54 protein-coding genes and 2 tRNA genes (1 of these 56 running past the window's edge) are annotated in these 54,479 nt (G+C 71.1%); 21 read left to right on the top strand and 35 right to left on the bottom strand.

The window, feature by feature from the left end; all coding sequences use genetic code 11:
* Together EV671_RS11550 and EV671_RS11545 are read right to left on the bottom strand one after the other, a co-directional pair.
* Positions 1-2,695, bottom strand: the 5' portion of a protein-coding gene (locus tag EV671_RS11550) for a bifunctional acetate--CoA ligase family protein/GNAT family N-acetyltransferase (RefSeq protein WP_132571467.1). It extends 5 nt beyond the left edge of the window; 2,695 of the gene's 2,700 nt are visible here — the first part of the coding sequence; its start codon is at positions 2,693-2,695; its stop codon lies beyond the left edge, outside the window.
* 38 nt (positions 2,696-2,733) lie between these two features.
* Complete coding sequence (locus EV671_RS11545; protein WP_132571466.1) at positions 2,734-3,672, bottom strand: histone deacetylase family protein; 939 nt, start codon at positions 3,670-3,672, stop codon at positions 2,734-2,736.
* Positions 3,673-3,843: 171 nt separating this feature from the next.
* Here EV671_RS11545 and EV671_RS11540 point away from each other — a divergent pair, with 171 nt between their 5' ends.
* The 3 genes from EV671_RS11540 (at position 3,844) to EV671_RS11530 (ending at position 6,541) form a co-directional block, all read left to right on the top strand.
* Positions 3,844-4,842 (top strand): sensor domain-containing diguanylate cyclase, encoded by a 999-nt coding sequence (locus EV671_RS11540; RefSeq protein WP_132571465.1) that lies wholly within the window; start codon positions 3,844-3,846, stop codon positions 4,840-4,842.
* A gap of 60 nt (positions 4,843-4,902) precedes the next feature.
* Positions 4,903-5,580, top strand: a complete 678-nt coding sequence (locus EV671_RS11535; RefSeq protein ID WP_132571464.1) for a DUF4197 domain-containing protein — start codon at positions 4,903-4,905, stop codon at positions 5,578-5,580.
* Positions 5,581-5,662: 82 nt separating this feature from the next.
* Positions 5,663-6,541 carry a ProQ/FINO family protein gene (locus tag EV671_RS11530; protein WP_132571463.1) on the top strand — a complete coding sequence of 293 codons (879 nt, stop codon included), beginning with the start codon at positions 5,663-5,665 and terminating at the stop codon, positions 6,539-6,541.
* Here EV671_RS11530 and EV671_RS11525 read toward each other — a convergent pair whose 3' ends face one another.
* Entirely contained in the window at positions 6,542-7,921 is a 1,380-nt protein-coding gene (locus EV671_RS11525) for a leucyl aminopeptidase family protein (protein WP_132571462.1), read from the bottom strand. It abuts the gene before it with no gap.
* A gap of 146 nt (positions 7,922-8,067) precedes the next feature.
* Between EV671_RS11525 and EV671_RS11520 the strand changes: the two genes are divergently transcribed.
* The 4 genes from EV671_RS11520 to EV671_RS11505 all read left to right on the top strand — a co-directional run bounded on the left by EV671_RS11520 (position 8,068) and on the right by EV671_RS11505 (position 11,671).
* Positions 8,068-8,253, top strand: coding sequence for a hypothetical protein (locus EV671_RS11520; protein ID WP_132571461.1), 186 nt, complete (start codon positions 8,068-8,070; stop codon positions 8,251-8,253).
* Between the two features lie 196 nt (positions 8,254-8,449).
* Entirely contained in the window at positions 8,450-9,028 is a 579-nt protein-coding gene (locus tag EV671_RS11515; protein WP_132571460.1) for a hypothetical protein, read from the top strand.
* The gene (locus EV671_RS11510; RefSeq protein ID WP_132571459.1) at positions 9,028-9,570 is read left to right on the top strand and encodes a tRNA-uridine aminocarboxypropyltransferase; all 543 of its coding nucleotides are present in this window, start codon (positions 9,028-9,030) and stop codon (positions 9,568-9,570) included. The genes EV671_RS11515 and EV671_RS11510 overlap by 1 nt, the downstream gene beginning before the upstream one ends.
* Positions 9,571-9,604: 34 nt before the next feature.
* Positions 9,605-11,671 (top strand): protein-disulfide reductase DsbD family protein, encoded by a 2,067-nt coding sequence (locus EV671_RS11505; protein ID WP_132571458.1) that lies wholly within the window; start codon positions 9,605-9,607, stop codon positions 11,669-11,671.
* Here the strand turns inward: EV671_RS11505 and EV671_RS11500 are convergent.
* Complete coding sequence (locus EV671_RS11500; protein ID WP_207911137.1) at positions 11,668-12,582, bottom strand: glutaminase; 915 nt, start codon at positions 12,580-12,582, stop codon at positions 11,668-11,670. The two genes, EV671_RS11505 and EV671_RS11500, sit on opposite strands and share 4 nt — an antisense overlap.
* Before the next feature lie 193 nt (positions 12,583-12,775).
* Here EV671_RS11500 and EV671_RS11495 point away from each other — a divergent pair, with 193 nt between their 5' ends.
* Positions 12,776-13,684 carry a class I SAM-dependent methyltransferase gene (locus tag EV671_RS11495; protein WP_132571457.1) on the top strand — a complete coding sequence of 303 codons (909 nt, stop codon included), beginning with the start codon at positions 12,776-12,778 and terminating at the stop codon, positions 13,682-13,684.
* Positions 13,685-13,713: 29 nt separating this feature from the next.
* Complete coding sequence (locus EV671_RS11490; RefSeq protein ID WP_132571456.1) at positions 13,714-13,920, top strand: hypothetical protein; 207 nt, start codon at positions 13,714-13,716, stop codon at positions 13,918-13,920.
* An 11-nt stretch (positions 13,921-13,931) separates the two neighbouring features.
* Here the strand turns inward: EV671_RS11490 and EV671_RS11485 are convergent, their stop codons facing one another.
* From EV671_RS11485 to EV671_RS26720, 8 genes are all read right to left on the bottom strand, one after another.
* On the bottom strand, positions 13,932-15,383 hold the full coding sequence (locus EV671_RS11485) for a serine/threonine-protein kinase (protein ID WP_132571455.1): 1,452 nt from the start codon (positions 15,381-15,383) through the stop codon (positions 13,932-13,934).
* A gap of 100 nt (positions 15,384-15,483) precedes the next feature.
* The gene (locus EV671_RS11480; RefSeq protein WP_132571454.1) at positions 15,484-16,353 is read right to left on the bottom strand and encodes a Tll0287-like domain-containing protein; all 870 of its coding nucleotides are present in this window, start codon (positions 16,351-16,353) and stop codon (positions 15,484-15,486) included.
* Between the two features lie 58 nt (positions 16,354-16,411).
* Complete coding sequence (locus EV671_RS11475) at positions 16,412-16,711, bottom strand: hypothetical protein (RefSeq protein WP_132571453.1); 300 nt, start codon at positions 16,709-16,711, stop codon at positions 16,412-16,414.
* Between the two features lie 101 nt (positions 16,712-16,812).
* Complete coding sequence (locus tag EV671_RS11470; protein ID WP_132571452.1) at positions 16,813-17,949, bottom strand: slipin family protein; 1,137 nt, start codon at positions 17,947-17,949, stop codon at positions 16,813-16,815.
* Positions 17,950-18,192: 243 nt separating this feature from the next.
* Positions 18,193-18,262 (bottom strand) — tRNA-Gln (locus tag EV671_RS11465).
* A 186-nt stretch (positions 18,263-18,448) separates the two neighbouring features.
* Positions 18,449-19,009: an HNH endonuclease gene (locus EV671_RS11460; protein ID WP_132571451.1), complete on the bottom strand. Its 561-nt coding sequence runs from the start codon at positions 19,007-19,009 to the stop codon at positions 18,449-18,451.
* Between the two features lie 44 nt (positions 19,010-19,053).
* Positions 19,054-19,130 (bottom strand) — tRNA-Pro (locus tag EV671_RS11455).
* 443 nt (positions 19,131-19,573) lie between these two features.
* Positions 19,574-19,738, bottom strand: a complete 165-nt coding sequence (locus tag EV671_RS26720) for a hypothetical protein (RefSeq protein ID WP_165917534.1) — start codon at positions 19,736-19,738, stop codon at positions 19,574-19,576.
* A 133-nt stretch (positions 19,739-19,871) separates the two neighbouring features.
* On the opposite strand from EV671_RS26720, the gene EV671_RS11450 reads away from it, so the two are divergent.
* On the top strand, positions 19,872-20,279 hold the full coding sequence (locus tag EV671_RS11450) for a hypothetical protein (RefSeq protein WP_132571450.1): 408 nt from the start codon (positions 19,872-19,874) through the stop codon (positions 20,277-20,279).
* A 15-nt stretch (positions 20,280-20,294) separates the two neighbouring features.
* Here EV671_RS11450 and EV671_RS11445 read toward each other — a convergent pair whose 3' ends face one another.
* Genes EV671_RS11445 through EV671_RS11430 form a run of 4 tightly spaced genes read right to left on the bottom strand, consistent with a single transcriptional unit; the run spans position 20,295 to position 25,399 of the window.
* Entirely contained in the window at positions 20,295-23,033 is a 2,739-nt protein-coding gene (locus EV671_RS11445; RefSeq protein WP_165917533.1) for a M16 family metallopeptidase, read from the bottom strand.
* Positions 23,034-23,089: 56 nt separating this feature from the next.
* Positions 23,090-24,310 carry a beta-ketoacyl-[acyl-carrier-protein] synthase family protein gene (locus EV671_RS11440; RefSeq protein WP_132571448.1) on the bottom strand — a complete coding sequence of 407 codons (1,221 nt, stop codon included), beginning with the start codon at positions 24,308-24,310 and terminating at the stop codon, positions 23,090-23,092.
* Positions 24,310-24,573, bottom strand: a complete 264-nt coding sequence (locus tag EV671_RS11435; RefSeq protein ID WP_132571447.1) for an acyl carrier protein — start codon at positions 24,571-24,573, stop codon at positions 24,310-24,312. The genes EV671_RS11440 and EV671_RS11435 overlap by 1 nt, the downstream gene beginning before the upstream one ends.
* The gene (locus EV671_RS11430) at positions 24,557-25,399 is read right to left on the bottom strand and encodes an alpha/beta hydrolase (protein ID WP_277592367.1); all 843 of its coding nucleotides are present in this window, start codon (positions 25,397-25,399) and stop codon (positions 24,557-24,559) included. The genes EV671_RS11435 and EV671_RS11430 overlap by 17 nt, the downstream gene beginning before the upstream one ends.
* A gap of 146 nt (positions 25,400-25,545) precedes the next feature.
* Between EV671_RS11430 and EV671_RS11425 the strand changes: the two genes are divergently transcribed.
* Together EV671_RS11425 and EV671_RS11420 are read left to right on the top strand one after the other, a co-directional pair.
* On the top strand, positions 25,546-26,214 hold the full coding sequence (locus EV671_RS11425) for a response regulator (RefSeq protein ID WP_132571445.1): 669 nt from the start codon (positions 25,546-25,548) through the stop codon (positions 26,212-26,214).
* Positions 26,215-27,603 (top strand): sensor histidine kinase, encoded by a 1,389-nt coding sequence (locus EV671_RS11420; protein WP_132571444.1) that lies wholly within the window; start codon positions 26,215-26,217, stop codon positions 27,601-27,603.
* An 89-nt stretch (positions 27,604-27,692) separates the two neighbouring features.
* On the opposite strand, the gene EV671_RS11415 is transcribed toward EV671_RS11420, so the two are convergent.
* The 13 genes from EV671_RS11415 to EV671_RS11360 all read right to left on the bottom strand — a co-directional run bounded on the left by EV671_RS11415 (position 27,693) and on the right by EV671_RS11360 (position 40,833).
* Positions 27,693-28,457 (bottom strand): ParA family protein, encoded by a 765-nt coding sequence (locus EV671_RS11415; RefSeq protein WP_132571443.1) that lies wholly within the window; start codon positions 28,455-28,457, stop codon positions 27,693-27,695.
* A 52-nt stretch (positions 28,458-28,509) separates the two neighbouring features.
* A complete protein-coding gene (locus EV671_RS11410) occupies positions 28,510-29,091 on the bottom strand; it encodes a peptidylprolyl isomerase (RefSeq protein ID WP_132571442.1) in 582 nt (193 codons plus the stop codon).
* A gap of 11 nt (positions 29,092-29,102) precedes the next feature.
* On the bottom strand, positions 29,103-29,432 hold the full coding sequence (locus tag EV671_RS11405) for an antibiotic biosynthesis monooxygenase family protein (RefSeq protein ID WP_132571441.1): 330 nt from the start codon (positions 29,430-29,432) through the stop codon (positions 29,103-29,105).
* Complete coding sequence (locus tag EV671_RS11400; protein ID WP_132571440.1) at positions 29,432-31,429, bottom strand: B12-binding domain-containing radical SAM protein; 1,998 nt, start codon at positions 31,427-31,429, stop codon at positions 29,432-29,434. The genes EV671_RS11405 and EV671_RS11400 overlap by 1 nt, the downstream gene beginning before the upstream one ends.
* 27 nt (positions 31,430-31,456) lie before the next feature.
* The gene (locus tag EV671_RS11395; protein ID WP_132571439.1) at positions 31,457-32,050 is read right to left on the bottom strand and encodes a hypothetical protein; all 594 of its coding nucleotides are present in this window, start codon (positions 32,048-32,050) and stop codon (positions 31,457-31,459) included.
* 89 nt (positions 32,051-32,139) lie between these two features.
* Positions 32,140-33,798 carry a GMC family oxidoreductase gene (locus tag EV671_RS11390; RefSeq protein WP_132571438.1) on the bottom strand — a complete coding sequence of 553 codons (1,659 nt, stop codon included), beginning with the start codon at positions 33,796-33,798 and terminating at the stop codon, positions 32,140-32,142.
* A 49-nt stretch (positions 33,799-33,847) separates the two neighbouring features.
* Positions 33,848-35,164, bottom strand: a complete 1,317-nt coding sequence (gene creD / locus EV671_RS11385) for a cell envelope integrity protein CreD (RefSeq protein WP_132571437.1) — start codon at positions 35,162-35,164, stop codon at positions 33,848-33,850.
* A gap of 59 nt (positions 35,165-35,223) precedes the next feature.
* Positions 35,224-36,645: a two-component system sensor histidine kinase CreC gene (creC, locus tag EV671_RS11380; RefSeq protein ID WP_132571436.1), complete on the bottom strand. Its 1,422-nt coding sequence runs from the start codon at positions 36,643-36,645 to the stop codon at positions 35,224-35,226.
* 162 nt (positions 36,646-36,807) lie between these two features.
* Entirely contained in the window at positions 36,808-37,476 is a 669-nt protein-coding gene (locus EV671_RS11375) for a response regulator (protein WP_243655695.1), read from the bottom strand.
* On the bottom strand, positions 37,464-38,489 hold the full coding sequence (locus tag EV671_RS27390; protein ID WP_243655689.1) for an NAD(P)H-dependent flavin oxidoreductase: 1,026 nt from the start codon (positions 38,487-38,489) through the stop codon (positions 37,464-37,466). The genes EV671_RS11375 and EV671_RS27390 overlap by 13 nt, the downstream gene beginning before the upstream one ends.
* 4 nt (positions 38,490-38,493) lie before the next feature.
* The gene (locus EV671_RS11370) at positions 38,494-39,135 is read right to left on the bottom strand and encodes a MarC family protein (RefSeq protein ID WP_132571434.1); all 642 of its coding nucleotides are present in this window, start codon (positions 39,133-39,135) and stop codon (positions 38,494-38,496) included.
* Positions 39,136-39,163: 28 nt separating this feature from the next.
* On the bottom strand, positions 39,164-39,937 hold the full coding sequence (locus EV671_RS11365) for a helical backbone metal receptor (RefSeq protein WP_132571433.1): 774 nt from the start codon (positions 39,935-39,937) through the stop codon (positions 39,164-39,166).
* Positions 39,934-40,833 (bottom strand): hypothetical protein, encoded by a 900-nt coding sequence (locus EV671_RS11360; RefSeq protein WP_132571432.1) that lies wholly within the window; start codon positions 40,831-40,833, stop codon positions 39,934-39,936. Before EV671_RS11360 ends, EV671_RS11365 begins: the two co-directional genes overlap by 4 nt.
* 223 nt (positions 40,834-41,056) lie before the next feature.
* Here EV671_RS11360 and EV671_RS11355 point away from each other — a divergent pair, with 223 nt between their 5' ends.
* Positions 41,057-41,572 (top strand): RNA recognition motif domain-containing protein, encoded by a 516-nt coding sequence (locus EV671_RS11355; RefSeq protein WP_132571431.1) that lies wholly within the window; start codon positions 41,057-41,059, stop codon positions 41,570-41,572.
* A gap of 64 nt (positions 41,573-41,636) precedes the next feature.
* Here the strand turns inward: EV671_RS11355 and EV671_RS11350 are convergent, their stop codons facing one another.
* The 4 genes from EV671_RS11350 to EV671_RS11335 are packed head-to-tail and all read right to left on the bottom strand — an operon-like array spanning position 41,637 to position 44,591.
* A complete protein-coding gene (locus EV671_RS11350; RefSeq protein ID WP_132571430.1) occupies positions 41,637-42,413 on the bottom strand; it encodes an SDR family oxidoreductase in 777 nt (258 codons plus the stop codon).
* The gene (gene lptC / locus EV671_RS11345; protein WP_165917531.1) at positions 42,410-43,069 is read right to left on the bottom strand and encodes an LPS export ABC transporter periplasmic protein LptC; all 660 of its coding nucleotides are present in this window, start codon (positions 43,067-43,069) and stop codon (positions 42,410-42,412) included. The genes EV671_RS11350 and lptC overlap by 4 nt, the downstream gene beginning before the upstream one ends.
* Positions 43,066-43,644 (bottom strand): KdsC family phosphatase, encoded by a 579-nt coding sequence (locus EV671_RS11340; protein ID WP_132571428.1) that lies wholly within the window; start codon positions 43,642-43,644, stop codon positions 43,066-43,068. The genes lptC and EV671_RS11340 overlap by 4 nt, the downstream gene beginning before the upstream one ends.
* The gene (locus tag EV671_RS11335) at positions 43,644-44,591 is read right to left on the bottom strand and encodes a KpsF/GutQ family sugar-phosphate isomerase (RefSeq protein WP_132571560.1); all 948 of its coding nucleotides are present in this window, start codon (positions 44,589-44,591) and stop codon (positions 43,644-43,646) included. Before EV671_RS11335 ends, EV671_RS11340 begins: the two co-directional genes overlap by 1 nt.
* 163 nt (positions 44,592-44,754) lie before the next feature.
* Here EV671_RS11335 and EV671_RS11330 point away from each other — a divergent pair, with 163 nt between their 5' ends.
* From EV671_RS11330 to EV671_RS11320, 3 genes are all read left to right on the top strand, one after another.
* Positions 44,755-46,533, top strand: coding sequence for an FAD-dependent oxidoreductase (locus EV671_RS11330; RefSeq protein ID WP_132571427.1), 1,779 nt, complete (start codon positions 44,755-44,757; stop codon positions 46,531-46,533).
* 82 nt (positions 46,534-46,615) lie between these two features.
* Complete coding sequence (locus tag EV671_RS11325) at positions 46,616-48,451, top strand: 2-oxoacid:acceptor oxidoreductase subunit alpha (protein WP_132571426.1); 1,836 nt, start codon at positions 46,616-46,618, stop codon at positions 48,449-48,451.
* Complete coding sequence (locus tag EV671_RS11320) at positions 48,448-49,500, top strand: 2-oxoacid:ferredoxin oxidoreductase subunit beta (RefSeq protein WP_132571425.1); 1,053 nt, start codon at positions 48,448-48,450, stop codon at positions 49,498-49,500. The genes EV671_RS11325 and EV671_RS11320 overlap by 4 nt, the downstream gene beginning before the upstream one ends.
* Positions 49,501-49,504: 4 nt before the next feature.
* Here the strand turns inward: EV671_RS11320 and EV671_RS11315 are convergent, their stop codons facing one another.
* Together EV671_RS11315 and EV671_RS11310 are read right to left on the bottom strand one after the other, a co-directional pair.
* The gene (locus tag EV671_RS11315; RefSeq protein ID WP_132571424.1) at positions 49,505-50,803 is read right to left on the bottom strand and encodes an MFS transporter; all 1,299 of its coding nucleotides are present in this window, start codon (positions 50,801-50,803) and stop codon (positions 49,505-49,507) included.
* On the bottom strand, positions 50,800-51,360 hold the full coding sequence (locus tag EV671_RS11310; RefSeq protein WP_243655687.1) for a gluconokinase: 561 nt from the start codon (positions 51,358-51,360) through the stop codon (positions 50,800-50,802). Before EV671_RS11310 ends, EV671_RS11315 begins: the two co-directional genes overlap by 4 nt.
* Before the next feature lie 151 nt (positions 51,361-51,511).
* Here EV671_RS11310 and gntR point away from each other — a divergent pair, with 151 nt between their 5' ends.
* The 5 genes from gntR (at position 51,512) to EV671_RS11285 (ending at position 54,389) form a co-directional block, all read left to right on the top strand.
* On the top strand, positions 51,512-52,543 hold the full coding sequence (gntR, locus tag EV671_RS11305) for an HTH-type transcriptional regulator GntR (protein ID WP_132571423.1): 1,032 nt from the start codon (positions 51,512-51,514) through the stop codon (positions 52,541-52,543).
* A 14-nt stretch (positions 52,544-52,557) separates the two neighbouring features.
* The gene (locus tag EV671_RS11300) at positions 52,558-53,061 is read left to right on the top strand and encodes a putative periplasmic lipoprotein (protein ID WP_132571422.1); all 504 of its coding nucleotides are present in this window, start codon (positions 52,558-52,560) and stop codon (positions 53,059-53,061) included.
* Between the two features lie 4 nt (positions 53,062-53,065).
* Positions 53,066-53,479: a helix-turn-helix transcriptional regulator gene (locus EV671_RS11295; RefSeq protein ID WP_132571421.1), complete on the top strand. Its 414-nt coding sequence runs from the start codon at positions 53,066-53,068 to the stop codon at positions 53,477-53,479.
* 94 nt (positions 53,480-53,573) lie between these two features.
* Positions 53,574-53,984 (top strand): VOC family protein, encoded by a 411-nt coding sequence (locus EV671_RS11290; protein WP_132571420.1) that lies wholly within the window; start codon positions 53,574-53,576, stop codon positions 53,982-53,984.
* A gap of 141 nt (positions 53,985-54,125) precedes the next feature.
* A complete protein-coding gene (locus tag EV671_RS11285; RefSeq protein WP_132571419.1) occupies positions 54,126-54,389 on the top strand; it encodes a hypothetical protein in 264 nt (87 codons plus the stop codon).
* Positions 54,390-54,479: the final 90 nt, after the last annotated feature.

Raw genomic sequence — 54,479 nt, 5'->3', positions numbered from 1 at the left:
CTTGCAGTGAGCGGGACACGAGCTTGAAGTCCGGCTCCTCGGGATGCGGCTTGACCGTGAAGCCCAGGCCGCGCATCAGCTTCAGCATGTCGGCGTTGTTGCTCAGCACCAGGCCCTCGATGTCGAGCAGGCCCTTCTCGCGCGCGGCGTCGGTGATGCCCTCCATCAGCCGCGAGCCCAGGCCCTTGCCGCCGAAGTCGTCGGCCACCAGCAGGCTGAACTCGCAGCTGGTCTGGTCGGGGTTGGTGATGATGCGCGACACGCCGACGATGCGCTCCGACTCGTCGAAGCCGCCGTCGTCGCGCGCCGTGCGTTCGCAGCAGACGGCCACCAGGGCCATCTCGCGGTCGTAGTCGATCAGCGTCAGGCGCGCCAGCAGGCCGGGCGGAAGTTCCTTGATCGCGCTGGCGAAGCGGAAGTAGCGGCTCTCCGGCTTGAGGCGGCGCACCATGTCCTGCAGCATCTGCGCGTCGTCCGGGCGCACCGGCCGCACGGTGACCTCGCCGCCGCCGGCCAGCGGCCAGACCTGCTCGAAGCGGGCCGGATAGGGCAGGATGGCCAGGTGGGGGTAGTCGAAGGCGCGCGGGCTGCCGGCCTGGGGGCCCAGCTGCAGCACGACGCGCGCGTCCACGGCGACGGCGCCCTGCTCGTCGACGATCAGCGGGTTGATGTCCATCTCGCGCAGCTGCGGGAACTCGCAGACCATCTCGCTGACGCGCAGCAGCACGCGCTCCAGCGCCTCCAGGTCGGCCGGCGCGCCGCCGGCGCGGCCCTCGGTCAGCGTCTCGGCGACGCGGGCGCGCTCGATCAGGCGGCGGGCGAGGAACTGGTTCAGCGGCGGCAGCTCCATCGCGCGGTCGGCGATCAGCTCGATCATCGTGCCGCCGGCGCCGAAGACGATGGTCGGCCCGAAGGCCTCGTCCGTCACCAGGCCCACGCAGACCTCGTGGCCACGGCGTGCGCGCGCCATCTTCTGCACCGTCACGCCGTTGATGCGCGCCTGCGGCTGCAGACGCTTCACGCGGGCCACCATCTCGTTGTAGGTGTCGCGGGCGGCGGCGCCGCTCTGGATGTTCAGGGCCACGCCCTGCACGTCGCTCTTGTGCGCGATGTCGGGCGAGTCGATCTTCAGCGCGACCGGGAAGCCGAGCTGGGTGGCCAGCATCATGGCCTCGTTGGCGCTGCGCGCGAGCACGGTCTGAGTGACCGGGATGTGGAAGGCCGCGAGCAGGGCCTTGCTCTCCATCTCGGTCAGCGCGCGGCGGCGTTCGGCCAGCACGCTCTCGATCAGCAGGCGCGCGGCCTCGACGTCGGGCTGGGCGAGGCTGGACATCGGCGGCGGCGTCTGCAGCAGCAGCTGCTGGTTGGCGTAGAAGCTGGCGATGTTGCCGAAGGCGCCCACCGCCGCCTCGGGCGTGCGGAAGTTGGCTATCGACCCCTCGTTGAGCACGCGGCGTGCCTCCAGCACCGAGGCGTCGCCCATCCAGCAGCCCAGCAGCGGCTTCGCCGTGGCAGCCTTGGCGGCGGCGACGGCGCGGGCCGTCTCGGTGGCGTCGGAGCCGATCTGCGGCGCGTAGACGGCCAGCAGGCCGTCGATGGCCGGGTCCTGGGCGGCAGCCTCCACGGCGATGCGGAAATGCTCGGGCGTCGCCGCGGCGGACAGGTCGATCAGGTCGGTCAACGAGGCCAGGCCGGGCAGCTGGGGCTGCAGCGCGCGGGCCACGTCGGGCGAGAGCTTGCCGAGCTGCAGGCCGATCTCGCTGACCCAGTCGGCCGCCAGCACGCCGGGGCCGCCGCCGTTGGTGACGATGGCCAGGCGCTTGCCCACCGGGCGGTAGCGCGCGGCCAGGCATTTGGCGGCCGAGAACAGCTCGACGAAGCTGCGCACCCGCACCGCGCCGGCGCGGCGCAGCGCGGCGTCGAAGACGTCGTCGCTGCCGACGATGGCGCGGCTGTGGGTGAGGGCGGCCTCGTTGCCGGCGCTGCGCCGCCCGGCCTTCAGCACGACGACCGGCTTGGCATGCGCGGCCGAACGCAGCGCGCTCATGAAGCGGCGCGCGCTGGAGATGCCCTCCAGGTAGACGACGATGCTCTGAGTGCGCGTGTCGGTGGCGAGGAAGTCCAGCACCTGGGCCAGGTCCACGGCCGCGTTGGGGCCCAGGGACACGACCTGGCTGAAGCCGACGTGGTTCTGCTGCGCCCAGTCCAGCATGGCCGAGGTCAACGCGCCCGACTGCGACACCAGCGCCAGCGAGCCCTCGGCGGCCAGCGGTCCGGCGGCGCTCGCGTTCAGGTTCAGGTGCGGGCGCTGGAAGCCCAGGCAGTTGGGGCCGAGCAGGTGCACGCCCTCGCGGCGGGCGATGCGCTTGAGCTGGGCGGCCTGCTCGGGCTCGATGCCGTCGCTGACGATCAGCGCCGAGCGGCAGGCGATGCGCCCGGCCACCTCCAGCGCCGCAGCGATCTCGTCGGCCGGCAGCGCGATGACGGCCAGGTCGGCCCGCGAGCGCGCCAGCTCGCCCAGCGTGCCGGTCGTTTCGCCGTGCAGGAACTGAGGCGGGCTGGCGCCGGGCGCGGCCTGCAGCGCGGCGCGCAGCACGCGGGCCTGGCGGGTCTGGCGTTCGGGTTCGTCGGGCGGGCCGGCGAACACGACGACGGAACGGGGCGTGAACAGCGGCGCGAGGAAATGGGTGTCCATGGGGTGAACTCTAGAGCCCGCCGGTGACGGGCGGGGCCTCAGTCGGCGCCGATCAGCACCTTCACATGGGCCGCGGCGCTGCGCGCCAGCGGGTTGAGCATGTAGCCGCCCTCCAGGCAGGAAATGACGCGGCCGCGGCAATGGCGCCAGGCCAGATCCATCAGCTGGCGCGTGACCCATGCGTAGTCGGCGTCGACCAGGCCCAGGTTGGCCATGTCGTCCTCGCGGTGGGCGTCGAAGCCGGCGCTGATGTAGATCAGCTCAGGTTTGAAGCGCTCCAGCGCCGGCAGCCAGTGCTCGGTGACAGCGGCGCGGAAGGCCTCGCTGCCGCTGCGCGGCGCCAGGCCCACGTTGACCATATTCGGCGCGTCCTTCAGCGAGCGGGCGTCCGGGCCGTTGAAGGGGTAGAGGCCGGTCTCGAAGATGCTGCACATCAGCACGCGCTCGTCGCCGGCCAGGATGTCCTCGCTGCCGTTGCCGTGGTGCACGTCGAAGTCCACCAGCGCGACGCGCGTGAGGCCGTGCACGTCCAGCGCGTGGCGTATGCCCACGGCCACGTTGTTGAAGAAGCAGAAGCCCATGGCCGCGTTGCGCTCGGCATGGTGGCCGGGCGGGCGCACCGCGCAGAAGGCGGCCGGCACCTGGCCGCCCAGCACCAGGTCGGTGGCCAGCACGGCCGCGCCGGCGGCACGCAGAGCGGCGGGCACGGTGTGGCGGTTCATGCGCGTGTCCGGGTCCACCTGGGCATAGCCCTCGGCGGGCGCGGCCTCGAGCACCTGGCGCACATGCAGGGCCGTGTGGGCCCGCTCCAGCTGGGCTTCGGTGGCCAGCGGCGCGTCATAAGGCAGCATGTAGTCGAGCAGGCCGCGCGCCAGCAGCGCATCGGCAATGGCGGCCAGGCGGGCCGGGCATTCCGGGTGGCCGTCGCCCATCTCGTGGCGGGCGCAGTCGGCATGGCTGATGTAGGCGGGCAGCATCGTTTTCTCGTCTCCTGCGGCCCATGCTAGGCAGCCCGGCTTGCGAGGTCTTGACACAGCGCAAGATCGGGCGGGCGGCCCGTCGACATACTGAATACACGGGGAGGCAGCCGCAGCGCTCCAGCAACGAAGGGCGCTCCGCCGCTTGTCAGCGGCACCGAGGAGGCGCGGATGCCGAGCAGGGAAAAACTGCTTGAGGTCATCGCGATGCAGACCGAGGTGGCCGGCCTGGGCATCGATCTCGATCTGGGCCGCCTGCTCGACCTGGTCGCCAAGCGCACCGTGGGCCTGATGGAGGCCGACGGTGCCGCGCTCGAACTGGCCGAGGGCGACGAGATGGTCTACCGCGCGACCGCCGGTATGGCCGAGGGCAGCCTGGGATTGAGGCTCAAGCGTGGCACCAGCCTGTCGGGCCTGTGCGTCGCCCAGGGCCAGGCGCTGCGCTGCGACGACGCGCTGACCGACCCGCGCGCCGACCACGCCGCCTGCGAGCGCCTCGGGCTGCGGTCGATGGTCGTCGCGCCGCTGCGCCACCATGGCGTGACGGTGGGCGTGCTGAAGGCGATGTTGCGCCGCCCGGCCCATTTCGACGACAAGCATGTGGCGCTGCTCGGCCTGGTCTCCGAACTCGTCGCGGCGGCCATGTATTTCGCGACCCGCTATGCGCCCGGCGAGCTCTTCCACAAGGCCACGCACGACAGCCTGACCGACCTGCCCAACCGTGCCCTCTTCCTGGACCGCCTGCATGCCTCGCTGGCCCAGGCCGTACGAGACCACCAGCCGCTGGCCGTGCTGATGCTGGACATGAACGGGCTCAAGCCCATCAACGACAGGCACGGGCACCGCGCCGGCGATGCGGCGCTGCGGGAGTTCGCGCGCCGCCTGTCGGCCGGCGTGCGCGAGTCCGACACGCCGGCCCGCCTGGGCGGCGACGAATTTGGCGTGCTGCTGCGGCCGGTGGCGGCCGATGGCGGCCTGCAGGCGACGATGCAGCGCCTGGCCCACGAGCTGGATGGCAGCTTCGATTTCAACGGCCACGAACTGCCCTTGTCCGTCAGCATGGGCGCGGCCAGCTTCCCGGAGGACGGCGCCGACGTGGCCGGCCTCATCGAGCTCGCCGACCAGCGCATGTACCGGCAAAAGCGCAGCCTGAAGCACGCCGCCGCCTGAGCGCCGCGCGAGCGCCGCCAGCGGTGGGAAGATGGCGGCTCCGCCCCCCAGGAGCCCGCCATGCAACGTCGTCTCGTCCTCGCCAGTGCCCCCGCCCTGCTGCTGCGCCCCGCCTGGGCGCTGAGCCTGACCGAGGGCGATGCCAACGCCGGCATCCGCACGGCGCTGGAGCGTGGCGCGAACTCGGCCGTGGCCTTGCTGGGCCGGCCCGACGGCTTCCTCGGCAACCCGCTCGTGAAGATCGAGCTGCCCGGCCACCTGAAGGACGCCGCCAGGCTGCTGCGCGCCACCGGCCAGGGCGGCAAGCTGGACGAGCTCGTCACCGCGATGAATCGTGCCGCCGAGGCGGCCGTGCCGGCCGCCAAGCCCCTGCTGGTCAAGGCCGTGAAGGACATGAGCGTCGAGGACGGGCTGAAGATCCTGAAGGGCGGCGACGACTCGATCACGCAGTTCTTCGCCGGCAAGACGCGCGAGCCGCTGTCGGCCAAGTTCCTGCCCATCGTCACGCAGGCGACGCAGAGGGTCGCGCTGGCCGACAAGTACAACGCCGTGGCCAGCAAGGCATCGGGCTTCGGCCTCGTCAGCGGCGAGGACGCCAACATCCAGCAATACGTCACCGCGCGGGCGCTGGACGGGCTCTACCGCATCATCGGCGAGGAGGAGAAGAAGATCCGCCAGGACCCGGTTGGCACCGGCAGCGCGATCCTGAAGAAGGTCTTCGGCAATCTCGGCGGCTGAATCCGGGCAGGTGTATCGACCCCGGGGTTGGGCGGCGGGGTGGCGTGAACGACAATCCGCACCCTGCTTTCAGGCCCCGTTCATGAATTCCGATCTTCCCGAGACCGCCGCTACGGCCGACGACACTCCTGCGCCCGTGCCCGCGGCACCTGCCGCCCCCGCCGAGAACCAGGCGCCCGCGCGTGACGCGACGGCCGAGCTGAAGGCGCTCTTCCCGGCCCTTTTCAGCGGCAGGCCCAAGCCCGTCAAGCTGCGCATCCAGGCCGACATCCAGGAGCGCGCGCCGGGCAAGTTCACGAAGGCCCAGCTCAGCGCCTTCCTGCGCCGCCACACCGGCAGCACGGGCTATCTGATCGCGCTGACCCAGGCCAAGACGCGCTTCGACCTCGACGGCAACCCGGCCGGCGAGATCACCGAGGAGCATCTTGCCGCGGCCCGCGAAGAGCTGGCTCGCCGCAAGGGCCTGCAGCAGGAGCGCCAGCAGCTGGAGCAGGAACGCCACCAGCTCGAAGCGCAGCAGCGCCGCAACCGCGGCCAGCTGCTGTGGGATTTCGAGCGCACGACGCTGACCGAGGCCAACTTCTGCGTGCTCAAGGGCCTGAAGCCCGAGGAACTGCCCGGTCTGCTGGAGATCGCGCGCCGGGAGCGCGCGGAGGCGCCGCCCGCGCCGCCGCGGGAGGCTCGTCGGGATGACCGCCGCCCCGGTGGTGGCCGGCCCGAAGGCCGTGGCCCGCGCCGCCCCGAGCAGCGCCCGGACGGCCGGCGCGACCAGCCGCGCGGCGATCGCCCCGCGCGCGGGGCCGGCGGCCGCCCGCCGCAGCCGGGCCGCAAGCCTGCACCTCAGCAGGTCGAGCAGCCCGCCCCGTCGCAGATGGCTCAGGCCCTGCAGGCCGTCACCCTGGGCGCCAAGGCCGAGCCGGCCGCCGATCAGCAGCCGGCCAAGGATCAGGCCCCCGAATAATCAGGCCGCGTAGCGCTGTTCCAGGTAGGCGAGCAGCGTGCGGATCGTCTGCGCCTCGCCGCCCACCGGGCGGCCGGGGCGGGCTGCATCGTTCCAGGCGAACAGGTCGACATGCAGCCAGTCCTGCTGGGGCGGCAGGAAGTCCTCCAGGAACAGCGCCGCATTGATGGCGCCCGCCAGCGCGCTTTTTCCCGTGTTGACGATGTCGCCGATCGAGCTCTCGATGCCGGCGTGATAGGGCGCCCACAGCGGCATATGCCACAGCGGGTCGTCCAGCTTCAGGCCCAGGTCGACGAGGTCGCGCGCCGTGTCCATGTGCTTGGCGAACAGCGCCGGTAGCTGGGCGCCCAGGGCCACGCGGGCCGCGCCGGTCAGCGTCGCCAGGTCGATGACGAGGTCGGGCCTGCCTTCGGCTGCATAGGCCAGCGCATCGCTCAGTACGACGCGGCCCTCGGCGTCGGTGTTGCCGATCTCGATGTGCAGGCCCTTGCGCGTCTTGATGACGTCGCCGGGTCGGTAGGCATTGCCCGCGATCGAGTTCTCCACCGCCGGGATCAGCAACTGCAGCCGCACCGGCAGCTTGAAGGCCATGATCAGCGTCGCCAGGCCGAGGGCATTGGCGGCGCCGCCCATGTCCTTCTTCATCTGGCGCATGCCCTCGCCGCCCTTGATGTTCAGGCCGCCGCTGTCGAAGCACACGCCCTTGCCGACCAGAGCCAGCTTCGGGTGCTTGGGGTTGCCCCAGTTCAGCTCGATCAGGCGAGGTGAGCGCGTGCTCGCGCGGCCGACCGCGTGGATGCTGGGGAAGTTCTGCTTCAGCAGCGCGTCGCCGACGATCTCCCTGAAGCTGGCGTCGTACTGCTTGGCCAGGGCCTTGGCGGCGCCGGCCAGCTCGGCCGGGCCCATGTGCTCGGCCGGCGTGTTGACCAGGTCGCGCGTCGCGGCCATGGCGGCGGCCAGGGCCAGGCCGCGCTCGGCGTCGGCGCCGGGCTTGAGCACCAGGGTTGCCGGGGCGCGCCTGGCCGGCTTGTAGAGGTCGAAGCGGTAGCCCCCCAGCTCCCAGGACAGGGCGGCGGCCTCGGGTTGCAGGGCCAGGCCGGCGGCGTCGAGCTTGTAGACGCCTTCCGGCAGGGCCAGCGGCAGGTGGCTCAGCGCGAAGGGGTGGGCGGCATGGGCCACGCCGGCGAAGACGCCGGCCAGCTGGCCATCGACGCCCGGCAGCAGCGCGTGGCTGTCGGCGGCGCCGACGAAGCCGACCGTCGCCAGCCACTGCCGGGTCGCCTCGGGCAGGCTGGTCGCCAGGGCCTGGAAGGCGGCGCGGTCGACGACGGTGATGGGGACGGCCTTGGCCGGCAGGGTTTTCTTCAGCTGGACGCTCATGGCGCGGGGTCCTGGAATTCGCGAAGCCGGCATTGTCGGCAAATCAACATGCAAAGAAATGTGTGTGGCCTGTCAACCGCCGTCTCCGGGGCGGCGTTGTCCCCCCAATCGCGCCGCTTTCGGGCCGCGAGACAGGCAAGACAGCCATGATGAAGATCCAGCCCCGCACCGAACCGCAACAGCGCCGCATCCCCGCCCCCGACATGGGCCTGGGCTGGGGCGCCGAGGAATCCGTCGACAAGGGCCGCAAGCACGAGGCCTTCGACACCGGCTTCTACAGCGGTGAACGTCGCGGCCTGGCCCGCGCCCTGCGCTTCGACCGCAAGCGCTGAGGCGCGACCGAGCAGAGTCCCTGCGGACTCTGCGACGCGCGCCGAAGGGCGTCCGGCATGCAGGCCGAATGGCATGAGTGAGGACCGACCCCACCCCCCAACCCGCCGCCGCTCCCTCAGCCGCCGGCGGGTTTCGTTTTCAGCTCGGGAATTTTCTGCCTGACCTGACGGCCGGCTGCGTTGAGAATGCGCCCCCATGAAAGCTGCCCGCCGTTCCATCGCCTTCGTCTCGGGCCTCCTGCTCTATTGCTTCGGTGCGGGTGCCGCGATGAAGTACGCCTCCACCGGCCTGCCGCGCCAGGTCTACACGGCGCTGGGAGGCCGCTTCAGCCTGCACGTCATGCTCGGCGAGGCGCTGGCCATCGTGTTTCTGCTTTTCCTCGTCGCGACCCTCTGGGCCTTTCTGACGCTGCGCCCGTCGCGCCGCCGCCACCGGCCCTATGTCGCCTGGATGATGTCGGGCGTGGGCGTGGCCTGGGCCGGCTGGCTGATCTTCGGTGCCTTCAGCTTCGCGCTGAAACCGCGCTCCTACTCCGCGCCGCTGCAGACCATGCTGCTGTCGTCGGACGCCGCACCGCTGTTCGGCGCACTGAACATCTTCGGCGTCATCGCCGGCATCTGGCTGGCCGGGCGCCTGGCCAGGAAGCGCCAGCTGGGCCTGCCCAGCACGCGTTCGCGGCACCGGCATGGCGAAGGCGCACCCCGGGTGCACGCCGGCGGAGACAGCACCGAGTCGATCCCGGTGCCGGACCCGGCCCCGCCGCCGCTGAACTGATGCCCCGCGCGGTCTGCCCGCGCTGCGAGCGGCCGGCCGCCACCTGCCTGTGCGCGATGCTGCCGCCGCCCGTGGCGGTGCGCACCGGGCTGCTCCTGCTGCAGCACCCCGCCGAGGCCGGCCATGCCAAGAACACCGCGGCCTTCCTGACCCTGGGCCTCAGCCCGGCGGCGCGCCTGCTGCGCGGCGAGGTCTTCGACTCCGGGCTGGCCGTGCCCGGCGCGGTGCTGCTCTACCCTGGCGATGGCGCCGCTGCCCGGCCCGCGGACATCGACCGCCTGATCCTGCTCGATGGCAGCTGGCGCCAGAGCCGCCGCCTGCTGGCCGCCAACCCCTGGCTGGCCGGGCTGCCGCGCCTGAGCCTGCCCGAGCTGCCGGGCCGCTATGCCCTCCGCCGCGCCCACCGGCCCGGCCAGCTGGCCACGCTGGAAGCCGGCCTGCATGCGCTGGCGCTGCTGGAAGGCGGGTCGCAGCGCTTCGAGCCGCTGTGGGCGGCCTTCGACGAATTCGTCCGCGCCGGCCTGGCCAGACGGGGTGACTAAACGCGGTGAAATGGCTTTGGCCTAGGATTTCCGGATGCTCTCGTTCCTGCGCCCCCTTTTTCCGGCCCTGCTGGCCGCCCCGCTGATCGCCCTGGCCGCGCCTCCCGAGGCCGCGACCGAGCATGTCCAGGCCCGCCTCGTGTCCAGCCAGGCCACCGTCGCGCCGGGCCAGCGCTTCACGGTCGCGCTGGAGCAGGTCATCAAGCCGCACTGGCACACCTACTGGAAGAACCCGGGCGACTCCGGCCAGGCGACCAGCCTGGACTGGAGCGGCGCCGAGGCCGGCCCGCTGCAGTGGCCGACGCCCGCCATCCAGGCCATCGGTCCCATCGTCAACTATGGCTACGAGGGCCGTGCTGCCCTGCTCGTCGAGCTGACCGTGCCGGCCGATGCCAAGGCCGGCAGCCGCTTCAAGCCCGCGGCCGAGGTGAAGTGGCTGGTCTGCAAGGACGTCTGCATCCCCGAGCAGGTCAGCCTGGGCCTGGACCTGCCGGTGGCGGCGGAGCCCAAGGCCGGCCCCGATGCCGCGCAGATCGAGGAATGGCGCGGCGCCATTCCCAAGCCCGCGCCCTTCGCCGTGACGCTCAAGGCCGCGCCCCAGGGCGTGAGCCTCGCCGGCTCGACCGCCGGCGTGACCAAGGCCTATTTCTTCGCCGAAACCTGGGGCGCCGTCGCCCACAGCGCGCCTCAGGCCCTCAAGGCCGAGGGCGGCGGCTGGGCGCTGGAGCTGCCGGCGGGCGATGAGCCTCTCGCCGCCGGCAAGCCGCTCGGCGGCGTCATCGTGCTGACGACGGCGGCCGGCGAGCAGGCCTGGGCCGTCGCCGCGCCCATGCCCGAGGGCGCCGGCAAGGGCCCCGGCTCCGCCGACCTGAACGCACCGGCCGCGATCGACGCGGCCACGCCCGCACCGGAGAGCGAGCTTGGCCTGCTGCCCGCGCTGGCGCTGGCCCTGGTCGGCGGCCTGATCCTGAACCTGATGCCCTGCGTCTTCCCGGTGCTGTCCATCAAGGCGCTGGCCCTCGTGAACAAGGGCAACCACAAGGCCGAGGGCCTGGCCTACATGGCCGGCGTGCTGCTCAGCTTCGTCGCGCTGGCCGGCGCGCTGATCGCGCTGCGCGCCGGCGGCCAGCAGGTCGGCTGGGGCTTCCAGTTCCACTCGCCGGTCTTCGTGCTCGTCGTGGCCTATCTGCTCTTCCTCGTCGGCCTGAGCCTGTCGGGCCTGTTCGAGATCGGCGGCAGCTTCACCGGTATGGGCTCGGGGTTGGCCGCGCGCAACGGTCTGGCCGGCAGCTTCTTCACCGGCGTGCTCGCGGCCGTCGTGGCCACCCCCTGCACGGCGCCCTTCATGGGTGCGGCCCTGGCCTTCGCGCTGGCCCAGCCGGCGGCGGTGATGCTGGCCGTCTTCCTCGCGCTGGGCATGGGCCTGGCCCTGCCCTTCCTGGTGCTGGCCTTCTGGCCGGCCGCGCAGCGCTGGCTGCCGCGCCCGGGCGCGTGGATGGACACCTTCAAGCAGGCCCTGGCCTTCCCGATGTACGCGGCCGTCGTCTGGCTGCTGTGGGTGCTGGCCCAGCAGGCCGGGCCGGACGGCGTCGCGCTGGCCCTGGGCGGTCTGGTGCTGATCGCTTTCGGCCTGTGGTGGCGCCACCGCAGCGGCGCCAGCCACATCGGCACCGGTGCGGCCGTCCTCAGCGTCGTGCTCGCGCTGGGCGCGGCGGCCTGGGTCAAGCCGGTGGCGGCCGATGTGCATGCGGCGGGCGAGTCCAGCACCGAGGCCTTCAGCGCCGAGCGCCTGGCCGAGCTGCGCGCGCAGAACAAGCCGGTGTTCGTGAACCTGACGGCCGCCTGGTGCATCTCCTGCCTCGTCAACGAGCGGGTGGCCCTGTCGCGCCCCGAGGTGAAGGACGCCTTCGCCAAGGCCGGCGTCGTCTACCTGAAGGGCGACTGGACCCGCGAGGACCCGGGCATCACCGCCGTGCTGAAGGCCCATGGCCGCTCCGGCGTGCCGCTCTACCTCTACTACGCACCGGGCGCCGCCGAGGCCCGGGTGCTGCCGCAGATCCTGACGCCAGGCCTCGTCGTCGACGCGGTGGCGGGCAGCTAAAAGACCGACAGCCCCGTCTTCGCGACGAACAGCTCCAGTGCCTGCCGCCCCAGCCAGGAGTTGCCGGTGCGGTCCAGCGCGGGCGACCAGACGCACAGGCTGAGGCGGTCCGGCACGATGGCGACGATGCCGCCGCCCACGCCGCTCTTGCAGGGCAGGCCGATGCGGAAGGCGAACTCGCCGGCCGCGTCGTAGGTGCCGCAGGTCAGCATCAGCGCGTTGACGCGCCGCGCCTGCGCCGCGTTCAGCACCGGTGTGCCGGCCAGCGGATGGCGGCCGTCGCGGCACAGATAGCCGGCGGCGCAGGCCATCTGCTCGCAGGTCATCGCGATGGCGCACTGGTTGAAGTAGACGTCCAGCACCGTGGCCACGTCGTTGTCCAGCGTGCCGAAGCCCTTCATGAAATTGGCCAGCGCGGTGTTGCGGAAGCCCGTGTCGGCCTCGGACTGCGCGACCTCGGCGTCGATGTGGATGGGCTCGCCGCAGAGCCGGCCCAGCAGGGCCAGCAGTTCGGCCTTGGCGTCGCCCTGCGACACGAGGCGGTCCGCCACCGCGATGGCGCCGGCATTGATGAAGGGGTTGCGCGGGATGCCGCGCTCCGACTCCAGCTGCACCAGCGAGTTGAACGGGCTGCCCGAGGGCTCGCGGCCGATGCGCTGCCACAGCGCCTCGCCCAGCGCGCGCATCGCCAGCGTCAGCGAGAACACCTTGGAGATGCTCTGGATGGAGAAGGGCAGGGCGCTGTCGCCGGCCCGGGCCGTCTCGCCCGCACAGGTGCGCAGCGCGATGCCGAACTGCGCCGGCGACACGCGCGCCAGCGCCGGGATATAGCTCGCGACCTTGCCCTCCACGGCATTCAGCCGCGGGCGCAGTTCGTCGTTGATCTCGTCGAGGATGGCTTGAAAGTCCATGGTTCGGATCCTAGATCCGGCAGCCGGACGCTCCCGCCGGTCTGTCGCTTCGAGCCGTCGGCGGCGTTGCTTCTCCTTGTGGGCAAGAGCCCACGGCGTCGTCGCGCCTTGCCGGCGACCCGCCTCGCCAGCCCTTCGGGCGCGCCCGACTGCCGCATCCAGGATCATTCTGGCCCCGGACAATGCCCCCACCATGCAAGCCCTGCTCGACGCCATTGCCGCAATGGCCTTTCCCACCGAGGCCAGCCGCCTCTTCCATGGCCGCGGCGGCCTCTTCCCCGGCTGCGAGCATCTCGCGCTGGATGCCTACCCGCCGGTGATCCTGCTCACCAGCTTCCAGCCGCTGGGCGACGAGGCCCTGGCGGCGGTCGGTGCCGCGCTGGCCGCGCGCTGGCCGGCGATCGCGCCCGCGGGCGAGGCGCTGAACTGGGTCTACCAATGCCGCGGCGCTGCCGCCGAAACACGCCTGATGACCGGCGCCGTGCCCGAGCCCCATGTCGTCGCCGAAGCCGGCACGCGCTACCTCGTGCACCTGCTGCGCGGCCAGAACCACGGCCTCTTCCTCGACATGGCCGAGGGCCGGCGCTGGGTGCGCAAGCATGTGCAGCCCGGCGCCAAGGTGCTGAACCTGTTCGCCTACACCTGCGCCTTCTCGGTCGTCGCGCTGCAGGCCGGCGCGGCGGAAGTGGTCAATGTGGACATGGCGTCAGGTGCGCTGGCCACGGGGCGCACCAATCACGAACTCAACGGCGTGAAGGCCGGCGCCAAGTTCCTGGCCCACGACATCTTCAACTCCTGGGGCAAGCTGACCCGCGGCGGGCCCTACGACCTCGTCATCTGCGATCCGCCGAGCTTCCAGAAGGGCAGCTTCGTCGCGACCAAGGACTACGCGCGGCTGGCGCGGCGGCTGCCGGCGCTGCTAGCGCCGGGCGGCCATGCGCTGCTGTGCCTGAACGCGCCGGAGCTGGGGCTGGACTTCCTGCGCGGCGTGGTGGCCGAGCAGGCGCCGGAGCTGGCGTTCATCGGGCGGGTGGAGAACCCGGCGGCGTTCAAGGATGTGTCCGAAGAAAAAGGCTTGAAGGTGCTGATGTATCGCGCATAAGCTGGCCGGCCATCTCAACGGAGCTACAAATGAAGCCTGTGACCGCGCTGACTCTGGCCGTATTGACCCTCGTCGCGTTCGGCGCGATTGCCGAAGGCATTGCACCCCGCAGGGTGGACGATGCAGAGACGCAGACGCTGAAGGCAAAGGTCGCGGATTTGCAGCGCCGGCTGGACGCGCTGGAGGCTCGCGTCGAACAGATCAACATGCCGAAGCTGCAGAAGGTGGGGCGGTAGTCGCGGTCGGCTCAGCGCAGCCGCGCAAGATCGGCCAGCAACTTCTCCCGCGCCTTGGCGTCGTTCACCGCCTCCGCCAGCCGGTTGAAGAACACCGCCCGGCTGTCGATGCCGGCCGCCGCGCGCTTGACCAGCACCTTGGCGATGGGGCCGACATGCTGGGCCAGCAGGGCCTGGGCCTTGTCGATGACGGCCTCGTTCAGCGGCCCGCCCAGCGTGGTGGCGCCGGGGCTGCCGGCTAAGGCCCTGGAGCCGGCCGCGGACGGCGTGCCGCTGGTGCCGCCGGCCGTGCGCACGCTGCCGCCGGTGACGAGGCTGGCCTGGCCGAGGAAGGCGTCGCGGGCGCGCGGGTCGCTGACCTGTTCGGCCAGACGGGCGTAGAGCGCGTTGATGTCGGCGCATTCACGCGCGGCGCGGCGCACCAGCACGCTGGCCAGCGGGCCGACATGCCTGGCCAGCGTCAGCTCGGCCTGGGTGAGCTGGGCCTTGTCCCAGTGCGTGGGCGGCGGCGTGCCGGCCGACGGGCTGCCCGCGGACGGCGGCGCGAAGGTGGGTGGCGCCAGCGACGGGCCCGCAGGGCGCGGCGGCGCCAGCATCAGCGTCTTCTCCCAGGCGGTGTCGTCCAGCCCCGAGCCGGCGCCGTCAAGCAGGGCCTGCTTGAAGGCCTCGGTGGTGTCGAAGCGGTCGCCGGGCAGCTTGGCCAGCGCGCGGGCGATGACGGCGTCGAACCAGCCGGGGCGGTCGGCGCCCTCGATGGTGGACGGCGGCGGCGGCAGCTCGTTGACGACCTTGTACATCAGCGCCTCGGTCGTGCCTGCGAAGGGCGCGCGGCCGGTCAGCAGCTGGTAGAGCACGACGCCGGCGCCGTAGATGTCAACGCGCCGGTCCATGGGCTTGCCGAGGAACTGCTCGGGCGCCATATGGCTGGGCGTGCCGACCATGTAGTGGGTCTGCGTGAGGTGGGTGCTCTCGATGCGGGCGATGCCGAAGTCGGCCACCTTCAGCCGGCCATTGGCCGTCATGATGATGTTGGCCGGCTTGACGTCGCGATGCCAGACGCCCTTGTCGTGGGCATGGCCCAGCGCGTCGAGCAACTGGCTCATGATGCCGGCGATGTCGGTGTCGGTGAACCTGACCTTGGAGCTGAGGTAGCTCGCCAGCGAACGGCCCTCGACGTATTCCATCGCGATGTAGGCGATCTGCTGGTCGCGGCCGAAGTCGTAGACGGCGACGATGCCCGGGTGCATCAGCCGGCCGGCGGCCTGGGCCTCGTTGCGAAAGCGCGAGGCCGGCGCACCGGGGCGGTCGTCGTCGGTGTCGAGCTGGGCACGGATGGTCTTCAGCGCGACGGTGCGCTGGATGTCCGGGTCGAAGCCCTTGTAGACGACGCCCATCGCGCCCTCGCCCAGCACCGCGGTGATGCGGTACTTGCCGAGCTGCTGGGGATGTTTTGTGTCGCTCATGCCATCACGTAGGGAGTTCCCAAGCAACTGCCGTGGAACTGGCTTTGCCAGGCCACTGGCAGTGCCCCTTGAGGGGCCGGCGCAGCCGGTAGGGGTGGTCTCATTCCAGGAGTTTCATGGCCTGCACGACGCTGGCACGCATGCGGGAAAAAGAGTCGGACAGCGTCGCGATCTCGTCGCGGCCGCTGGTCTTGAACTCGGGTGCGTCCAGGTCGCCCTGGCTGACGCGGTCGGCCAGGGCCGACAGCCGTGTGACCGGGCGCACGACCAGCATCCACACCATCAGGTTGAGCACGATGCCGACCGCGACGAAGACGCCGACCAGCGAGGTGATGAAGACCTTGAAGGTCTGGTCGGCGCGCTGCAGCGGCACGCCCAGCGGCACCGAGACGATCTGCGCGCCTATGACCTCGTTGAGGTTCCAGCCGAAGCCGTTGGCCGGGCCGTACTTGGCGACCATGGTGGCAGGCGCGGCGTCCACGCTGCTGTGGCAGGCCAGGCAGGCGGGGTCGGTGATGCGCAGCGGGCGCGCGATGTAGAGCGAAGGGCCGGCCGGCGTGTCGCGCGTGCCGACGGCCTCCTTCAGCTCGGCATTGCTGCGGAACTGGCCGACGATGTCGACCTCCCAGCTGGTGGCGCGGTCGCGCGGGTTGGTGGGGTTGAGCGTCGCCTCCTTGTAGGCGAACTCGGGATGCTTGGCCAGCAGCGTGCCCAGCACCTCGGTGGCGGAATAGCTCGGCACCGTCTGGGGCAGGAACTCGGTGGCCATCTGCGTGGCCAGCAGCGGCTTGATCTGCGTGTTGGTGTAGTTGCGCACCGCCAGCGCCTTCTCCATCAGCATGCGCGCGCTGCCGACGACCTCCTGCTCGGCGTTCTCCTGCAGCAGCTGGCGGGCAATGTAGCCGCTGAGGCCGATGCCCAGTGCCATCACGAGGATGTAGACGAGATTGAACTTGGCGAGCAGTTTCATAGGCGGCCCCAGACGAACCGCCAATGGTAGTGCCCGGCGATGAAGGCGGCAGCGCGGGTCAGCCCAGGGGTTCGCCGAAGGCGGCCAGGAAGGCGTCCACGAAGCGCGCCGAGCCGGTCAGCGTCAGCGTGACGGTGTGCCAGCCGCCGTCTTCCTGGCTGACGAGCAATTCGTGATCCCAGTCCTGGCCCTCTTCCACGGGGCCCTCGGTGTGCGGGAACTCGCGCCGGCACCAGGCCAGCACGGCCGCGGCCTCGGCCAGCACGTCGGCATGCCGGGCCGCGGGCGTGGAGGCCATCGCGTCCAGCGTCGTGATGCCGTCGTCACCTTCGCTGAGTTCGAAATCCAGATAGCGCATGGGTGCGAGCCTAGCGCCGGAATGGAAAAAGGGGCGCCCGACTCGCGTCGAGCGCCCCTCAGGGGTGGCCGGCATCGCTGGATTCGCCGGCAGGGTCGTGCTCACCGCAGCTTCACCAGCCCGTTGATCACCTGGTCCAGACCTCCGAACACGGAGATCTTGTCGATGCGCTCGGCCACGCGTTCCAGCGTCTCCAGCTCCTTCAGGCGCAGCGCGACGGGGTTGTCCTCCATCACCTTGGCCGTGTTGAGCAGGGCGCGCGTCGCCGCGGTTTCCTCGCGGCGGCGGATCACGTTTGCCTCGGCCGCCTTGCCGGCCTCCACCACCTGGGCCAGGATGGTCTTCATCTCGCCCGGCAGCACGATGTCCTTCACGCCCACGCCGTCGAGCTGCAGGCCGAGGCCTTGCAGCTTGGTGGTGACCTGGACGGTCACGACCTCGTCGATGACCGATTTGTTCTCCAGCAACTCGTCCAGCGTGCGCGTGCCGACCGCTGCGCGCAGGCCGAACTGCAGCTCGCGGTAGAGGTGGTCGGCCGGCTTGGCCAGTTGCTCGAACGCGCGCAGCACGTCGGTGTAGCGCCAGGTGGCGGAGAGGTTGAGCCGCAGCGCGACCTTGTCGCGGGTCAGGATCTCCTGGCCCGTGACTTCGAGCGCCTGCAGCCGCAGGTCCACCAAGTCGACGGCCACGTTGCGGCCGAACTTCCAGAACGCGTGTGCGCCCGGCTCCAGCAGCCGCTCGACCTTGCCGTCCACGCGCAGCAGGCCGGTGCCGTGCTCGGGCACCTCCACCTGCAGCACGCCGGCCAGGCCCGCCACCGCGCGCGGGCGCAGCTGCGGCTGGGCCAGGCGCGCGGCCATGGCCGCGGGCAGTTCGGCGGCGGCGCGCAGGTCGATCACCTGGACCTGCACGTCCACCAGGCCGCGCCAGTACAGGCGCCGCGTGGCGGGCGGCAGCACCTCCACCAGCACGCCGTTCTCGGTTCGCAGGCCGGTCTGGTACTCGGTGAGCTCGACGCGCAGGAACTCCGCCTCGACGACCTCGGGCTCCTTGGCCATCAGGTAGTCGGTCAGCGGGTGCGCGAAGGCCGGTGCGCCGATGTTGCAGATCTCGACCTTCAACTCGTCCAGGCCGGCGAACAGCCAGTGCGTGCCGGGTTGCAGCACGCGCTCGAAATCGCCATTGCGCAGCAGCAGGCCGCGCTCGTTCTTCTTCACGGTGACACGCTTGATCGTCATGGGATCCTCCTTGGGTTGCGTGTTTCGGGTGTTGGAAAAGGTGCCGTTACAGCAACCCGTGCGGACGCCGGATGCCAGGGCCTGGCGCCTCGGTGCGCGTTGAACGTCCCTCCCTGAAGGCATTCGCGGCTGGCCGTGGAAGCAGAGCCCCGCTTGCCCGACGTTCGGGCGCGAGTCGCTGATGCGCGGTCCGGCCGGAGCCGGCGCGCACGTTCGGCGGGGTGGTCTTGCGACCGGTTTGGTTTTGGAGTGGGAGTCGAACCCACGACACACGAAATCAGATTTCGTTGCTCTACCCGACTGAGCTATCCAGTGGTGGTGAGGCTGGGACTCGAACCCAACCTGCGAGGGGGCACCATGTCCTCACCCGTATCGACCGATTCCTGCAGGGCGGCATGCGCCGCGGCGACGGGCGATGAAGCCCGGCTGCAGCGCACCGGCGGGGCGTGGGAACCCCGGCCTGTGAGCCTCTGCTTTCCTCGGCAGACTCGTTGGCGCCTCAGCTGAGGCGCGATCCTTTGGGCAGGCGCGCGGCCAGCCAGTCGTGCACGTCGGCGCGGATGTGCCGGCCCTTGAGGATGAAGTCCTCGAAGCGGCTCGGCACGAAAGGCGCGAACAGCAGCGGCATGCGGGCCTCGTCCGGCGTGCGGTCGGCCTTGCCCGAATTGCAGGCACGGCAGGCCGCGACCGTGTTCATCCAGCTCAAGCGCCCGCCGCGGCTGGCGGGCACGATGTGGTCCACCGTCAGCAGGCGGGCGTCGAAACGCTCGCCGCAGTAGGCGCAGGTGCAGCGGTCGCGCTTGACGAGCTTGGCCTTGCCATAGGCTGGCGTGATGTCGAAGAGATTGAGCCGCGACGACCCGCGCAGCGCCACGATGGCTGGGACTTCCAGCATCGACTGGCGGCCGGTGGCGCTGTTGAAGCCGCCACGCAGCACCGCGAGCGGGCGATTGCCGGCCGACCAGACGACGGCGCCGGTGGCGACGAGCGTGGCGGCCTGCTCGACCGAGATCCAGGACTGCGGGAGGCCAGTGATGTCCAACTGCAGAACGTCGTGCATGCTGACCTCCTTTCTTCGGGCTTGGGCACGGTGGATGAAATGGTTGGTCCGGGTGGCACGAGTTGAACGTGCGGCCCTCTGCTCCCAAAGCAGATGCTCTACCTGGCTGAGCTACGCCCGGGCGAAATCAAAGGTTGTCGGTGACGGGTTCCGACGCCGCCCAATCGTTGCGGCCGGTTTGCGCCCTTCGAAGCGTGAGCTCGACGAAGGGCTTCGGGTTGATCGATCTCGGCTGTGTCCACACGCGACGCGGCTGGCCTGCGCAAGCCAGGGCTGCATCGCTGCACGCGACAGGCGGCCGCCCGAGCGCACATGCACACCGGGCCGGCCGGTGCTTGTGCGTGGGCACACCCGAGATGGGGCAGGGCGGCCGGGGACGAGCCTCGGCGCCTGCCAGTTTTGAGCGCCGTGCCGATGTGGTCGGCCGGCGCTCGATGTAGGTTGTGAAAGAGCAGGCGCTGCGCGGGCGCAGCGGCGCCGAGGCAGCCCCGGCGGCGGAAAAAGAAGAGGCCCGGTTCCTTGGCAGGAGACCGGGCCTCGAATGAGCGTGGAAGGCGGCGGCGTCTAGCCGGGTCCTTCACCCGATGTATTGGTGTCATCACTCTCACGACCGAAGTCGTGGGCATAGGCGACCGTTGCAAGCAGGCCCGCCGGTTTTGCCATCGGCACGGCATCGCACCGGCTCTGCGAGCCGATGGGGGCGATGACGGTGACGAGGTGGCGGTTCATGGCGGGGTGCGAAAGCGGATCGGTCTTGGTTGGGGTTGATAGCAAGCGCTCAGTTGTCTTGAGCGAATCCTTGCATTGTGAAAAATGTTCACGCCTCGGTCAAGTGCCAGCGATCACCTAGAATGAGTGTGAAGTGTTTTCACAACACTCCGTCGTTTCCAGCAGCAACATGCCCAGCCCCGCCACCATCCGCCGCCTCAACGCCCTGGCGTTGTTCCAGTCCTTCGCCGAGGAGCGCATCAATGCGGGCGACCCGCCCAAGGGCCTGGAGGCCGCGTGGGCGGCGCGCATCGGCGTCAGCGGCGCGACCTGGTCCATGGCCAAGAGCGGCGCGCGACCCATCGGCGACAAGCTGGCGCGCCAGGTCGAGCACCACTGCGACAAGCCCGCCGGCTGGATCGACGAGGAGCGCGAGCCCACGGGCCTGACGCCCGCCGAGCAGCAGTTCCTCGCGCTGGCGCTGAAGACCTACCGGGGCACCAATAGCGACGGGCGCAAGCAGCTCAGGCAGTGGCTGAAGGAGTTCGGCCGCGGCGCCTGAGGCCGCGGCCGGGGCTCACTTCGCGGCCTTCTTGTCGAAATCGCCGGCCCAGGACCAATTGGCCTTGGCCGGGTCGACCCAGCGCTTGATGGAGGCGTTCACCTGCTCGAGCGTCAGCGCCTCGCCGCGCGCGTCGAGCTCGGCATTCCACTTGAACTGGCGGCCGCGCTCAAGGTGGCCGGCGATGGCCCCGGCCACGGCGCCGTCGTCGCTGCGCCAGGTGTCGCTCTGCGCCTTCATCGCGCGCTTGGCGGTGTCCAGCTCGGCCTGGGTGATGCCGTCGCGCACGAAGCGGGCCAGCTCGTCGTTGAAGGCCGCCTCGACGCGGGCGCGGTTCTCGGGCGCGAAGATGGCGGCCATGGCCAGCTGGGCGCTGGGCTCGAAGCTGGACGCGTTCAGCCAGGCGCCGGCGCCGTAGGAGAGGCCTTCCTTCTGGCGCAGCCGGGTCAGCAGCCGCGAGTCGAAGCCGCTGGCGCCGAGCACATGGGCGGCGATGCGCAGGGCCGCGTAGTCGGGGTGGTCGTCGCTCACCGGCAGCAGCAGCGCGCCAAAGACCATCGCGTTGGCCTTGTCCTTCAGCGTCTCGCCGAGCTTCAGGCCCTGCACGGCCGGCAGCGGCTGGGGCAGGCGGGCGTAGGCCTGGGGCGCGCTCCAGCCGCCGAAGAGGCGCTCGATCAGTGGCTTGACCGCGGCGGCGTCGAAGTCGCCCACCAGCACCAGCTCGCCGTGGGCGGCGCCCCAGAACTCGCGGTGGAAGGCCTGCAGGCGCTCGGGCGTCGTGGCCTTCAGCGCGGCGATGCCCTCGGCGAAGCTGCCGCGGTGGCGCGGGTCGTCGGCAGGGTAGGCCGCGGCGAGCGCCTGTTCCAGCGCATGCGAGGCCACGGCCTGGGGCTGCTGGGCGGCTTCCTCGAGCTGGGCGACCTGCTGGCGCAGCAGCTGCTCGACCTCGGTGGCCGGGAAGCTCGGCTCGCGCAGCACCTCGGCCATCAGCGCGAGGGCCTCGGCCAGTTGCGGGCGGTGACTGCTCAGCGTGACATTGGCGCCGCTCGTGGGGCTGCTGTTGGCGCCGAAGCGGGTCTTCAGCTTGTCGAAGCCGTCGGCGATCTGGGCCCGCGTGTGTTGCCGGCTGCCCAGGGCCAGGGCCTCGCCGACGAGGCTGGCCTCGGTGCGCCTGCCGCGCAGGCCGTCCAGCGTGCCGTACTGCAGGTTCAGCGCCAGCTCCACCGTCTCGCCGCGCGAGCGCTTGGGCACCAGGGCCACGCGCAGGCCGTTGGCCAGCTGGTAGCGCTCGGTGCGGCGGTCGAAATTGGCGGGGCTGGTGTCGAAGGCTTCGCCGGCGGCCAGAGCGGCCTTGGGCTTGAAGTCCTTCAGCGCATCGGCCGCGGCGATCGGCAGGGCCAGCGGGCTGCGCTCGGGCGCCGCCGTCGCGTACAGGCGGCCCAGCGTGCGGTTGCTGGGCAGCAGCCACTGGCGCAGCGCCGCGTTGACGCCGTCCACGTTGGCGGCCTCGATGCGGTTGCGCAGCTGGAAGAGCAGCCGCCAGTCGCCCGCCGCGATGGCCTCGGACAGGGCCACGCACAGGGCCTGCGGGTTGGCCAGCAGCTCGTCGAAGTTCTTGGCCCACTGGGCCTGGGCGCGCGCCAGTTCCTCGGCCGTGATGGGCTCCCTGGCGAGGCTCTCGACGGTGTCGACGAGCAGCTGCTGGGCGCGGTCGACGTCGTTGTCGGTCTTCAGCACCAGGCCGAGGTTGAGCAGGCCCGGCTCGGCGTTGCGGCCCGGCCAGCCGAAGGCCTGGGCCGCCAGGCCGGGCTCGACGGCGCGCTTGTGCAGGCGGCCGCTGGGCGTGTCGGCCAGGGCCGTGACGGCGACCTCGAAGGCGGCGAAGTCGGGGCTGGCCAGCGGCGGCACGTGATAGCTCGCCAGCACGCCCTGCATGCCGCTGGGGCGGCGCAGCGTGACGAGGCGCTCGCCCTCCTGCACGGGTTCGACCGTGTAGGTGGCCGGCAGCGTGCGCGCGGGCCGGGGCAGGGCGCCGAACAGGCGCGTGATCTCGGCCAGCGTGCGCGGCGCATCGAAGGCCCCGGCGACGACCAGCGTCGCGTTGTCGGGCTGGTAGTGGCGCTTGTAGAAGGCCTGCAGATTGGGGATGGCGACATGCTCGACGTCGGAGCGCGCGCCGATGGTGCTGCGGCCATAGGCGTGCCACTGGTAGGCGGCGGCCTGGGTGCGCTGCACGAGGATGCCCAAGGCATTGTTCTCGCCGGCCTCCATCTCGTTGCGCACGACGGTCATCTCGGTGTCGAGGTCGCTGCGCAGCACCTTGGCGCCGGTCATGCGGTCGGCCTCCATCGCCAGCGCCCAGCTCAGCTGGGCCGGGTCGGCCGGGAAGGTCTCGAAGTAGTTGGTGCGGTCGGCATTGGTCGTGCCGTTGAACTGCATGCCGCGCTTGGACAGCTCGGCGCCGACGTTGGCGAAGCGCTTCGTCGTCTTGAACATCAGGTGTTCAAGCAGGTGGGCCATGCCGGTCTCGCCATTGCCCTCGTGGCGGCTGCCGACGCGGTAGGTCACATTGACGGTGACGGTGGGCTTGGTCGCGTCGGGAATCAGCAGCAGCTGCAGGCCGTTGGGCAGGCGGTACTCGCCGATGCCCTCGACCTCGCGCACGGGCGGAGCCGCCGTGGGCGCGGCCGTGGCCAGCAGGGGCAGGGCGAGCAGGGCCGCAAGTAGGGCGGCGTGGCGGGGCAGCAGGCGCATGGCGGAGCAGAGAGTCGCGGGGGCGGCCAGCATAGCCAGCCCCCGTGGCAGTTCGCTCAGGCCAGCGTCGTGATTAGTGCCACGTTGCTGCCGCCGAAGGCAAAGGAGTTGGACATCGCCGCGCGGATCTTGGCGCTGCGCGCCTCGCCGGTGACGAGGTCGACCTGTTCGCTCAGCTGGCTGGTTCGCACATGGGCGCTGGGCGGCAGGGTCTGGCGGCGCAGCGCCTGCACGGTGGCGACCAGCTCCAGCGCGCCGCCGGCACCGATCAGGTGGCCGTGCAGGGCCTTGGTGGCGGACACCGGCACGGCGCGCGTGCCGAACACCGCGCCGATGGACTCGGCCTCGACCGCGTCGCCGACCTCGGTGGCCGTGCCGTGGGCGTTGATGTAGCCGATGTCGGCCGGCGCGAGGCCGGCGTCGCGCAGCGCGGCCGTCATCGCGCGGGCCTGGCCGGCCGCGTCGGGGCGCGACAGGTGCACGGCGTCCACGCTGTGGCCATAGCCGGCCAGCACGGCCAGCGGCGTCGCGCCGCGGGCGCGGGCATGGGCCGCGGTCTCGATGACCAGGGCCGCGGCGCCTTCGCCCAGCACCAGGCCCTTGCGGGCATCGTCGAAGGGCCGGCAGCTCTGCTCGGGGTGTTCGGCGTCCAGCGGCGCCATCACGCCCATGGCCTGCCAGCCCAGAGCGCTGCCGATGTGCAGCATGGACTCGGAGCCGCCGACCAGGGCCATGTCGGCACGGCCATTGCGCAGCAGCCACAGCGCCTCGCCGATGGCCTGGGCCGAGGACGCGCAGGCGTTGGACACGGCCAGCTGGGCGGCGCGCAGCTGGTGGCGCATGGCCAGGTGGGAGGCGGCCGAGTTGGCCATCACGCGCACCACCGTGTAGGGGTGCACGCGCGGCGGGCGGGCCGTGAACATCTGGGTGTACGAGACCTCCATCGAGGTCGAACCGCCCAGGCCCGTGCCCCAGGCGACGGCCGCGCGGTCGGGGTCGGGCGCGGTGGCCGGCAGGCCGGATTGGGCCCAGGCTTCGGCGGCGGCTTCCAGGGCAAGCAGGCCGTGGCGGTCGTAGAGGTTGCGCTGGGCCGGTGGCATGCCGGGGGCCAGCGGCACCGTCACCGCGGCGGCGGCATAGGGCCTGAGCGCATGCTCCTCGCTGCCCGGCTGGGCGCTGACGCCGGAGCGGCCGGCCAGCAGCGCGTCGGCCAGCGCATCGGCCCCCTGGCCCAGCGCGCTGACGGCGCCCAGGCCGGTGATCCAGACCTCGGTCATCAGGCCGCGGCGGCGGCCGGTTCGGCCTTGGCGGCGATCAGTTCGTCGACCAGCGCGGCCAGGCCGGTCAGCGTCGGGTTCTGCAGCGCGCGGTCGTGCTCGATGTTGACGTGGAAGTGGTCTTCCACCGTGAACATGAAGTCGACGAGGCCGAGGGAGTCCATGCCGAGTTCGGAGAAGGGGGTGTTGACCTTGTCGTTCAGCGCCTCGGCACCGAGTTCGCGCTGGGCGATGGTGCAGAGTTGGTCAAGCGTGTTGCTCATGGAAGTCTCCAAATGCGGAAGTGGGGCTGAGCGTGGCCAGCGGGTGGCGGCGCAGCAGGAAGTCGCGCACGGTGCGGGCGACGGCAATGCGCTCGTTGTCGAGCGTCAGCATGTGGTAGCTGTCATGGAACCAGTGCACCTCGGGCTGCTGGCCCAGGCGGTCCCGAAGTTCGTGGACGCTGCGCGGGCCGGAGACATCGTCCTCGGTGGCATGCAGCACGACGGCGGGCGCGCTCAGGCCGGTCAGGCGGGCGCGCACATGGCGGATCAGCCGGGTGGCTTCGTAGAGCGACGCGGCCGACAGCCGCGCAGCGCCGACGGCCGAGACATGATTGGAGGCCATGGCCTGCTCGACCCAGGCGCGCAGGCGCTCGTTTTTCAGGCCGAAGGGGGCCGTCTCCTTGAAGCTCATGCGGCGGCGGAACACCGGCAGATAGGCCAGCGGCAGCAGACGCCGCCAGGGCGAGACGTTCCAGCCGTCGAAATGCAGCGTGGTCGAGATCAGCACCAGGGCCGCGGCCGGGCGGCGCGCCGCCAGGGCCAGGGCCAGCACGGCACCCATGCACAGGCCGCCGATGGCGACGCGGCCATGCTTGGCGGCCAGGCGGTCGTAGGCGGCCGTGGCCTCGGCGAGCCAGTGCTCGAAGGGTGGCACGGGCAGCTGCTCGCCGGTGGCGCTGCTGACGCCGTAGCCTGCCATTGCCGGCGTTTCGACGACGTAGCCGACCTCGCGCAGCGACTTGGCGACGGGGGCAAGCTCCATGGGGTTGGCACAGAGGCCGTGAAACAATAGCACCGCGGGACGGCGCTCTTCTAACGATTCCATAGCCGACAGTGTCCGAAACGGGGCCGTCAAGCGCATGACTCAAGCCTTGCCGCGAGCTGACGCAAGGGCCTGTTGCCTTAGAGTCAAAAGACTTACTGACAGGCACATGTCAGCACATCCTGCACTCCAGCGCCATACTGACCACCATGCGAATCCTGCTCGTCGAAGATGACGAACAACTCGTCGAAACCACCGCCCGTGCACTGCGCTCCCAGGGCTGGGTCGTGGACTGCACGGCACGCGGCGAGCCCGTGCCGCGTTCGCTGCGCGAGGACGCCTATGACCTGCTCATCCTCGATATCGGCCTGTCCGGCATCGACGGCTTCGAGACGCTGCGCCGCGTGCGTGCCGACGGCCTGTCCGTGCCCACCCTCATCCTGACGGCCCGCGACGCCGTCGAGGACCGCGTGCGCGGCCTGGAGGGCGGTGCCGACGACTACCTTGTCAAACCCTTCGCGCTGACCGAGCTGGTGGCCCGCGCCCGGGCTCTCGTGCGTCGCAGCCAGGCCCGCACCAGCAACCAGCTGCAGCTGGCCCGCCTGCGCATCGACCAGGAGGCCCGCCGCGCCTACATCGACGAGGAACCGCTGGCCCTGTCGGCGCGCGAATGGGACGTGCTCGGCTTCCTGATGGCGCGCGCCGGCAAGGTCGTGCCCAAGGAGCACATCGCGCTGGCCAGCAATGCCTGGGACCAGGGCGTCAGCGACAACGCCATCGAGGTCTGCCTGTCGCGCCTGCGCGCCAAGATCGAGCCGGGCGGCGTGCAGCTGCGCACCGTGCGCGGCCTGGGCTATCTGCTTGAGGAAATAGGCTGAGTGGCTGAGCGCCTGCGCTCCAGCCTGCAGCGCAGGCTGTTCGGCTGGCTGATGTTGCCGCTGCTGGTGGCGCTGCCGCTGCTGGGCCTGGCGCTCTACGAGCAGGTGCAGCACAGCGCCCAGACCTGGCTGGACGAGGCGCTGGAGGACACGGCGCTGACGCTGGCCGGCCAGATCGACATCCGCGGCGGCGAGCCGCGCATCGACATCAGCGCGACGATGGACCGCGCACTGCGCTTCGACCGCCAGGACGATGTCTTCTACCTCGTGCTCGGCCCGCACGGCGAGGTGCTGCAGGGCGATGCCGGCCTGGCCGACCTGCAGCCGCGCCCGGTGCCCCAGCCCGTCGGCGGCACCTATTACGGCGAGGTGAGGCTGCGCGGGCGCGAGCTGCGGCTGGCCCAGCTCGGCCAGGACTGCGGCTCGGGCGTCTGCCAGGTGCTGGTGGCCGAGACCCTGCACAAGCGCGACGCGCTGCAGAGCGAGATAGGCGGCCTCGTGGCGCTGAACGGGGCCGGCCTGACGCTGCTGCTGGCCCTGGCGGGCTGGTGGGCCATCCGCCAGGGCATGGCGCCGCTGACCGACCTCAGCGCCGAACTCGAGCACCGCGACCTGCACCGGCTGACGCCGCTGTCGGCCAGCCTGCCGCGCGAGCTGGTGCCGCTGCAGTCGGCCTTCAACCGCCTGTTCGAGCGCCTGGCGCGCGCGGCCGAGGCGCAGCGCGAGTTCCTCGCCGACGCCGCCCACCAGCTGCGCACGCCGCTGACCTCACTGCAGACCGAGATCGAGCTGGCCATGCTGGAGCCGCACGACCAGCGCCTGGACCCGCTGCTGGCCCGCCTGCGCCAGCGCGTGCAGCGCAGCGCGCGGCTGGCCCAGCAGCTGCTGTCGCTGGCGCGCGCCGAGGACCGCAGCGTGGACGTCGGTCAGCGCATCGACCTGCGCGACATCGCCACCGAGAGCGGCCAGGACTGGGCCCACCGCGACCTGCCCAGCGGCGTCGACCTGGGCTTCGAGCTGGCCGACGCGCCGGCCCGGGGCCACGCCTTCCTGCTGCGCGAGCTGCTCGAGAACCTGATCCACAACGCCGTCAACTACGCCGGCGCGGGGGCCCGCATCACGGTGCGCTGCGGCAACGGTGGAGAGGGGCCGTGGCTGGAGGTCGAGGACAACGGCCCCGGCATCCCGCCGGCCGAGCGCGCGGCCGCCATGCAGCGCTTCCGGCGCGGCAGCAGCGCCGTCGGCACCGGCAGCGGCCTGGGCCTGGCCATCGCGGCCGACATCGCCAGTCGGCACGGCGGCCGGCTGGAACTGCTGGACGCGCACGCCGGCCCCGGCCTGCGCGCCCGGCTCACGCTGCCGCTGCCGGGTCCGGCGCCAGCTGCCTGAACAGGTTCATCGCGACGACGACGCGCCGTTGATGGCTTATGCCCCGCCTGCATGCGGGCGGCACGGCAGGTCGTGTTTGCGGTCGCGGCTCAGCCCAGCGACTCGTACAGCGCCACCAGCTCCTGCGTCAGCTTGTGGCGCGCATCGAGGTGGATCATCGGCCGGCTCAGCTCGTGCGACTCCTTCACCTTCACGCTGCTGGACAGATAGGGCTGCAACACCGGCAGGCCCTCGTCCAGCAGCTCCTGCACGACGCGCTGCGGCAGCGCCGCGCGGGCCTGGAACTGGTTGACGACGATGCCCTCCACGCCGAGCTCGGGCGCATGGTCGGCGCGGATCTCGTCGACCGCCTCCAGCAGCCCGTAGAGCGCGCGGCGCGAGAAGTCGTCGCAGTCGAACGGGATCAGGCAGCCCTGGGCCGCGATCAGCGCCGAGCGCGTGTAGAAGTTCAGCGCCGGGGGCGTGTCGATCCAGATCTGATCGTAGTCGTCCGCCAGCGCCGTGAGAGCGTCGCGCAGCTTGTAGATCTTGTAGCGGCTCTCCAGCTTGCCGTGCAGCTCGTCCAGTTCGGCGCTGGCAGGCATCAGGTGCAGGTTCTCCCAGGGCGTCTCGACGACGAAGTCCGTCGCGGCCGGCGGGCGCACGCTGAACTTCAGCGTCGACTCGAAGAAGTCCGCCGAACCCGGCGCGCCGTCTTCCAGTGCGTCGCCAGCCAGGTAGCGGCTGGTGTTGGCCTGGCAGTCCAGGTCGATGACCAGCACCCGCTGCCCCGAGGCCGCGGCAATCGCCGCGAGGTTGCTGGTGATCGTGGACTTGCCCACGCCGCCTTTCTGGTTGAACACGACCCGCCGCATCGCCATCTCCTCAGTTCGGATATGGCAATTGTGCACTGCAGCAAAAGCCGGTTCAGATTCTATGCACCGGCCCGATCGCAATGGGTGCCTTCAGCCACTGGTCCTCACCGGCGCGGGCGTGCAGCGCGCGCACGACCTCCATGCCCTGTACGACCCGGCCGAAGGCCGCGAAGCCCTGGCCGTCCGGGTTACGGTGGCCGCCATAGTCCAGCTTGGGCTGGTCGCCGATGCAGATGAAGAACTCGGCCGCGGCCGTGCCGGGCGCGCCGCGCGCCATCGAGACCGTGCCGTCACGGTGGCGCAGGCCGGTCTGGCGCGTCGACTCGTGCGCGATCGGCGGCCGCGGCGGCCGAGCCTCGTCGGGCAGGTTCAGGCCCCATTGCACGACCTCGATCATGTGCGCGCTCTGCGGCTGGTTGGCCCGCGACACGAGGCGGTAGACCCAGGCCTTGTCCAGCAGATGGTGGTCCACATAGGCCAGGTAGTTGGCCACCGTGATCGGCGCGACGCCGGTGTCCACCTCGACGACGAAGGGCCCGAGCGGCGTGTCCACGCGGGTGCGCACGGTGGTGGCGCGCCTGGCTTCGGCGAGCAGCGGCAGGGCGGCGAGGGCGAGCAGGTGGCGGCGTTGCACGGCGGGGGCGGTCAGCGGGTGTCGCGCCCGGCGAGCGGGTGGGCGATGCCGCCGTCGCCATAGGTCCCGACCACCTCGGCGATGACGACCTGGTAGCCCTTGAGCCAGCGCGCCTGGGCCTGCTTGGCCTCGCGGTGGCTGGGGTGCTCCATCAACTGCTGCAGGGCCTCCTTCGAGTCCCAGTAGTAGACGTTGGAGATCAGGCCCGTGGCCGCGTTCTCCCAGGCCTCCTCGCCGAGGTAGCCTGGGATGGCGCGGGCGACCTGCGCGATGCGCTCGTCCAGCGCGAAGAAATCGGCGTCGTAGTCGCGCTTGGCGAAGGTGAAGGTGGACGTGAACATCAGCGCATTGTCGCGAGCGCGCGCTCGACGAAGTGGCGCGGCACCGTCGTCCTGGGCACGCGCACCGGGAACCAGCTGCGGATGTCGCTGTCCACGCCGATGCCGTGCATGAAGTTGTAGAGGCCCTTCTTCAACCCCTGGCCGAGGCCGTCGTGGTCGGTGGGCGTGGGGTCGACGAAGGCGACGTCGTTCTTCGCAAAGCGGCCCGGCGGCAGCGGCTGCAGCGTGACGCCGTACTCCGCCGGGTTCAGGCCCACGGGCGAGTGCACCGTGCAGGCGAAGCGGTGGAAGAAGCCGCTGTGGATGCAGCCGTTCTCGAACAGCTGGCGCACGTATTCGAGCGCGTCCACGGTGTCCTGCGTCGTCTGCGTCGGGAAGCCGTACATCAGATAGGCATGCACCAGCACGCCGGCGTCCGCAAAGGCCCTGGTCACGCGTGCGACCTGCTCCACCGACACGCCCTTCTTCATCAGCTTCAGCAGCCGGTCCGACGCCACCTCCAGCCCGCCCGAGATCGCGATGCAGCCGCTGTCGGCCAGCAGCTGGCAGAGCTCGGGCGTGAAGGTCTTTTCGAAGCGGATATTGCCCCACCAGCTGATCGCCACGCCGCGCTTCAGCAGCTCCTCGGCCAGCGCCTTCAGCGCCTTGGGCGGTGCGGCCTCATCGACGAAATGGAAGCCCGTCTGCCCCGTCTCCTTCACGATGGCCTCGATGCGGTCCACCAGCGTGGCGGCCGACGCGGCCTCGTAGCGCGAGATGTAGTCCAGGCTGACGTCGCAGAAGCTGCACTTCTTCCAGTAGCAGCCATGGGCCACGGTCAGCTTGTTCCAGCGCCCGTCGCTCCACAGCCGGTTCATCGGGTTGAGCATGTCCAGCAGCGACAGATAGCGGTCCAGCGGCAGGCCGTCCCAGGTCGGCGTGCCGACCTCGTCGAAGGGGATGTCGGGCTCGACGAAGTTGGTGTACCGGACTGTTGGCCCCCGCGTTCGAGGCTGCGCCTCGCCCGTCCCCCCGAGGGGGGCGAAATCGCCTTGGGGCGGCCCGGCGTCGATTTCCTCGCCGCCGTCGCGCCAGAACGTGCGCACCAGGCGGGCCTTGGAGCGCTTGCCGGCGAGGTGTTCGAGCAGCGCCAGCAGCGGGCGCTCGCCGGAGTCCAGCGTCACATAGTCGACGAAGTCGAAGAGGCGCGGCTCGGCCAGTTCGCGCAGCTCGGTGTTCACGTATCCGCCGCCCAGCACCGTGACGACGCCGGGCCGCACCGCCTTGATCGCCTGTGCGATGCGCAGCGCCGCGAACACCGAGCCGGGGAAGGGCACGGACAGCAGCACGACGTCGGGGTTGTGCTGTTCCAGCGCCTGCAGCGTCAGGCGCTGCAGCGCGCGGTCGATCAGATGCGGCGGCTCGGCCAGCGCCTCGGCCAGCGGGTCGAAATGCGGCTGGGCCGCGGCCAGCTTCTCTGCATAGCGCACGAACTCGAAGCGCGGGTCCACCGCGTCGCGCAGCACGTCGGCCAGGTCGTTCAGGAACAGCGTGGCCAGGTGGCGGGCGCGGTCCTGCAGGCCCAGGGCGCCGAAGGCCCAGGCCAGCGGGTCCTCGCCCTCCTCGCCGATGTAATGGTCCAGCGACGCGAAACGCGCGCCCTCGGGCAGGAAGGCGCGAGTGTTGATGCGATGCGCCAGCGTCGGGTCGCTGCCCTGCAGGAAGGCCAGCACCCGCGGCGCGGCGGCGGCTATCGGCCCGAACTCGGCGTCGAACCAGGCGGTCTGGGGCGTGCGCTGCGCTTCAGGCAGGGCCTGCACCGCCTCGCGCAACTGTGCGAGGCCGGTGGGCGAGAACAGCTCCAGCACCAGGGCCAGCGCCAGGTCTACCTGATGCGCATCGACGTCGCGCGAGCGCAGGAAGCCGGTCAGATAGGCGGTGGACGGGTAGGGCGTGTTCAGCTGCGTCATCGGGGGGATGACGGAGAGCACGCGGGGAGAAACGGCGAAATACTGCATTGGCGCAATTGTCGGCGGCTGCCGAAATCAGCGCTTTGCTAAAACGTCGTCGCAGGAGGCGCTTGTTGGCCCGGCACCAGGGTTCGTTTCGTTGACCACGACACGGGCAACCTCGCGCTCGATGAGCGGGAATGCAGGCCAATGCTTGTAGAGGTGAACGGTATAGCCGCTGTCGGTTGCCACCATTCCCCAACCGGTAGTCCGGCATTCCAGATCGGCCGCCGTGTTGGTGGTCTGTATGGGCGGGTTGGCGTAGTCCCCAACGATGAACATCAGGCCCAACATCCCAACAGTACCGAGTACGTAACCGGCGGCGACAGGAATGGCGGTGACGGCGAGCGCCAGCACGCGCAATGGCAACCACTTGAAGCTCCAAGTGCAGATAGCCAGAAAACAGTATGCGAGGTAGGCCGCCGACGCAAAGGCGAAGTTGGCGACCGTCGAGGTAAACGACACGTCCAAGTAACAGGCCCCGACCGCGACGATGATCAGCCCCACGCACCCGTAGGCGGCTTTTCGCGTCGTGCGCGACCGGCATCGACGCATGATGAAGAAGGCTGCGATTGCAACGGGCGGCGCTACAAGAAGGCAGAGCCATGCAATGACAAAAGAGGCGCTCACGGGGTTCAGGAGAGATGCTCTTCAGAGACCGACAACCCTCCACCTGTCCGGGGCAGCAGGGCGAAATACGAGCCAGCCAGACCGAAAACTCAGCCCGCCAACCACCCCGCCAGCTTCTCCGCAATCATCAGCGTCGGCGAGTTCGTGTTGCCGCTCGTGATCGTCGGCATCACGCTCGCGTCGGCCACGCGCAGGCCGGTCACGCCGCGCACGCGCAGGCGGGCGTCGGTGACGGCCATGGGGTCGCCCGGGCGGCCCATCTTGCAGGTGCCCACGGGGTGGAAGATGGTTGTCGCGATGTCGCCGGCCAGGCGGGCCAGCTCCTCGTCGGTCTGGTACTGCGGGCCGGGCTTGTATTCCTCGGGCTTGAAGGCGGCCAGCGCCGGCTGCGACACGATGCGGCGCGTCAGCCGCAGGCTTTCGGCGGCGATCTTGCGGTCTTCGTCGGTGGACAGGTAGTTGGGCCGGATGGCCGGCGCCGTGGCCGCGTCGGGCGCGGTGATGCGCACCGTGCCGCGGCTGGTCGGGTTCAGGTTGCAGACGCTTGCGGTGAAGGCGTTGAAGCTGTGCAGCGGTTCGCCGAAGGCGTCCAGCGACAGCGGCTGCACGTGGTACTCCAGGTCGGGCCAGGCCCGGTCCGGGCTGGAGCGCGTGAAGGCGCCGAGCTGGCTGGGCGCCATGCTCATCGGGCCGCTGCGGCGCAGCGCGTATTCCAGGCCGATCATGGCCTTGCCCCACAGCGAGGCGGCGCGGGTGTTCAGCGTGCTGGCGCCCTGCACCTTGTAGACGGCGCGGATCTGCAGATGGTCCTGCAGGTTGGCGCCGACGCCGGGCAGGTCCTTCTCCACGGTCAGGCCCAGGCCCTGCAGCAGCGCGCCCGGCCCGAGGCCGCTGAGCTGCAGGATCTGGGGCGAGCCTACTGAGCCGGCGGCGAGGATGACCTCGCCGCCCGGGTTCAGCCAGGGCTGTTCCACGCCGTGCGGCGTCAGCACCTCCGCGCCGCTGCAGCGCAGGCCGCCGGCATCGGTGCTGTCGTGCATCAGGCGCAGCCGGCGCACCTGGGCGCCGGTCCACAGCTCGAAGTTGGGCCGGCCGAAGGCGGTCGGGCGCAGGAAGGCCTTGGCCGTGTTCCAACGCCAGCCCTTCTTCTGGTTGACCTCGAAGTAGCCGACGCCCTCGTTGGTGCCGGCATTGAAGTCACTCGTCGCCGGGATGCCGGCCTGTTCGGCCGCGGCGGCGAAGGCGTCGAGGATGGGCCAGCGCAGGCGCTGCTGCTCGACCCGCCATTCGCCCTTGCCGCCGTGCATCGCGGCAAAGCCCTCGGGCGCGGTGCCGGGTTTGTCCAGCCGCCAGTGGTTCTCGTGGCGGCGGAAGGCGCGCAACACGCGCTGCCAGCGCCAGGTGTCGTCGCCGGTCAGCTCGGCCCAGTGCTCGTAGTCGCGGCTCTGGCCGCGCATATAGATCATGCCGTTGATGCTGGAGCAGCCGCCCAGCACCTTGCCGCGCGGGTAGCGCAGGCTGCGGCCGTTCAGGCCCGGCTCGGCTTCGGTGCTGAAGCACCAGTCGGTGCGCGGGTTGCCGATGCAGTAGAGGTAGCCGACGGGGATGTGGATCCAGTGGTAGTCGTCCTTGCCGCCGGCCTCGATGAGGAGCACGCGCTTGTGCCGGTTGGCGCTGAGGCGGTTCGCGAGCAGGCAGCCGGCGGTGCCGGCGCCCACGATGATGTAGTCGAAGCCTTCTTTGGACATGGGGCGATCAGGGCACCGCAGGGCGCACGGACGGAGGCCCTAGCGTAATTCACTCGGCGCCGGCCCCCGCGCTGGCCAGCCGGTACCAGTCCAGCTTGCGGGTCAGCATCATCACGGCGGCCAGCACGGCAAACAGCAGCACGGCGCCGATGGCGAGGGCCGCCTGCTCCTGGCTCAGCAGCACATAGAGCGCCGTGTAGAGCAGCGCGATGCCGGCGCCGAAGGCCAGGCCGCGCAGCCAGCCGCCCAGCATGGCCGCGGCGTACTGCGTCAGCACGGCGGCGGCCGCAGCGGCGGCGATCAGGTAGGCATTCAGGAAGCTCATGTGCTCCGACAGGCTGAGCAGCAGCAGGAAGAACAGGCTGATGGCCAGGCCGACGAGCAGGTATTGCACCGGATGCACGCGCCGCCCGCTGAGCAGTTCGGTCAGGCCGACGGTGACGAAGGTCAGCGCGATGAACATCAGGCCGTACTTGATGGCGCGGTCGCTCATGACGTAGGGGTTCACGGGGTCGATCAGCTCCACGCCGAACGAGTCGAGATTCGGCAGCGGCTTGCCGTCCTGAGCGTCGGCGGCGGCGGAGGTCTGCAACGCGGACACCTGCCATTGGGCGGTGAAGCCGGACCCCATGACCTCGCGTTGTATGGGCAGGAAGCGCCCGCCGAAGCTCGGATGAGGCCAGCTTGACGTCAGCGCGACATGGGTCTTGCCAGCCGTGGGCACGATGGACAGGGACTGGGTGCCGACGACATCGAGAGCCAGTGACAGGCGCAGGCCGTCTTTCAGCGCATGATCGGGCAGCGTCGCATGGAGGCCGGCGCGGTAGCTGCCTTGAAGCGTGCCGGGCTGCACGAGCAAGGTGTCGTCGCCCGCCTGAATGACCGCGCTGCGCAGGCCGCGGTTGTCGCTGGCGGCGAAGAAGACGTTGACAGGTTCGCAGTTCAGCCTGCCGCCCGCATGTTCGGCATGGGCCTCCAAGGGGGCCAGCGTTTCCCACTGTGCGTCGATCTTCAGCCTGGCTGCATAGGCGTTGACCTTGAACAGCCCACGGTAGTGCAGTTCCGGATCGAGCCTGCCGCCGAGTTCGAGCGTGGATGGCGTCAGCGCCATCGGGATGTTGCGCGACTCCTGGACCGGCTTCTTCTTGGCATCGAACTCGGTCCAGGTCTCGGTGCAGTTCCGGGTGAGGACCGGGCCGAGCAGAGTCTGCGCGTCGGCCAGCGATTGCACGACGCTTTGTGCGGCCTCGTTCTGCCGCTGCTGCCGTTCCCGCACCAGCCCGCCGATCTCGGCGAGCACGATGCACAGCAGGAGGGTGACGACGGCCAGGATGGCCAGCTTGGAGAAGGTGGGGTTGAGCTTCATGCCGCCAGCATCGCGAGCCGCGGTGAGGCGACGACGAAGTGCGTGAAGCGGGCGTGAAGTCAGCGTGGCAGGACGATGCTGACGCGCAAGCCCGGCGCCGCCGCCTCGAAGCCCAGCCGCCCGCCGTGCAGCTCGGCGACGCGCCGCGCGATCGCCAGGCCCAGGCCCGAGCCCTTCACGAGGCTGCCGGGCCGCGCGGTCGAGAAGAAGCGCTGGCCGAGCTGGGCGAAGGCCTGGGGCGGTACGCCGGGGCCGTGGTCGCGCAGCGAGAGAAGCACGCCCGTCGGCGTCGTGCGGGCGGCAAGCTCCAGCGCCGAGCCGGCGGGCGCGAAGTCGATCGCGTTGACAAGCAGATTGCCGAAGGCCAGCTCCAGCAGCGCCGCGTCGGCATCCACGACGACCTCGGCGCGTTCGGCCCAGATGACGCGCAGGCCCTTCTGCGCCAGCCGCGAGGCCTGGTGCGCCAGCTGGTCGTCGGCCCAGTCGGCCAGCGCGATGCGCCGTCGTTCGCCCAGGCCCGCCTGGGCTTCCAGCTGCGACAGCGCCAGCACCCGCTCCACCAGGGTCTGCAGGCGCGCGGTCTGGTCCAGCACCTGAGCGGCGAAGCGCTGGCGGTCGGCGGCGGGCAATTCGTCCTGCAGCAGCTCGCCGCTGGCGCGCAGCGCGGCCAGCGGGCTCTTCAGCTCGTGGGTCAGCGCACGCACATCGTGTTCGAGCTGCTCGCGGCCCTCCAGCCGGCGGCGCATGTCGTCCATCGCGTGGGCCAGCTCGCCCAGTTCGCCCGGCACATCGGGCGGTGCCTGGGCATGCCCGGCCTGGGCCTGCTGGGCGTAGCGGCGCAGCCGGCGCACCGAGGCGACGAGCCACAGCGTGACGGCCACGCCGACGACCAGGCTGGCCGCCAGCAGCGCGGCACCGGCCCAGTACAGGCGGCGCTCGGCACGGTCGCTGAAGCGCTGCACGCTGGCCACCGGCTTGGCCACGCTGACGACGCCCAGCGTGCGGCCGTCCTTGAGGATGGGCGCCGCGACGACGAGGATGGTGCTGCGGTCGTCGGCCGCGTAGCGCGTCGAGCGCGCGCCGTAGTCGCCGCGCAGCGTCAGCGCCACGTCGCGCCACTGCGAGTAGTCCTGGCCCACGGCCGAGGGCTGGCCGGAGTCGACCAGCACGCGGCCGTGCGCGTCGGTCACGTACAGGCGCAGATCCAGGCTCTGCTTGCGCAAGCCCCAGATGGGCACGTCGACCTCGCGCCTCACATAGCGCTGAAGCTGGGCGGCCAGGCGGCTGCCGGGCTTGAGGCCGTCGGCGTCCATCTCGTCGGCGGCCTGCTCGGCCAGCAGGTGGGCCGTGTCCACCATCAGGTCCTCCATGACCTCGCGCACGCTGGGCTTGACCTCGGCGAGGAAGACCTTCAGCAGCAGCACGGCGCTGAGGCCGGCGATCAGGAAGAAGCCGAAGAAGACGCGCAGACCCAGGCGCATGTCAGGCGACCATCGATGTATTTGCGGGCCGAGCGCCGGGCCGCTCCCAAGCCGGCCCGTCCTGGCGATGTGCGCGCGGCTCGATGCCGCGTGCATCGCCGTCCCCCAGGGGGACCGACTGGACGCGCCCGCGTTCAGCGGGGCGAGACTGGGCGAGGGGTTTCATGGTTCCAGCGAATAGCCGAGTCCGCGGTGCGTCTTGATCGGATCGCGCGCCGGCGCGGCCTCGCGCAGCTTGGCCCGCAGCGTCTTGATGTGGGTGTCCACCGTGCGGTCGCCGCTGTCGGCGCTCGTGCCCCAGACGGCGTCGAGCAGCGCCTCGCGCGAGTGGATGCGCCGCGGTGCGGCCAGCAGCTTCAGCAGCAGGCCGAGTTCGAGCTTGGTCAGGTTCAGCGGCGTGCCGTCCAGGCGTACGCGCGAGCCGTCGACGACGAAGCCCGGTGCCGGAGCTGGAGCCCCTCGCGCGCGGCGCAGCAGCGCACGCACGCGGGCGACGAGTTCGCGCGGGCTGAAGGGCTTGGCGAGATAGTCGTCGGCGCCCAGCTCCAGGCCGAGCACGCGGTCCATCTCCTCGCTGCGTGCGCTCAGCACGATGACCGGCAGGCCGGCCAGCGGCCCGGCGCGCAGTTCGCGGCACAGGTCCAGGCCGTGGCCGTCGGGCAGGCCGATGTCGAGGATGAGCAGCTCCGGCGCCGGCGCCACGCGCAGCCGCTCGCGCGCCTCGGCCAGCCAGGCGCGGTGCTCGACCGCAAAACCCTCGCGGCGCAGCGCGAAGGCCACCGTGTCGGCGATGGCCGGGTCGTCTTCGAGCAGCAGGATCAAGCGCGCCAGCCCTGCGTCAACGCGGCCACCAGCCTTGCCGCCGTACCCGGCGCGCGGTTCAGCGCCAGCGCCTGGCCGGCCCACAGGCTGATGAGGTCGGCCCGACCGGCCTTGGCGGCGGCCTGGCGCATGAGCCGGCTGGCGGCGTTGGGCTGCGGGAAGGCGGGCAGGGCCGCGCCCTCCAGCTCGCGCGTGACCCGGTTGGCCAGGCCGCGCGCCATACGGCCGGAGAAGGCGCGGGTCAGTGTCGAGTCCGCATCGCTCGCCGCCAGCAGCGCCGCGCGGTAGGCCGGCGACAGCGGGCATTCGTCGACGAGCAGGAAGGCCGTGCCGACGGTGACGGCGCTGGCGCCCAGCGCCTGGGCCGCCGCGACGCCGCGCGCATCGGCGATGCCGCCGGCGGCGATGACGGGAATGCCCAGCGCATCGACGAGCTGGGGCACCAGGGCCATGGTGCCGATCAGTGCGCCCTCCGCACTGCCCAGGAAACCGCCGCGGTGGCCGCCGGCCTCGCAGCCCTGGGCGATGATGGCGTCGACGCCGCTGGCCTGCAGGGCCAGGCCTTCGGCCACCTGCGTGGCCGTGCCCAGCACCTTGAAGCCCTGGGCCTGCAGCGCCGCCACGCGCGCCGCACCCGGGTCGCCCATGACGAAGCTGATCGCGGCGGGCCGGGCGGCGATGCTGGCCTGCAACTGGGCCTCGAAGTCTTCCTCGAACTGCGTCGGCCGCGCTGGCGCGGGCAGGCCCAGCTCGGCATGCCAGGCGGCGAGCCGCGCGAGATAGGCGTCCAGCGCAGCGTCGTCGCGCCGCCAGGGCTGGGGGCAGAACAGGTTGATGCCGAAGGGCCTGTCGGTGCGGGCGCGGATGTCGGCGGCGATCTCGGCGATGCGGGCCGGGGCCAGATAGGCCGCGCCCAACTGGCCGAAGCCGCCACCCGCGCTGACGGCGGCGACCAGGGCGCTGCTGGCAGCCTCGCCGGCCATCGGTGCTATCCAGATCGGGGGCAGGCCGAAGAGGCTCATGGCGTCAGCTGATGGAGCGCGCGGCCAGCACCGGGAACAGCTTGATGAGGCCGTCGCTCAGCAGCTCCACGGCCAGGGCCGCGAGGATCAGGCCCATCAGCCGCGTCATGATGTTGATGCCGGTCTGGCCCAGCACCTTGGCGATCTTGCTGCTGGCCGAGAAGGTCAGGAAGGTCACGGCCGAGACGACGACGCCGTAGCCGCACAGCACGGCCAGCTCCCACCAGTGCCGCGTCTTGTCGGCGTAGATGACCATGGTGGAGATGGTGGCCGGCCCGGTCAGCAGCGGGATGGCCAGCGGCACGACGGCGATGCTGGCACCCGCGTCGACCTTGCTGGAGCCCTCTGAAACGTCCTCCTTGCGCGCCTCGGCCGGCTGGGCGTTGAGCATCTGCAGCGAGCTGATCAAGAGCAGGCAGCCGCCGCCGACCTGGAAGCTGGCCAGAGAGATGCCGAAGAACTCGATGATCTTCAGGCCGAACAGCGCACTCATCGCGATGACGATGCCGGCCGTGCTGGCGCTGACGATCATCGTGTTGCGCCGCTGCGTGCGCGTGAAGCTGCTCGTGAAGTGGATGAAGAAGGGCACCACGCCGACCGGGTTGACGATGGCCAGCAGAGCAACGAGGGGCTTGTAGATGTCCATGGTGGCGGATTGTGGCCGTCCGCCGGGCTCAGCGTGGATCGCTCAGCGTGCCCAGATAGTCCAGCCCCGCCGCGCCGCGCGCCCCCCACCAGCTCAGCAGTTCGCCGTCGACCAGCTGCACCCGGGCCTGCGGGCACAGGGCCTGCGCCTCGGCGAGGTGCTCGGGACCGAAGCGATAGGGCTCGGAGCTGAGCAGCACGCGGTCGATGTGGCGAAGCCAGGCTTCGTCGCCGGCGAGCGCCGGGTAGCGGCCGGCGCCGTGCTCGCCGCCGAGCACGGCGGGCCAGCTGCGCCAGCCGGCTTCGGCGAGCAGCGTGGAGATGTAGGTGTCGCGCGCCACGGTCATCCAGGGTTCGCGCCAGATCAGGTAGAGCACGTTCGCGCCGGGGCGGGCCTGCGCGCGGCAGCGGGCCAGCGCGGCGGAGAACTCGGCCGACAGCGCCGCCGCGCGTTCGTTCACGCCCGGCTGGTCGGCGAAGGCGGCGCGCAGCTGCTCGAACAGCGCCAGGTTGTCCTCGGGGCGGCTCGGGTGGGTCACGATGACATGGGGCACGAATTCCCGCAGCGCCTCGGCCGTCTCGCGGCGGTTCTCGTCCACGTTGACGACGACGTGGGTCGGCGCGAGCTTCTCCAGCTTGGCGAGGTTGACGTCCTTGGTGCCGCCGACCTTGGGCACGGTCTTCAGCGCGTCGGCCGGATGGATGCAGAAGCCCGTGCGCGCGACGAGGCAGGGGGCCAGGCCCAGAGCCACCAGCGTTTCGGTGGCGCTGGGCACGAGGGACGCGATCCGGAGCTGGGTCATTCGTCTTCGGTCAGCGCCAGGTAGACCGCGCAGCAGCCGCGCAGCCAGACCAGGGTCGGCAGCACCAGGGCCAGCGCGAATACCACGCCGCCGCCGATCAGCGCCGTCAGGCCGAGGTTGCCGCCCTCCAGCGGCATCCCGCTGGCCCCCAGGCTGCGGGGGCCCAGGCCCATCACGCCGGCCAGCAGCTGCCGGGCCGGCAGCTCGACGCCCGCGCCCAGGATGGCCAGGCCCGCCAGCAGCTGGCTGCCGCTGACGACGACGAAGCTGACCGCCGCCGTCGCAAGCGCCGCGAGCAGGTAGACCGCCGCCATCAGCAGCGCCGTCTCGGGCAGGCCCTGGCGCAGCCGCTGGCGCATGAAGCGCAGCACGCCGGGCGCGTGCGCGCCGGCCCAGACGGCCGGCCCGGCCAGCGGCCCGACCGGCACGACGAGGACGAAGCTGATGCCGCCCAGCACCAGCACGCCCGCCGGCAGCACGACGGCCAGCAGCGGCGCGCCGACCCCGGGCAGCCGGGTCGCCCACAGCAGGGCGGCCAGCAGCAGCAGCACCAGGGCGGCCAGCGCCACACAGGCCAGCAGGGCCAGCAGCAGGCGGTGGGCGCAGCGCAGCGCGTCGGCGAAGGCGTCCTGTGGGTCGCGCACGGGCAGGCCGCGGGCCTGGTCCATCAGCATCAGGCCCGTGGCATTGACGCCGAAAAAGGCGACGGCCAGGCCCAGGCCCAGCCACAGCGCGCTAAGCAGGGCCTGGTCGCGCAGCAGCGCGGAGCGCGCCATGGCCAGCAGCAGGCCGGCGATGCAGAAACCGGTCAGCAGGCCGTAGAGCGCGCGCAGATTGCGGGGGGCGTCGATGCTGGCGAGCACGCGGGCGAGGGCGGAAAGCAGGGGGGGCGTCATGGTTTGGCGCGATGGTATCGATGACGGAAACATGAGGGCCCGGTTCCGCGAGGGTTTGTGCTAGCTCTGAAAAACAACACTTGCAGGAGTGCCGTTCCGCAATCCATGACCCCGCCACCATAATCAATTGCCTGTGTCTGGACGCCGCACCTTCGCTTGAATGGTTCACGATGGGTTGAAGCTCCACATGGTTTTTTGGTTTTGAGAAGAGAAGGGCTTCCCCATGGGAAACAAGCTTTATGTGGGCAATCTGGCCTACAGCGTGCGTGACGAATCGCTGCAAGAGGCATTCGGTCAGTTCGGTACCGTGACCTCCGCAAAGGTCATGATGGATCGTGAAACCGGTCGCTCCAAGGGTTTCGGCTTCGTCGAAATGGGCTCCGATGCGGAGGCGCAAGCCGCCATCAACGGCATGAACGGCCAGGCCCTGGAAGGCCGCGCCATCGTCGTCAACGAGGCTCGTCCTCGTGAAGAGCGTCCGGGCGGCTTCGGCGGCGGCGGCCGTTCGGGCGGCGGCGGCTTCGGCGGCGGCGGCGGCTACGGCGGCGGTGGCCGCTCGGGTGGCGGCGGCTACGGCGGTGGTGGCGGCGGCTACGGCGGCGGTGGCCGCTCGGGCGGCGGCGGCTACGGCGGTGGTGGCGGCGGCTATGGCGGCGGTGGCCGTTCGGGCGGCGGTGGTGGCGGCTACGGCGGCGGTGGCCGCTCGGGTGGCGGCGGCTACGGCGGTGGCGGCTACTGATCCGACCCCAGTCGCAGACTGAGCAACAAGGCGCCTTCGGGCGCCTTGTGCTTTTTGCGCGCGGCTATTCGCTCGCGCGCCGCTTGCGCGGCCGGCTGCCCAGTGCGCGGTCGTAGAGCCAGTTGGGCAGCAGGCGCAGCAGCTTGGCCAGCACGCCCATCTGCCACGGAATGACGCGGTAGCTGACCTGGGCGCGGATGGCGCGCACGGCCCGGTCGGCGAAGTCCTCGGCCCGCATCAGGAAGGGCATGCCGTAGCGGTTGCCGCGCGTCAGCGGCGTGTCGATATAGCCGGGCAACAGCGTCACGACGCGCACGCCGAAGGGCCGGCATTCGCCGCGCAGGCTCTCGCAGTAGGCGACGACGGCGGCCTTGCTCGCGCAATAGGCGCCGTGGCCCGGCAGGCCGCGGATGGCGGAGACGCTGGCGATGCCGACCAGCGTGCCCGAGCCGCGCTCGTTCATCGCCGCGACGAAGGGATGGAAGGTGGCGGCCAGGCCGACGTTGTTGGTCGCGAAGACGCGGCGCATCACATCGAGGTCGTCGAAATGGGCGGTGTCCATGCCGACGCTGATGCCGGCGTTGGCGATGACGACGTCAGGCAGGCCCTGAGCCGCGATGCATTCGTGGCCGATGCGGGCCATCGCGTCGAGGTCGGCCACGTCGGCGCCGTAGACCTTGAAGCGGGCGGCGTCGAGCCGCTGCTCGGCGGCCCAGCGCTCGACCTCGGCGGTGCGCCGCGCGACGAGGGCGAGCCGCGCGCCATCCTGGTAGTAGCGCAGCGCCAGCGCCTGGCCGATGCCACTGGACGCGCCCGTGATGAACACCAGTTCCGTCGTCATCTTGCAGTCCGGTTCTCGATCTGGCCTTGGGCCTTGCCGGTGAAGCCGAGCTGGCCGGTCAGGTGGCGGTACTCGAAGTTCTGCGTTTCCAGCGTCGAGCCGCCCTGGCGGATGGTGACGGGCAGGTGGGAGCGCAGGATCTCGGTGTCGGACAGAGCCTGCAGGAACTCGCCGCGCACGTCGAGCTGGGCCGGGGCGTCCTCGCCGGCACCGGCGGGCAGGCGGCGCAGATGCACGTCGCCGAGCAGCTGCATGTCGCTGCCGTCGCCGTTGCTGAGGGCGCGCCTGGCCTCGGCGATGGCGAGGCTGCCGTCGGGCGCGATGGCGCGCACGCGCACCTGGTCGATCTCGACGGTGTCGGTGTCGGGGTAGTGGCGCAGCTCGGCGCCGGCGATCTGCACGCGCAGCCGGCCGTCGGCGCCGATGCGCTGGATCTCGAAGTTCGTCATGCGGTAGTCGGCCTCGTGGCGCGGCGCCGCCTGCTCGGCCGGCGCCTCCACCAGCGGCGTGTTCTTCACCAGCCACCAGGTGCCGCTGGCCAGGAAGGCCATCAGCAGCAGCGGCAGGTAGCTCGACAGCAGGCCCTGGGCCTGCCACAGCCAGGGCTGCTCCTTGCGCCGGCGCGGCGCAGGCGGCGGCAGCGTCGCTGCAGTCATGTTGTGGCTCCGCCGTCCAGCGTGTCGTGGTGGGCCTGCAGCAGGCGCTCGTAATGGCCGCCGGCCATCAGCAGCAGGTCGCAGCATTCGCGCGCGGCGCCGAAGCCGGCCGGGGCGTGCGTGACATGGTGGGCCAGGGCCAGCACCTCGGCGTGCGCCCCCGGCGGCGCGCAGGCGAAGCCGGCGCGGCTGAGCAGGGGCAGGTCGGGCCAGTCGTCGCCCATCGCGGCGACCTCGCCCCAGGCCACGCCCAACCGAGCCAGCAGCGGCTCGGCGGCGGCGAGCTTGTCGCGCGCGCCATAGACGGCATGGGCCAGGCCCAGGTCGGCGACGCGGCGGCGCACGGCCAGGCTGTCGCGGCCGGTGATGACGACCGGCGTGATGCCGGCCTGCTGCAGCATCTTCAGGCCATGGCCGTCCAGCGTCGCGAAGGCCTTGAAGACCTCGCCGCCCTCGCCGATGTAGATGCGGCCGTCGGTCAGCACGCCATCGACGTCGAAGATCGCGAGCTTGATGCACAGGCCCTGGCCCTGGGCCTTGACCAGCAGCTCGGGCGGGAAGCGGAGCGCGGCCATCAGATCACCTTCGCGCGCATCAGGTCGTTGATGCTGATGGCGCCGAGCAGGCGCTGTTCGGCATCCACGACGAGGACGACGGTGATGCGGGCGGCTTCCATCAGGTCGGCGGCATCCACGGCCAGCGCGTCGGCGCCGACGGTGCGCGGCCTGGGATGGGCGACCTCGGCGGCCGTCAGCGCGCGCAGGTCGCGGCCCTGCTCGACGAGGCGGCGCAGGTCGCCGTCGGTGAAGATGCCCTGCACGCGGTCGTCGGCATCGACGATCACGGCCACGCCCAGGGCCTTGGCGCTCATCTCGCGCATCAGCTCGGTGAAGGGCGTGTCGGCCGCCACTCGGGGCAGGGCGTCGCCGCTGCGCATCAGGTCGCGCACATGGGTCAGCAGCTTGCGGCCCAGCGCGCCGCCGGGGTGGGAGCGGGCGAAGTCCTCGGCCTTGAAGCCGCGCGCGTCGAGCAGGGCCACGGCCAGCGCGTCGCCCAGGGCCATCTGGGCCGTCGTACTGGCGGTGGGCGCCAGCTGCAGCGGGCAGGCTTCCTCGGCGACGCCGCTGTCCAGCACCACGTCGGCATGGGCCGCCAGGCTGGACTCGGCACGGCCGGTCATCGCGATGACGGGTACGCCCAGGCGCCTGAGCACCGGCAGGATGGCATTGAGCTCGTCGCTCTCGCCGGAGTTGGACAGGGCCAGCACGACGTCGCCCAGCGTGACCATGCCGAGGTCGCCGTGGGCGGCTTCGGCCGGGTGGACGAACAGGGCCGGCGTGCCCGTGGAGGCCAGCGTGGCGGCGATCTTGCGGCCGACATGGCCGCTCTTGCCCATGCCCATGACGGCCACGCGGCCACGGCAGGCCAGCACGGTCTGGACGGCATTCGAGAAGGCCGGCCCCAGGCGCGGCGCGAGTTCGGTCAGCGCACGCGCCTCGACCTCGAGGGCCGCGCGGCCCATCGCGATCGCGCGCGCGGCGGCGGAGGAATCGGAAGACATGAAGCCAGTGTAGACAAAGCCCCCCGCGCAGAGGGTTTCCACAGAGCCGTGCGAGGGGTTGTCGGCCTAGACTGGCCCGACATCAGCGCCGGCCACGGGCCAGGCGCACCACGGAGGAGACACCGTGCAGAGGACCGACATCTCGGACCCGGCCTATTTCCACAAGGTCGTCGATTGCCAATGGGCCTGCCCGGCGCATACGCCGGTGCCCGAATACATCCGGCTCATCGCCCAGGGCCGGCATGACGAGGCCTACTGGGTCAACTGGGTCAGCAATGTCTTCCCCGGCGTGCTGGGCCGCACCTGCGACCGCCCTTGCGAGCCGGCCTGCCGGCGCGGCCGGGTGGAGGAGAAGCAGGCGGCCAAGCCGGAGCCGGTGGCTATCTGCCGGCTCAAGCGCGTTGCCGCCGACAGCAAGACAGACGAGTTCCGCGCGCTGCTGCCCAAGCCCGCCGCCAAGAACGGCCGGCGCGTGGCCTGCGTGGGCGCGGGGCCGGCATCGCTGGCCGTCGCGCGCGACCTGGCCCTGGAGGGCTATGCGGTCACGGTGTTCGACGGCGAGGCCAAACCCGGCGGCTTCATCCGCACGCAGATCCCGCGCTTTCGCCTGCCCGAGCGCGTCATCGACGAGGAATGCGGCTACATCCTCGGCCTGGGTGTCGATTGGCGTTCAGGCCAGCGCGTGGACTCGATGAAGGCGCTGCTGGCTTTGGGGTATGACGCCGTCTTCGTCGGCTGCGGCGCGCCGCGCGGGCGCGACCTGGCGCTGCCGGGCCGCGAGGAGACGCGGGCGCAGGTGCACATCGGCATCGACTGGCTGAGCAGCGTCAGCTTCGGCCATGTGACGGCGGTGCAGCCGCGCGTCATCGTGCTGGGCGGCGGCAACACGGCGATGGACTGCTGCCGCTCGGCGCGCCGCCTGGGCGCCAGCAGCGTGACGGTGGCCGTGCGCAGCGGCTATGCGCAGATGAAGGCCTCGCCCTGGGAAAAGGAAGACGCCGAGCACGAGGGCATTCCCATCCTCGACTTCCACGTGCCGCTGGCCTTCGAGCATGTGGACGGCCGGCTCACCGGCATGCGCTTTCGCAAGGCCCAGGGTGGCGAGGAGGTCGTCATCCCCTGCGACGAGGTGCTGATCGCCGTCGGCCAGGAGAACGCCTTCCCGTGGATCGAGCGCGACGCCGGCATCGCCTTCGGCGACGACGGCCTGCCGGTGCTGGACAAGCAGAGCTTCCAGTCGACGTTGCACCGGGTCTTCTTCGGCGGCGACGCGGCCTTCGGACCCAAGAACATCATCACGGCGGTGGCCCACGGCCACGAGGCCGCCGTCAGCATCGACCGCCTGCTGCATGGCGAGGGTGTGCGCCAGCGCCCCGCGCCCCACGTTAACCTCGTGTCGCAGAAGATGGGCATCCACGAGTGGAGCTACGACAACGCGGTGAGCCTGGACCTGCGCAGCAAGGTGCCCTGGGCCGCCGCCGAGAAGGCCCTGGCCAGCATCAAGGTCGAGGTGGAACTGGGCTTCGATGCGGCCACGGCCTTGAAGGAGGCCCAGCGCTGCCTGAACTGCGATGTGCAGACCGTGTTTGCGCCCAAGCTCTGTATCGAGTGCGATGCCTGCGTGGACATCTGCCCGATGGACTGCATCACGTTCGCCGAGGACGGTGACGACCTGCGCGGGCGGCTGAAGGCGCCGGCCTTGAACCTGATGCAGGACATCTACGTCGAGGGTGGCCTGAAAACCGGCCGCGTGATGGCCAAGGACGAGGACGTCTGCCTGCACTGCGGCCTGTGCGCCGAGCGCTGCCCGACCGGGGCCTGGGACATGCAGAAGTTCCTGCTCGTCACCGCCAAGGCCGGCGCGGCGAGCCGTGATGTCGCTTCGCGCAAGGAGGCAGCATGAGGGCCGCCGCGCCGGGCCGTCCCAAGCAAGGCCCGACCCTCTCGGAGGGGCGGTCAATGTACTCATTGACCGGGGAGCACCAATGAGCCGCATCGAAGCCACCAACGACTTCGTCGTCAAGTTCGCCAACGTCAACGGCTCGGGCTCGGCCTCGGCCAACGAACTGTTCGCGCGCGCCATCCTGCGCATGGGCGTGCCGGTCAGCCCGCGCAATATCTTCCCCAGCAATATCCAGGGCCTGCCGACCTGGTACGAGGTGCGCGTCTGCGAGGCCGGCTGGCTGGGCCGGCGCGGCGGCGTGGACCTGATGGTGGCGATGAACCCCCAGACCTGGGAGCAGGACGTGGCCGAGATCCAGCCCGGCGGCTATCTGTTCTACGACAGCACCAAGCCGCTGCCGCAAAGCGCCTTCCGGCCCGACATCCACGTCATCGGCATGCCGGCCACGGCCATCTGCAACGCGACCTACGACGTGCCGCGCGAGCGGACTCTCTTTAAGAACATCCTCGTGCTGGGGGCGCTGAGCGAGCTGATGGGGATAGCGGCCGAGGTCATCGAGAAGCTCTTCGCCGAGCAGTACAAGGGCAAGGAGAGGCTGCTGGACTCGAACGTGCGCGCCCTGCATGCCGGCCGCGAGTTCGCGCGCGACCATCTCTCGGTGCAGCCCTTCGGCCTGAAGGTGAGGCGCGCCGACGCTGTCGGCGACCGGGTCTTCCTCGAAGGCAATGCCGCCACGGCCCTGGGCTGTGTCTACGGTGGCGCCAGCGTCTGCGCCTGGTACCCGATCACGCCCTCGTCGTCGGTGGCCGAGGCCTTCGAGAAATACGCGGCCAAGTTCCGCACCGACCCCGACACCGGCGAGAAGCGTTATGCCATCGTGCAGGCCGAGGACGAGATCGCGTCCATCGGCATCATCACCGGCGCCGGCTGGAATGGCGCGCGCGCCTTCACGGCCACGTCCGGCCCCGGCGTGTCGCTGATGACCGAGTTCCTGGGCCTGGCCTATTTCGCCGAGATCCCCCTCGTCGTCATCGACGTGCAGCGCGGCGGCCCCAGCACCGGCATGCCCACGCGCACCCAGCAGGCCGACCTGCTCTCCAGCGCCTATGCCTCTCACGGCGACACCCAGCATGTGCTGCTGCTGCCCGAAGACCCGCGCGAATGCTTCGAGTTCGCAGCCACGGCCCTGGACCTGGCCGAGCGGCTGCAGACGCCCGTCTTCCTGATGAGCGACCTGGACATCGGCATGAACCAGCGCCTGTGCCAGCCGCTGGAATGGGACGACGCGCGCCGCTATGACCGCGGCAAGCTGATGACGGCCGAGATGCTGGATGCGGGCCGCGAGTTCGCCCGCTACAAGGACGTCGACGGCGACGGCATCCCCTGGCGCACGCTGCCGGGCACGCACCCGATCAAGGGCGCCTATTTCACGCGCGGCACGACGAGGAATGAGTACGCCAGCTACTCCGAGCGCGGCGACGACTACATCCGCAACGTCGAGCGGCTGAAGCGGAAGTTCACCACCGCGGCCCTGCTCGCGCCTCAGCCCCTGGTGCGCGCCGCCGCGCAGAAGACCCGCGTCGCCGCCCTCTATTTCGGCTCCACCGCGCCGGCCATGGACGAGGCGCTGGCGGCCCTGGCCGGGGCCGGCATCCACATCGACGCGATGCGGCTGCGCGCCTACCCCTTCCCGCCATCGGTGGCCGACTTCATCGCCGCGCACGACACCGTCTTCGTCATCGAGCAGAACCGCGACGCGCAGATGCGCCGCCTGCTCGTCAACGAACTGGAGATCGCGCCCGCCCGGCTCACACCGGTGCTGCACTTCGACGGCACGCCGATCACGGCCCGCTTCATCACCGACGCGGTCACGCGTCATGTGCATGCGCTGGCCACCAACCCACGGAGCGCGGCATGACCTACCTCGCCAAGCCCAGGCTGCACCACCCCAGCCTGACGAAGAACAAGGTCGGCTACACGCGCCGCGACTACGAGGGCCGCGTGTCGACGCTGTGCGCCGGCTGCGGCCACGACTCCATCTCCAGCGCCATCGTGCAGGCCTGCTGGCAGCTCGACATAGCGCCGCACCGCGTCGCCAAGCTCAGCGGCATCGGCTGCTCCAGCAAGACGCCGGACTATTTCCTCGGCGCCAGCCACGGCTTCAACACCGTGCACGGCCGCATGCCCAGCGTGCTGACCGGCGCCTACCTCGCCAACCGCGAGTTGCTCTACCTCGGCGTGTCGGGCGACGGCGACTCGGCCTCCATCGGCCTGGGCCAGTTCGCGCATGCGATGCGGCGCGGCGTGCGCATGGTCTATATCGTCGAGAACAACGGCGTCTACGGCCTGACCAAGGGCCAGTTCAGCGCGACGGCCGACAAGGGCTCGGTGGCCAAGAAGGGCGCCGTCAACCACGACAGCGCCATCGACCTCGCGGCCTTGGCCCTGCAGCTCGGCGCCACGTTTGTGGCGCGCAGCTTCTCGGGCGACAAGGCCCAGCTCGTGCCGCTGATCGAGGCCGCCATCCGCCACGGCGGCGCGGCCTTCATCGACGTCATCAGCCCCTGCGTGGCCTTCAACAACCATGCCGGCTCCACGCGCAGCTACGACCATGTGCGCGAGCACAACGAGGCGCTGAACCGCATCGACTTCATAGCCCTAGCGCCCGAACAGGTCGTCGAGCACTCGCCCGATGTCGTCGACGTGCCCCAGGCCGACGGCACGACGCTGCGCCTGCGCAAGGTCGACGCGGCCTACGACCCCACCGACCGCCTCGGCGCGATGCATGCGATGCAGTTGCACGTGGCGGCCGGCGAGATCGCCACCGGCCTGCTCTATGTCGACCCCGCCGCGCACGACTGGCATGCCGCCCAGCACACGGCGGCCCGCCCGCTGAACGGCCTGGGTGAAAAAGACCTGTGCCCGGGGGCTGCCGCGCTGGCCAAGATCAACGCCGGCCTGCGCTGAGCCCTCAGCGGCCCAGGTCGGGATCGGGCAGCGGCTCGATGCGGCCCAGCAGGAAGATGAAGGCCGCCATGCCGGCCAGCAGCACGACGCCGGCGACGATGAAGGCATTGGTGAAGGACTGGGTCTGGCCGACGATGATGCCGGTCACGATGGGCGCCACGGCACCCATCATGTTGTTGGCGAAGTTCATGATGCCGCCGACCGTGCCGACGCCGCCCTTGGGCGCGATCAGCGACGGCAGCGACCAGCCCACCGGCGCCGCCGCGGCCAGGCCGCTCAGCGCGATCGAGATCCAGACGATGGCGATGACGGGGTCGGTCGTCGTCGTCGCGCCGAAGACGGCCAGGCCCAGCGTCATGCCGGCCAGCAGCACGGTCTTGCGCACGCGGGTCTCGTCATGGCCCTTGGCGATCAGGTGGTCGATCAGCCAGCCGCCGACGAGCAGGTCGGCCAGCGTCGCGCAGCTCCACGGGATGGCCGCGAAGCCGGCCGACTTCAGGATGCTCATGTGCATGGTCTGCACGAGATAGCCGGGCAGCCAGGTCAGGAACAGGTAGAAGCAATAGCCATAGGCCGCGAAGCCGAGCGACAGGCCCCAGACCTTGCGGCTCTTCAGCAGATAGGCCAGCATGCCCGCCGGGTTGGCGGAGAGCTGGCCCTCGGGCGTGGCGCCGTTGCGGGTGATGTAGGCATGCTCCTCGTGGCTGAGCCGGGGGTGTTGGCTCGGGTCGCGGTAGATCAGATAGAAGGCCGCGAAGTAGGCGAAGCTGAACGCCGACACCAGGCCGAAGCCCCAGCGCCAGCCCAGGTGGACGACGGCCAGCGCGATCAGCGGCACGCCGATGACGTTGGAGAGCTTGGCCGCCGCGTCGAACAGCGCGGTCGACATCGCGCGCTCCTGGCGTGGGAACCAGAAGCCGGTGGCCTTGGCATTGGCCGGGAAGCTGGGCGCCTCGGCGACGCCCAGCAGCATGCGCGCGGCGAAGATGCCGGCGAAGCCCGTCGCGCAGGCGCTGATCAGCGACGCGATGCCCCACAGGAAGGCGCCCCAGCGGCCGATCCAGGTGACGCCGAAGCGGTCCAGGATCAGGCCGGCCGGGATCTGCAGCAGCGCATAGCTCCAGAAGAAGGCGCTGAACAGCAGGCCCAGGTCGGCCGGGCTCAGCCCGAAGGCCTGCTGCAGCTGTGGCCCCGCGACCGAGATGCTGATGCGGTCGAAGTAGTTGATCAGCACCCCGGAGCCGATCAGGCCGGCGATGCGCCAGCGCAGGCGCGGCACCTTGGGGTCAGAGGTCGAATTCATGGCTTGTCTCCGTCGTTCGAGTGGGATGGGGGGGTGCGGGTCAGCCAGCCCAGCGCCGTGTCGCACAGCGCCTCCACGGGCTGCAGGGCGTCCAGGCTCAGCACGCCGGGCTCGCCGTCCGGGGCTGCGAGGGTCTCGAACTGGCTGCGCACCAGGCCTGGGTTGAAGTAATGGTTGCCGGCCCTGGAGCGCACGCGTGCCAGCGCGGTGGCCTCGTCCAGTGCGAGGTAGGCAAAGCGCAGGCCGGGTGCGGCCTCCCGCAGCCGGTCGCGGTAGGCGCGCTTCAGCGCCGAGCAGCTGAGCACGGCGCCGCCCGCGTGCCGGGCCAGCTCGGCGCCGAGGGCCGCCAGCCAGCCGGCGCGGTCGGCATCGGTGAGGGCGATGCCCCGGCGCATCAGCTCGCGGTTGCGCGGTGGGTGGAAGTCGTCGCCCTCGATGACCGGCAGCCGCAGCGCGGTGCCGAGTGCCTGGGCCAGCGTCGATTTGCCGCAACCGGCGACACCCATGACGACGAGCCGCAGCGGCGGGGTGCCCACGCTCGGGTGATCTGGCAACATCCTGTCTCCTGGATAGCGCTATCTTGTTTGGCGGAAAACTGGGCCGACTCCTGGAGTTGCAACCATAGAATGGCTGAAATTTCCGTTTGCCGACCCGGATAGCGCTATCCTAGGTGGGCGCCGACCACCCGCCATCCGGGTTTTTGCCTAGATGAAGAAAACCTCATCCCCCCGCTCCCCGCGCGCGACCGGCCGCGCGACGCTTGCCGATGTGGCCCGCGTTGCCGAGGTCAGCCCGATGACCGCCTCGCGCGCGCTGCGTGGCGAGCGCCGCGTGGACGCCGAGTTGGTCCGCCGCGTGCAGGAGGCTGCCCAGAAGATCGGTTATGTGCCGGACCCCGCCGCCCGCGCGCTGGCGTCGCGCCGCAGCAGCCATGTCGCCGTCCTCGTGCCGTCGCTGACCAACCGGCTTTTCGTCGAGTTGCTGGAGTCCGCCCAGCGGGTGCTGCGCGGCGACGGCTTCCAGACGCTGATCGGCGTCACCCACTACGACCCGGCCGAGGAGGAGCAGCTCGTGCGCGAGCACCTGCTGCACCGGCCGGCCGGGCTTCTGCTGTGCGGCCTGGCGCAGACCGCCGCGACGCGCCGCATGGTGGCCGACCAGGACCTGCCCTGCGTCTACATGATGGAAACAACGGCGGAGCCCCAGGCCTGCAGCGTCGGCTTCTCGCAGCTCGACGCCGCAGCCGCGATGACGCGCCACCTGCTGGAGCGCGGCCATCGCCGCATCGCCTTCGCCGCGGCCCAGCTCGACCCGCGCACGCTGCAGCGCCTGGAAGGCTGGCGCCGCACTCTTGTCGAGGCCGGCTGCCACGACGAGCGGCTGGTGTGGCGCGACCCGGCGCCGTCGTCCGTGGCCCTGGGCGTGCGCATGTTCGAGCAGATCAGCGCGCTGCGGCCGGCCGTCGACGCGATCTTCTTCAACAACGACGACCTGGCCCACGGCGCACTGCTGGCGGCCGCGCGACTGGACATCGCCGTGCCGGGCGGCATCGCCATCGCCGGCTTCAACGACCTGCCCGAGAGCGCCTACACGGCGCCACCGCTGACGACGGTGCGCACGCCGCGCGCCGAGGTCGGGCTGCGCGCGGCGGAGCTGCTGCTGGCGCGTCTGCGCGGCGAGGCGCCGGCGGTGATGCAGCTCGACCTCGGTTTCGAACTCGTCGTGCGAGGCAGTACCTGAGATGATCCGGCGCCATGCGCCCACACCTCATCGCCCTCTCCCTCGTCGCAGTGCTGAGCGCCTGCGCCAGTTCCAGCCAGGACAAGGTCGCCACCGCGGCCACCACGCCGCTGAGTGACCTCAACGTCGTGCGCGCCGACATCCCCGACGTGCTCAAGGCCGCCGCCGCGGCGCCCTATGCCCTGCCGGCCGACGCCAGCTGCGCGGTCCTGGCGGCCGGCGTGCATGCGCTGGACGAGGTCCTCGGCCCCGACCTCGACGCGCCGGCCAGTGCCGGCAGCCCGGGCCTGCTGGACCGCGGCGAGGACGCCGCCACCGGCGCGCTGCAGCGCACGGCCGAGGGCGTCATCCCCTTCCGCGGCTGGGTGCGCAAGCTCAGCGGCGCCGAGCGCTATGCCCGCCATGTCAGCGCGGCCATCACGGCCGGTGGCGTGCGGCGCGGCTATCTGAAGGGCCTGGCCGCGGCCAAGGCCTGCCCCGTGCCGCCGGCCGCGCCGGCCAGCGGCGCACCGCGCTAGGCCCATGCCCGCGGCGGCCGCCGACACCCGGCTGCGCGACCTCGCCCGCCTGCGCCGCGTGCGCGACCGCATCGACCGCGACTACGCCCGCCCGCTGGACGTCGAGGCGCTGGCCAGTGGCATCGGCATGTCGGCCGGCCATCTGAGCCGGCAGTTCCGCGCGGCCTATGGCGAGTCGGTCTATGCCTATCTGATGACGCGGCGCATCGAGCGCGCGATGGCCCTGCTGCGCCGCGGCGACCTCAGCGTCACCGAGGTCTGCTTCGAGGTGGGCTGCGCGTCGCTGGGCACGTTCAGCACACGCTTCACCGAGCTGGTGGGCGTGCCGCCCAGCGTCTACCGGCGCGACGCGGCGGGCGCGACCGAAGGCATGCCGTCCTGCGTGTCCAGGCAGGTCACGCGGCCCATCCGTGAATGAGCTGCAAGCGATCAGGAATCGATAAGCGCCATAACGGCGCCAAACATAGACTGGTTTCCACGGACTTCCCGTGCCCCGAAAGGACATTGAAACCATGGACATCACCATCCACTCGAGCTTCCTGCCGCAGAGCGACCCCGAGGCCTCGCTGGCCTTCTACCGCGACCTGCTGGGCTTCGAGGTGCGCAACGACGTGGGCTACAACGGCCTGCGCTGGATCACCGTCGGCCCGCGGGGCCAGCCCGCCACCTCCATCGTGCTCTACCCGCCGCAGGCCACCCCCGGCGTCACCGACGACGAGAAGCGCACCATCGCCGAGATGATGGCCAAGGGCAGCTTCGCGATGGTGCTGCTCGCCACCCGGGATCTCGACGCCACCTTCCAGAAGCTGCAGGCGGCCGACGCCGAGATCGTGCAGGAGCCGACCGACCAGCCCTATGGTGTGCGCGACTGCGGCGTGCGCGACCCGGCAGGCAACATGGTGCGCATCCAGCAGGCGCGCTGACGGCGCGGCCACGGATGCAGGGGCCCCACCCCCTCGATCGGGTGGTGGGCGGGATGTCGCGCCGGGCGGGCGGGCGGCGTCTGTTGCGGAAGGGCGCGGTCGATCCGCCGCGCCACCGCAACCCAGCTCCCGGAGGTCGCCATGAAGCTCAACCCCACGCCCCGCCGCCTGCTGCAGCTGGATGCGCTGTTCATCGGCCGCGGGCCGGCGCGCGGGCTGCGCGAGGCCAGGGAGCCGGTGTTCGAGGACGCGCGCCTGCCTGACGAGGCCGAGGCGGCCTCGCAGCGCCTGGCGAGCGTCCGGCTCGGGCGCGTCGCCGCCGAGGTGGCGCTGGAGGAGGGCGGGCAGCGCCAGTACGCGCCGCGGCGGGAGGCCGAGGTGCTGGAGTTCCGGGCCAGGCCTTAATGTGGAAGACCTCTCCTGCCGGACGTGACGACGCCTGACCTGACGCCGGCCGGAGCGTTGGGGCGCGATGGGAGGACGCGTCAGGCGGCG

It is taken from the genome of Roseateles saccharophilus, from assembly GCF_004342485.1.
Taxonomy (GTDB): Bacteria; Pseudomonadota; Gammaproteobacteria; order Burkholderiales; family Burkholderiaceae_C; genus Pelomonas; species Pelomonas saccharophila.
The sequence above is the reverse complement of the archived record's forward strand: the minus strand, read 5'-3'. Positions and strand labels throughout refer to the sequence as shown.

Excerpts from the sequence above, each read along its gene's own strand:
- EV671_RS11370 (WP_132571434.1), bottom strand. The coding sequence starts at position 39,135 with ATGGACATCTACAAGCCCCTCGTTGCTCTGCTGGCCATCGTCAACCCG.
- EV671_RS11350 (WP_132571430.1), bottom strand. The coding sequence starts at position 42,413 with ATGACGACGGAACTGGTGTTCATCACGGGCGCGTCCAGTGGCATCGGC.
- creC (WP_132571436.1), bottom strand. The coding sequence starts at position 36,645 with ATGCGCCTGGGTCTGCGCGTCTTCTTCGGCTTCTTCCTGATCGCCGGC.
- EV671_RS11475 (WP_132571453.1), bottom strand. The coding sequence starts at position 16,711 with ATGCGCTATCTGGATTTCGAACTCAGCGAAGGTGACGACGGCATCACG.
- EV671_RS11485 (WP_132571455.1), bottom strand. The coding sequence starts at position 15,383 with ATGAGCGACACAAAACATCCCCAGCAGCTCGGCAAGTACCGCATCACC.
- EV671_RS11500 (WP_207911137.1), bottom strand. The coding sequence starts at position 12,582 with ATGGACTTTCAAGCCATCCTCGACGAGATCAACGACGAACTGCGCCCG.
- lptC (WP_165917531.1), bottom strand. The coding sequence starts at position 43,069 with ATGACTGCAGCGACGCTGCCGCCGCCTGCGCCGCGCCGGCGCAAGGAG.
- EV671_RS11300 (WP_132571422.1), top strand. The coding sequence starts at position 52,558 with ATGCGCCCACACCTCATCGCCCTCTCCCTCGTCGCAGTGCTGAGCGCC.
- EV671_RS11470 (WP_132571452.1), bottom strand. The coding sequence starts at position 17,949 with ATGACGATCAAGCGTGTCACCGTGAAGAAGAACGAGCGCGGCCTGCTG.
- EV671_RS11520 (WP_132571461.1), top strand. The coding sequence starts at position 8,068 with ATGATGAAGATCCAGCCCCGCACCGAACCGCAACAGCGCCGCATCCCC.
- EV671_RS11360 (WP_132571432.1), bottom strand. The coding sequence starts at position 40,833 with ATGACGCCCCCCCTGCTTTCCGCCCTCGCCCGCGTGCTCGCCAGCATC.
- EV671_RS11480 (WP_132571454.1), bottom strand. The coding sequence starts at position 16,353 with ATGAAACTGCTCGCCAAGTTCAATCTCGTCTACATCCTCGTGATGGCA.
- EV671_RS11290 (WP_132571420.1), top strand. The coding sequence starts at position 53,574 with ATGGACATCACCATCCACTCGAGCTTCCTGCCGCAGAGCGACCCCGAG.
- EV671_RS27390 (WP_243655689.1), bottom strand. The coding sequence starts at position 38,489 with ATGAGCCTCTTCGGCCTGCCCCCGATCTGGATAGCACCGATGGCCGGC.
- EV671_RS11295 (WP_132571421.1), top strand. The coding sequence starts at position 53,066 with ATGCCCGCGGCGGCCGCCGACACCCGGCTGCGCGACCTCGCCCGCCTG.
- EV671_RS11515 (WP_132571460.1), top strand. The coding sequence starts at position 8,450 with ATGAAAGCTGCCCGCCGTTCCATCGCCTTCGTCTCGGGCCTCCTGCTC.
- EV671_RS11510 (WP_132571459.1), top strand. The coding sequence starts at position 9,028 with ATGCCCCGCGCGGTCTGCCCGCGCTGCGAGCGGCCGGCCGCCACCTGC.
- EV671_RS11365 (WP_132571433.1), bottom strand. The coding sequence starts at position 39,937 with ATGACCCAGCTCCGGATCGCGTCCCTCGTGCCCAGCGCCACCGAAACG.
- EV671_RS11335 (WP_132571560.1), bottom strand. The coding sequence starts at position 44,591 with ATGGGCCGCGCGGCCCTCGAGGTCGAGGCGCGTGCGCTGACCGAACTC.
- creD (WP_132571437.1), bottom strand. The coding sequence starts at position 35,164 with ATGAAGCTCAACCCCACCTTCTCCAAGCTGGCCATCCTGGCCGTCGTC.
- EV671_RS11425 (WP_132571445.1), top strand. The coding sequence starts at position 25,546 with ATGCGAATCCTGCTCGTCGAAGATGACGAACAACTCGTCGAAACCACC.
- EV671_RS11405 (WP_132571441.1), bottom strand. The coding sequence starts at position 29,432 with ATGTTCACGTCCACCTTCACCTTCGCCAAGCGCGACTACGACGCCGAT.
- EV671_RS11285 (WP_132571419.1), top strand. The coding sequence starts at position 54,126 with ATGAAGCTCAACCCCACGCCCCGCCGCCTGCTGCAGCTGGATGCGCTG.
- EV671_RS11325 (WP_132571426.1), top strand. The coding sequence starts at position 46,616 with ATGAGCCGCATCGAAGCCACCAACGACTTCGTCGTCAAGTTCGCCAAC.
- EV671_RS11415 (WP_132571443.1), bottom strand. The coding sequence starts at position 28,457 with ATGCGGCGGGTCGTGTTCAACCAGAAAGGCGGCGTGGGCAAGTCCACG.
- EV671_RS11460 (WP_132571451.1), bottom strand. The coding sequence starts at position 19,009 with ATGCACGACGTTCTGCAGTTGGACATCACTGGCCTCCCGCAGTCCTGG.
- EV671_RS11320 (WP_132571425.1), top strand. The coding sequence starts at position 48,448 with ATGACCTACCTCGCCAAGCCCAGGCTGCACCACCCCAGCCTGACGAAG.
- EV671_RS11310 (WP_243655687.1), bottom strand. The coding sequence starts at position 51,360 with ATGTTGCCAGATCACCCGAGCGTGGGCACCCCGCCGCTGCGGCTCGTC.
- EV671_RS11355 (WP_132571431.1), top strand. The coding sequence starts at position 41,057 with ATGGGAAACAAGCTTTATGTGGGCAATCTGGCCTACAGCGTGCGTGAC.
- EV671_RS11490 (WP_132571456.1), top strand. The coding sequence starts at position 13,714 with ATGAAGCCTGTGACCGCGCTGACTCTGGCCGTATTGACCCTCGTCGCG.
- EV671_RS11540 (WP_132571465.1), top strand. The coding sequence starts at position 3,844 with ATGCCGAGCAGGGAAAAACTGCTTGAGGTCATCGCGATGCAGACCGAG.
- EV671_RS11530 (WP_132571463.1), top strand. The coding sequence starts at position 5,663 with ATGAATTCCGATCTTCCCGAGACCGCCGCTACGGCCGACGACACTCCT.
- EV671_RS11495 (WP_132571457.1), top strand. The coding sequence starts at position 12,776 with ATGCAAGCCCTGCTCGACGCCATTGCCGCAATGGCCTTTCCCACCGAG.
- EV671_RS11505 (WP_132571458.1), top strand. The coding sequence starts at position 9,605 with ATGCTCTCGTTCCTGCGCCCCCTTTTTCCGGCCCTGCTGGCCGCCCCG.
- EV671_RS11535 (WP_132571464.1), top strand. The coding sequence starts at position 4,903 with ATGCAACGTCGTCTCGTCCTCGCCAGTGCCCCCGCCCTGCTGCTGCGC.
- EV671_RS11315 (WP_132571424.1), bottom strand. The coding sequence starts at position 50,803 with ATGAATTCGACCTCTGACCCCAAGGTGCCGCGCCTGCGCTGGCGCATC.
- EV671_RS26720 (WP_165917534.1), bottom strand. The coding sequence starts at position 19,738 with ATGAACCGCCACCTCGTCACCGTCATCGCCCCCATCGGCTCGCAGAGC.
- EV671_RS11400 (WP_132571440.1), bottom strand. The coding sequence starts at position 31,429 with ATGCAGTATTTCGCCGTTTCTCCCCGCGTGCTCTCCGTCATCCCCCCG.
- EV671_RS11340 (WP_132571428.1), bottom strand. The coding sequence starts at position 43,644 with ATGGCCGCGCTCCGCTTCCCGCCCGAGCTGCTGGTCAAGGCCCAGGGC.
- EV671_RS11435 (WP_132571447.1), bottom strand. The coding sequence starts at position 24,573 with ATGAGCAACACGCTTGACCAACTCTGCACCATCGCCCAGCGCGAACTC.
- EV671_RS11440 (WP_132571448.1), bottom strand. The coding sequence starts at position 24,310 with ATGACCGAGGTCTGGATCACCGGCCTGGGCGCCGTCAGCGCGCTGGGC.
- EV671_RS11430 (WP_277592367.1), bottom strand. The coding sequence starts at position 25,399 with ATGGAATCGTTAGAAGAGCGCCGTCCCGCGGTGCTATTGTTTCACGGC.
- gntR (WP_132571423.1), top strand. The coding sequence starts at position 51,512 with ATGAAGAAAACCTCATCCCCCCGCTCCCCGCGCGCGACCGGCCGCGCG.
- EV671_RS11525 (WP_132571462.1), bottom strand. The coding sequence starts at position 7,921 with ATGAGCGTCCAGCTGAAGAAAACCCTGCCGGCCAAGGCCGTCCCCATC.
- EV671_RS11445 (WP_165917533.1), bottom strand. The coding sequence starts at position 23,033 with ATGCGCCTGCTGCCCCGCCACGCCGCCCTACTTGCGGCCCTGCTCGCC.
- EV671_RS11545 (WP_132571466.1), bottom strand. The coding sequence starts at position 3,672 with ATGCTGCCCGCCTACATCAGCCATGCCGACTGCGCCCGCCACGAGATG.
- EV671_RS11390 (WP_132571438.1), bottom strand. The coding sequence starts at position 33,798 with ATGTCCAAAGAAGGCTTCGACTACATCATCGTGGGCGCCGGCACCGCC.